This is a genomic window from Variovorax sp. dw_954, assembly GCF_018449755.1.
Classification (GTDB): domain Bacteria; phylum Pseudomonadota; class Gammaproteobacteria; order Burkholderiales; family Burkholderiaceae_C; genus Variovorax.
On record NZ_JAAVVD010000009.1, the window covers coordinates 57,672 to 114,274 of the forward strand.

Here is a 56,603-nt window from a genome sequence, read left to right on the forward strand (position 1 = left end):
TTCACCAACGACCTTGGCGGCAACGCCATGATGTACGTGAACCTGATCTGGATCTGGGGCCACCCCGAGGTCTACATCCTGGTCCTGCCGGTGTTCGGCGTGTTCTCCGAAGTCGTCTCGACCTTCTCGGGCAAGAAGCTGTTCGGCTATTCGTCGATGGTCTATGCCACGGTCGTGATCACGATCCTCTCGTACCTCGTGTGGCTGCACCACTTCTTCACGATGGGGTCGGGCGCCAGCGTGAATTCGTTCTTCGGCATCACGACCATGATCATCTCGATCCCGACCGGGGCGAAGATCTTCAACTGGCTTTTCACCATGTACCGCGGCCGCATCCGCTACGAGGTGCCGATGCTGTGGACCATCGGGTTCATGGTCACCTTCGTCATCGGCGGCATGACGGGTGTGCTGCTGGCGGTGCCGCCGGCCGACTTCGTGCTGCACAACAGCCTGTTCCTGATCGCGCACTTCCACAACGTGATCATCGGCGGCGTGCTGTTCGGCCTGATGGCGGGCATCACCTTCTGGTTCCCCAAGGCGTTCGGCTTCAAGCTCGATCCGTTCTGGGGCAAGTGCTCGTTCTGGTTCTGGCTGATCGGCTTCTACTTCGCGTTCATGCCGCTCTATGCGCTGGGCCTGATGGGCGTGACGCGGCGCCTGAGCCGCTTCGAAGACCCGTCGCTGCAGATCTGGTTCCAGGTCGCGGCCTTCGGCGCCTTCCTGATCGCCATCGGCATCGCCTGTTTCCTCATCCAGCTTGTCGTGAGTTTCATGCGTCGCGAACAGCTGCGCGACACGACGGGCGATCCGTGGAATGGCCGCACGCTCGAATGGTCGACATCGTCGCCGCCGCCTGCCTACAACTTCGCCTTCACGCCCGTGATCCACGACAACGACGCGTGGTATGACATGAAGCAGCGTGGCTATGTGCGGCCGTTGGAAGGATTCATCCCTATCCACATGCCGAAGAACACCGGCGCCGGGGTGATCCTGGCTGCGCTCAGCATCGTGTTCGGATTTGCAATGATCTGGCACATGTGGCTCATTGCAGGCGTCGCGTTCTTCGCGTTGTTCGTCACGGTGATCGTCCATACCTTCAACTACAAGCGCGACTACCACGTCGGCGTCGAAGAGGTCGTCCGGACCGAAGCCGCCCGCACCCGCATGCTCGCCAGCACTACCTGACATGACCGCATCTTCTTCAATCGCCAACGCGACGGCGTCCGGTGACGTGAGCTTCTACCTCAGGGAGGAGCACCACGTCGAGAACGGCACGATGCTGGGGTTCTGGATCTACCTGATGAGCGACTGTCTCATCTTCGCGGTCCTGTTCGCGACCTACGGCGTGCTCGGCCGCAGTTATGCCGCCGGCCCCACAGGCGCCGACTTGTTCGAGTTGCCGCTGGTGGCGCTCAATACCTCGATGCTGCTGTTCTCCTCGATCACCTATGGCTTCGCCATCCTCGAGATGCAGAAGAACAATGTGGCTTCGATGCAACGATGGTTGTTCGTCACCGGACTCTTCGGTGCGGCCTTCCTCGGCATCGAACTGTATGAGTTCGCCCACCTGATCCATGAAGGCGCCGGGCCGCATCGCAGCGCATTCCTGTCGTCCTTCTTCACGCTGGTGGGCACGCACGGGCTCCACGTGACCTGCGGGATCATCTGGCTGGTGACGCTGATGGTGCAGGTCGGAAAGCACGGCCTCATCGAAGCGAACAAGCGCCGCCTGTTGTGCCTGTCGATGTTCTGGCACTTTCTGGACGTGGTCTGGATCGGTGTCTTCACTTTTGTCTATCTGATGGGGTCGTTGCCATGAGCGGCGCGCCCAAGCAAGCTCGCACCGCAGTGCGCTGCACGGAGATTTCACGATGAGCGCCCACGATCACGCCCACGACGACCACGGACACGGCGGTGGTGCACCGCACAGCACGCTCAGCGGCTACCTCAAGGGCTTCTTCCTGTCGGTGATCCTGACCGCGATACCGTTCTGGCTCGTCATGGGCAAGGTATTCGACAAGCAGAGCACCACGATCCTCGTGATCCTGGCGTTCGGCATTGTGCAGATCTTCGTGCACATGATCTATTTCCTGCACATGAATACGAAGGTCGAAGGTGGCTGGTCGATGACCGCGCTGGCCTTCACGTTGATCCTCGTCGTCATCACGTTGACCGGTTCGATCTGGGTGATGTTCCACCTGAACCACAACATGATGCCGATGTCAGCGCATGAAATGAAGAACATGCCTTGAGGGGTGGAGCGCGGGCGGCTGCCGCCGCCGTTGCAGTTCTTCTTCTTGCAGGATTCATCGCGCTCGGGACTTGGCAGGTCGAGCGCAGGGCTTGGAAGCTCGATCTCATTGAACGGGTCGACCAGCGCGTGCATGCACCCGCAGTCGCTGCGCCGGGACCGGCGAGTTGGCCGGAGGTCAGCGCGGCGCGCGACGAATACCGGCACGTGCGTGTGACCGGTGTTTTTCTTCATGATCGCGAGGCATTGGTCCAGGCCGTGACCACGCTGGGAAGCGGCTTCTGGGTGCTGACGCCGCTGCGCCAGCCCGATGGCCGCGTGGTGTTTGTCAACCGCGGTTTCGTTCCTCCAGAAGCACGGCAGCGCGCGACACGAAATGGGTCGGAGCCCGCAGGCGAGACGACCGTCACCGGCTTGCTGCGGCTGACCGAGCCGAAGGGCGGGTTCCTGCGCAGCAATGACGCGGCGAGCGGTCGCTGGTACTCGCGCGACGTGCAAGCCATGGCCGCCGCCAGGGGGCTGGCCGAAGTCGCGCCGTATTTCATCGACGCGGATGCGACGCCTTCCACGGGGGAGCGCGAATGGCCCGCGGGCGGGCTTACCGTCGTCACCTTCCAGAACAACCACCTGGTCTACGCGCTGACCTGGTACACGCTGGCGCTGATGGTGGTCGCCGCCGCGTGGCGCTTCTTGCGACAGGGGCCCGAGGGCCGGGCCGACCCCGGCTCGCCATCCGTGGGGGATTGAGTCGAGATGGCACGACGCAAGCCGAAGCGGATGGTGGCAAAGCGGCGGCAAGATAGCGGGATGGGAACCCAGTCCATCACCATTGACGCCGCGGGCGTAGTCAACGTCACCGGCCACAAGAACATGCTGCAGCTGATCCAGCTTCGCTGGATCGCCGTGGTCGGGCAGTTCTTCACCATCGGGGTTGTTCACTTCGGCTTCGATATCCCGCTGCCCATCGAGACGATGCTGGGTGTGCTGGCCGCATTGGCGGTGTTCAACATCGCGAGCACGGTGCGTTGGCGCAGCCCGAAGGAGGTGACGAACCGGCGCCTTTTCGTCGCGTTGCTGGTCGACGTAGCCACGCTCACTGCGCAGCTGTACCTGAGTGGCGGCGCTTCCAACCCCTTCGTCTTCCTGTACCTGTTGCAGGTCAACCTGGGGGCGGTGCTGCTGAGTCCCCGCGCGACCTGGACATTGGTGGGGGTCACCATCGCCTGCTTTGGCGGGCTGGCCCTGTTCGGCAGGCCTCTGGCCCTGCCGCTCGACCAAGCCGGCGGACTTTCGAGCCCCTATGTCCAAGGCATGCTGATCTGCTTCGCCCTCGATGGCGCGTTGCTGGTGATCTTCATCACCCGCATCGGGGGCAATCTGCGCGAACGCGATGCGCGCCTGGCGAGTTTGCGACAACGCGCGGCCGAAGAGGAACATGTGGTGCGCATGGGCTTGCTGGCCTCCGGCGCGGCGCACGAACTCGGAACGCCCCTTGCCACGCTGGCCGTGATCCTGGGCGACTGGCGCCGCATGAGTCCGTTCTTGGCCGATCATGAGTTGCTCCAGGAACTCGCGGAGATGCAGGCCCAGGTGCAACGCTGCAAGACCATCGTGACCGGCATCCTGCTGTCCGCGGGTGAGGCGCGGGGCGAATCGTCGGTCAAGACAACGGTGTGCACCTTCCTCGACGAACTGATTGCGGAATGGCGCAACACACGTTCGGTGCAATGGTTCACCTACGACAATCGCTTCACCGATGATCTGCCGATGGTGTCGGACTCGACCGTGAAGCAGATGATCTGCAATGTGTTGGACAATGCGCTCGAGGCGTCGCCGCACTGGTGTTGTCTCGAAGCCACCCGCGCGCGGGGCGCGCTGGTCATCATGGTGACCGACACCGGCCCCGGATTCGCCCCGGAGATGCTGGCACAGTTTGGCAAGCCCTATCAATCCAGCAAAGGTCGGCCCGGCGGTGGCCTTGGCTTGTTTCTGTCGCTGAACGTGGCACGGACGCTCGGCGGCAGCGTCCACGCACACAATCGGGCGGTCGGCGGGGCGGTTGTCACGATCTCCTTGCCGCTCGCCGCCATTACGCTTGAGGAAGACAATTTCAATGAAGGCTGACGAACGCCTGTTGCTCATCGTGGAGGACGATGCGGCTTTCGCCCGGACGCTCGGCCGCTCGTTCGAGCGCCGCGGCTACCTGGTGGTCCTTGCATCCAGTCTCGAAGAGGTCGAGCTTCTGTTGCGGACCTGTTCGCCGGGCTTTGCGGTGGTCGACCTGAAGCTGAACGGCCAGGCCTCCGGGCTGGCCTGCGTGCAGGCGCTGCATGCGCGGGACCCGGACACGCTGATCGTGGTGCTGACCGGCTTCGCGAGCATCGCGACAGCGGTCGAGGCGATCAAGCTCGGCGCCTGCCACTACCTCGCCAAGCCGTCGAACACGGACGACATCGAGGCCGCGTTCGGTCGTTCCATGGGCGACGTGCAGGTGGCGCTGACCAATCGTTCGTCATCGATCAAGACGCTCGAATGGGAGCGGATTCACGAGACGCTGGCGGATACCGGCTTCAACATTTCGGAAACCGCGCGCCGGCTGGGCATGCACCGCAGGACCCTGGCGCGCAAGCTGGGCAAGCAGCAGGTCAAGTAGGGCGGGCAGGCCGATGGCCGCCCTGGCGCGGCCCGGCCCCGGGGGCTCAGAAATCATGGTCGCGCAGCTCGATGGGCTGGCCATGCGGGGTGCGGTCCGCGGCACGGTCCCAGGCGAGCCGATAGCGCTCCAGTTCTTCGGCCGAGCCGGCGCCCTTGCTTGCGACCAGCGACTCGAGCGCGGCGAGCCAATGGTGGTAGTAGGTGTCGCCGAGGTCGGCGTCGCCGGCCGCTTGCGCGGCGCTGATCTGCGCGGCGAGCGCCGCAGCCCATTCGGGCCAGGTGAACAGTTGCCGGGCATGCAGTGACACGGCCATGGCAAAGGCCTGGGCCTCCCAGGGTTCGCGGAACACCGGCCTGTCGTCCTGCCGGGGCATGCCGTCGAGAAGAGGGGGCTGGGCGTCAGTCATGAGGCCCCCACACGAGGCACTTGGGTGTTCTCCGGTTCCAGGTAGCTTTCCCAGGCGTCGACGGAAACGCGCAGGCCCGGCGCGGAATTCGCACCCCAGAGCGCATGCCCGTCGAACACGACCGTGTAGAGCCATTGCGGCTGCTCCCCCAGCCCCTGTGCGTTGGCGTCGGCAAAGACGTGGGCGCCGTGCAGGTGCTCGACGGTGCCGGTCTTGCCGCTGGCATAGGCGGGCAGCCGCGTGTGGTGGTCGACGTGCGCGGCTCGCGTGCGGACCCGGTCGCCGACCTTGAAGCGCGGCTGCGCATCGACCTGGCGCAAGGTGGGCGAGCCCCTGGCCAGCGCAGCGGCGACCTCCGATGCCTGGAGTACACGCCTTGTCGCACGCGGCGGATACAGCATGCGGCCAGCCTCGATTTCATCCGGCATCACCTGGAGGCGATCGGCCATCAGGCGCTCCAGCGCGGCCAGCCAGATCTCGTAGTAGGACATGCGGGCATAGGCAGGAAGGGTTTCGCGGACGCTTCGGCTCTGGTCGATGTTCCAGGAGCCAGTGCCGCCCATCGCCAGCGTCAGCGCGAGCACGCGCGGCTCCCAGGCGTGATGGAAGAGGGCGCCTTCGGGCTCGGGCACGACGCGGCCCGGCATGTCCCGGCCGCCGAGGTCCGCGTGGCTGGTGTAGGGCATCGTTGCCGTGGCGGTCATGGCCTGCTCCGACGCTCGGCCTCCGGGGTGCGCGCGAGTCCGGTGCCGATCATCGAATCACGCGTGACCAGTTCCGCAAGCCTTTCCTCGCTCCAGCCCTCGGTGCCGTCCGGGCGTCGCGGGATCACGAGGTAGCGCACCTCGGCGGTCGAATCCCAGACGCGGATTGCCGTCGTGTCAGGCAGGGAGACACCGAACTCGGCGAGCACCCCTCGCGGATCCTTCACGGCGCGGGAGCGGTAGGGCGCGCTCTTGTACCAGGTGGGTGGCAAGCCGAGCACCGGCCAAGGATAGCAACTGCAGAGCGTGCAGACCACCATGTTGTGCTGGTCGTCAGTATTCTCGACGGCGACCATGTGCTCGCCCTGGCGGCCGGCGAAACCGAGCGATGCAATGGCCGCGCTGGCATCGCGCCCCAGCCAGTCGCGGAATGCCGGATCGAGCCAGGCCCTTGCAACCACGCGCGCCCCGTTGCGGGGGCCGATCCTGGTCTGGTAGGTATCGATGAGGACGTCGAGGGCGGCGGGATCGATGTAGCCCTTTTGCGAGAGCACGCTTTGCAGTGCGCGGACGCGAAGGTCCATCGGGCCGAGCTCGCTGTGATCGCCGTCGTGATCGTGGTCGTGGTCGTGATGCGGGTCGTGGGCCATGCTCGCCTCCCTACATCGACGCTTCCAGCATCGCCCGATAGTCTTCCCGTGTTGCCAGCCGCGGATTGGTCTTGTGGCAGTGATCGGCCATGGCGCCGTCGATGATCTTGTCGAACAGGTCGCTCGTCACGCCGGCTTCCGCCAGGCCGGCAGGCAGGCCCAGGCGTGCGTTCATGTCGCGGATGGCGTCGCCGAGGTCGCCGGCCGAATCGAGGTGCATCGCCTGCGCCATGCGTTGCAGGCGCTGGTCCTTCTGCACTGACTCCGCGCCGGCGTTGAAATGGATCACCGCGGGCAGGAAGAGCGCGTTCAGCGTGCCGTGATGGAGCCGCGGGTCGACCCCGCCGAGGCTGTGGCTCAGGCTGTGCACGCAGCCCAGGCCCTTCTGGAACGCCATCGCGCCCTGCATCGAGGCGCTCATGAGGTTCAGGCGCGCCTCGCGGTCGCTGCCGTCCCGGGTGGCGCGTTCGATGTGGCCCCACGCGCGTTCCAGGCCGTCGAGCGCGATGCCGTCGGCCGGAGGATTGAAGGCGGCCGACATGAAGGTCTCCATGCAGTGCGCGATCGCGTCCATGCCGGTGGCGGCCGTCAGCCGCGGCGGCAGGCCGAGCGTCAGCTCCGGGTCGCAGATCGCCGCCTTGGGCATCAGGAACCAGCTGTGGAAGCCGAGCTTGCGGTGGTCGTCCACGATGATGATGGCGCCGCGCGCCACCTCGCTGCCGGTGCCGCTGGTGGTGGGCACGGCGATCAGCGGGGCCACGCGATCGGTGATCTTGGGCGAGCCGCCCTCGATGGTTGCGTAGGTGGTGAGCGGCCCTTCATGCGTGGCGAGGATGGCCACGCCCTTGGCGCAATCGATGGCCGAGCCGCCGCCGACGGCGATCAGGCCGTCGCAGCGATGGCTGCGATAGGCCTCCACGGCGGCGCGCACCGCGGCCTCGGTCGGATTGGAAGGCGTCTGGTCGAACACGGCCACCTCGAGATCGCCGAGCGCATCGAGCGCCTTCTGCAGGACGCCCGCGGCCCGCACCCCCGCGTCGGTGACGATCATCGGCCGGTCGATGCCGATGCGCGCGCATTCCGCCGACAGCAGCCGGATGGCGCCGAACTCGAACTGGACTTGGGTGAGGTATTGGATGAGGGCCATGAGGGGTGGTGGTCAGTGGCGCAACGGTAGGATGCGATCCGCCAATCTAACAAAGCGCATATCTCCTTGAACATGAAACATACCCTTGCCGCCGCCGTGGCTGTTGCATTGGGCACTGCCCTGGCTGCAGGCGCGCAGGCCGAGTGCATGAGCGATGCCGACGTGGCAGCAATGGCCGCCGCCATGGTGGCAAGGACCCCGGCCCCGAATCCGCCCCAGGACTTCAGCGAGGCCGACGCCAGTTGCACGCGCGCCAAGCTCAACAAGCTGCTGCTCGCCAGGTACGGCACGCCGATCGGCTACAAGGCCGGGCTGACCAATGCCAACATCCAGAAGCGCTTCGGCTATGACAAGCCGGTGTGGGGCGTGCTGTACCAGGGCATGGTGCTGGACAACGGCGCCACGGTGGACGCGGCCTTCGGCGCGCGCCCGCTCTACGAAGCCGACCTGCTGGTGCGCGTGAGAAGCGACGCCATCAACCGTGCGAAGACGCCGGCGGACGTGATGGCTGCCATCGACCAGATCGTGCCCTTCATCGAGCTCGCCGACCTCACCGTGCAGTCGACCACCGCCCTGAACGGTCCGGGCGTCACGGCCATCAACGCGGGGGCCCGGCTCGGCGTGAAGGGAATCGCCATCCTCGTGCCGCAAGCCGACTTCGCGCAGGCCTACCTGCTGGATTCCCTGCGCGACATGACGGTGCGCATCACCGATGGCGGCACCGGCGCGGAACTGGCGCGCGGCAAGGGCAGCGACATCCTGGGCCAGCCGCTCGAATCGGTGGTCTGGCTCGCCGATGCGCTGGCCAGGGAAGGCCTCGCGATGCGGCCCGGCGACCTGATCAGCCTGGGCTCCTTCTCGACCTTGCTGACGCCGAGGGCGGGGCAGTCGGTGCAGGTGAGCTACGACGGCTTGCCCGGCGCGCAGTCGGTGGCCGTCAACTTCCGATGACAGGGCGCAAGCCGCCGCTCACGCCGAAGATGGCCGGCGTGGTCGAGCGCATGGCGCGCGCCGGTCATCCACCGCTCAACGCCATGACGCCCGACGAGGCCAAGGCCGCCTATGAGAAGGGCGCCGGCATGCTGGAGGTGCCGAAGCCGCAGTTGATGCGCGTCGAGGACTTCACGATCCCCGCGCGCGACGGCTACCCGATGCCCGCGCGCCTCTATGCGCCCTCGCATGACGTGCTGCCGGTGCTCGTGTACTTCCATGGCGGCGGCTTCACGGTCGGCAACATCCGCACGCACGATTCGCTGTGCCGGGTGCTCAGCCGTGACAGCGGCTGCGCGGTGATCTCCATCGACTACCGTCTCGCGCCCGGGCACAAGTTCCCGACCGCATCGAACGATGCGTGGGACGCCGTGCAGCACATCGCAAAGGAGGGCGGGGCGCTCGGCATCGACGCCAGCCGGCTTGCGCTGGGCGGCGACAGCGCGGGCGGCACGCTCACCGCCGTGTGCGCGATCATGGCGCGCGACGCCGGCTTGCCCGTCGCGCTGCAACTGATGATCTACCCCGGCATGGCGGCGCACCAGGACACCGATTCGCACCGCGTCTTCGCCGACGGCCCCTTGCTCACCGAGGCCATGATCAGCTGGTTCTTCGCCGGCTATGTGCGCACGCCCGCGGATCGGGACGACTGGCGCTTCGCACCACTCCATGCCGACGATGTCGAGGGCGTGGCGTCGGCATGGATCGGCCTGGCCGAATGCGATCCGGTGGTCGACGAAGGCATTGCCTACGCCGACAAGCTGCGCGCCGCCGGCGTCGCGGTCGACCTGGAGATCTACCGCGGGGTGATCCACGAATTCATCAAGATGGGCCGCGCCATTCCGGAGGCGCTGGCCGCGCAGGCCGATGCGGCGCGGGCGTTGCGCGAGGCGCTGCATCCTTAGGGCATGCGCTTGAGCCAGCCCAGCCCCCTGGCATGCAGGCTCTGCACATAGAGCCGATCGCGCGTCTCGGTGACGGCGGTTGTCTCGGGGTAGGCGCCGGTCGCGTCCTGCAGGTCCGCCAGCACCTTGCCTTCTTCGCTGAACGCGAACACGTGGCCGTAGGGCTGGGGCACCGGCCACAGCGCGCGCGGCAGCCGCAACGTCACGCTGCGCAGGAACGGCATTCCTGCCATCTTGTCGACGGCCGGGTTGCGCGGCTTCACGAGGCCGGCCCAGACCTTTCCGTCGAGGCCGCGCATCAGGTTGTCGGGATAGCCGGGCAGGTTGTCGAACAGCACACTTGCCTGCGGATTCGTGCCGTTGCCCACGTCGAGGTCGCGCGCCTGCACGTCGATCTTCCAGATCCGGTACTTGCCGGTCTCGGCCACGAACAGGCTCTTCTCGTCCGCGCTCAGCGCCACGCCGTTCGCGAACGCGAGCCCCCGGGCCAGGATGCGCGTCGCTTTCGTGGCCGGGTCGTACACGAGCACACGTCCTGTTGCGGACTGCTCGATGATGTCGAGCACGCTGGCCTCGAACGTGCCGCCCCAGTCCGCCGGCGCAAAGCGCGCGGACGCATCGCTGAAGTACACCGTACCGTCGCGCGCCACCACCACGGCGTCTGCATAGCGGATCGGCTGGCCGCCGACCTTGTCGGCCAGCACCGTAACCTGCCTGCCCGGACTGATCGAGAGCAGACCCTTCACCGCATCGGCTGCGACCAGGTTGCCTGCGGCGTCGAAGTCGAAGCCGAGCACGCGGCCACCCGTGTTGACGAACACCTCCTGCGCGCGGCCGTCCGGGTTCATGCGCAGGATGTTGCCGCTGGCGACCGTGGTGTAGAGCTTGCCGTCGGGGCCGATGGCGATGTGCTCCGGGCCTTCTTCGCGGCCGAGGTCGATCATGTTGAGGCTGGCCAGCTTGTCGTTCACCGCGAATGCGCCGGCGTAGCCCGGCTCGGCCGGCGCGGACCACGCGACGGGCTGGACCGGAACGGGCCATAGCGCGAGATAGGCGACGGCGAGCAGCATGACCAGCCCGAAGGCGACGAACAGTTTCTTCAGCATGCGCGAGCGTCTCCAATGTTGTCTGTGGCACGCGATTGTCGCGACGAAAATCGGCCGCTTTCAGACAACGCAACGAACCCCGGAGACATCCCATGACCGCCCGCAGTGATTTCCGCTTCTTCCACCGCCTGCGCGTGCGCTGGGCCGAAGTCGATATGCAGAAGATCGTGTTCAACGCGCACTACCTGATGTACTTCGACACCGCCATCGCGGACTACTGGCGCGCGCTGTCGCTGCCTTATGAGGAATCGATGGTGGCGATGGGTGGCGACCTCTACGTGCGCAAGGCGACCATCGAATTCCACGCCTCGGCGCGCATCGAAGACATGCTCGACGTCGGGATGGGCTGCGCGCGCATCGGCAATTCGTCGATCGTGTTCGAGGGCGGGCTGTTTCGCGGGGACCAGCTCTTGGTGTCGAGCGAGCTGGTCTACGTCTTCGCCGATCCGGCCACCCAGACCTCGCGTCCCGTGCCTCCGGTACTCCGCGAACTTCTGCAAGGCTTCGAACGCGGCGAGCGCGTGTACGAACTCACTGCGGGCGCGTGGGCCGACATGGGCGAAGGCGCGGGCGCGTTGCGGCGCGAGGTGTTCATCGATGAACAGCGCGTGCCGGCCGAGATGGAATGGGACGAGCACGATGCCGTAGCGTTGCACGGCGTCGCGCGCAACCGCCTCGGCAAGGTGGTTGCAACCGGGCGGCTGCTGTCGGAAGCGCCCGGCATCGCGCGCATCGGCCGGATGGCGGTGCACCGGGGCCTGCGTGGCGGCGGCCATGGCGCGGCGGTGCTGCGGCTGCTGGAGGATGCGGCGAAGGCGCGGGGTGACAAGGAAGTCAGGCTTCATGCCCAGCGCAGTGCCGAGGCGTTCTACAAGCGTCTTGGCTATGCGCCCAGTGGCGAGCCTTTTGACGAGGCAGGTATTGCGCACATCGAAATGCGGCGCGTGCTCTGATAATTGCAATGATATAAACAATAGTGACAATTACCTCGAGCAGTTTGTCGCACCGTTGAATTAACCGTATGGCCAATCTGAAATTTCCGCATTGCGAGCGGATCAATCCTGCGGCGCAAAACCCACGGGGGTGCTCCAATACATTTATCGGCTGTCACACGAGGCGAAACAAGAAGAACTCGGGAGAGAGGTAGAAAAAGAAGCACTCTTCGAGGGTGCGCTGGGAGAGGACCTATCCCCGGAAGCGAAAGTTTCCGGGGATTTTTTTCGCCTGTACGTTCCGCGAAGTCGCAATTCGGCATCTCACGCAATGTGACGGGTTGGCGCGCCTCGACCATTTCCGACGAGCACCAAGGAAATTTCCCACCGCGTGTGCGACGCAACCTGCATACGGGAAAAACCCTGAAACGGTCTAATTGATACATCGCAAATGAATGTTGCCAGCCACCGAAGAGCCAGCAATTTTCTTTGAAATTGCAAAGCAATTTCGGTGAGCGCGCCAAGCAGTCGGGCCGGCCACACCGCAATTTTTTCCCCCGGCACTCTGAAAGAATCGCAATGAACAAGTCACACAAGAGCATCTGGAACGAATCCCTTGGCGCATGGGTCGCTGCCTCGGAACTGACCCATGCCCGTGGCAAGCGCAGCAAGTCAGGCGCCGTCGCGAGCAGCGTCGGTGGGGGCACCCGTCGGCTCATGATGTTGAGTGCTGCCGCGACGATGATGTTGATCGCATTTCCCAGCGAAGCGAGCGTCTGGACCCCGGATGCCGGCATGGCCTGCGCGCCGTCGGGCTCCGCGACAGGCGTGGGGCCTGACGGTGTCTACGCCTACGGCACCGCCACAGGCAACGGCACCGACGGCAATGGCTATTTTTCGTCAGTCCTCGGTTGCAGTGCCACTGGCAATAATTTGTTCGGTGTCACCGCACTCGGCGCATTTGCGAAGGCGACCGGCGACGGCGCAGTGGCGACTGGCTTGGGCTCGTCGGCCGGCCGATTTGCATCAGCCTACGGTCTGCAATCGCTGGCCAGCGGAAACTCCAGCACGGCTCTGGGCTACAACTCGACCGCTTCGGGCGCAGCGTCGACCGCCATCGGCGGATCGGGCAGTACTGCCGCCGGCATGGGCGTGCTGGCCTCAGGCGTCGGCTCGGTCGCCATTGGCGGCGACAACGCTCGCGGTGCGCAAGCCACCGGCATTCGCGCCGTGGCCATCGGCTCGCAGTCAACCGCAGCCGGCCAGAACTCGCTGGCCATGGGCAACCTGTCCAACGCCACCACGACCAACGGGACGGCCATCGGCACCAACTCCACTGCATCGAACAACAACGCGGCGGCGATCGGTGCTGCTTCCACTGCGAGCGGCTTGTCGAGTGCGGCCCTCGGCTACGCGAGCAACGCGTCGGGCGACATGAGCGTGGCATTGGGAAACACCGCCAAGGCCTTGTACGCAAGCAGCGTGGCGCTCGGCGCGGGCAGCCAGACCGGGGCTGCCGCTCCGACCGGCACGGGCTACATGACCGGCGCCGCCGCTCCGGCATCCGAAGTGTCGGTGGGTAACGCAAGCACCCAGCGCCGCATCACCAACGTCGCCGACGGCTCCGCCGCGCGAGACGCCGTCACGGTGTCGCAGTTGAGCACCAGCAATACCAGCCTCTCGACAAGCATCGGTTCGTTGTCGACCTCGACCTCCACGGGCCTCAGCACGACGATGACGAACGTCACTGCGCTGTGGACCAACGTGAACGCGTTGGGCGTCGAGACGGACAAGCTGGGCCAGACCACGGCATCGGCCCTCGGAGGCGGTGCCACGTACGACACGGTGACGGGCACTGTCTCTGCCCCGACATACACCATCCACAACGCCGACGGCTCGACCGGCACGGTCAGCGACGTGGGCTCGGCGCTCGCGAGCCAGTACAACAGCGGCCTCAAGTATTTCCACGCCAACAGCACGGGCGCTGACAGCAAGGCCACGGGCGCCAACAGCGTGGCGATCGGCCAAGCCGCAGTGGCCGCCGGCGCCAACGACGTCGTGATGGGCGTCAACGCGCGCACCGCCAACCCGTTCTCGGGCAACAACGGCATGGTCGCGGTGGGAGCCAACGCGTACGCCGAAGGAATGTCCACCGTCATCGGGGCCAACTCGCAGGCCTACAACCCCAATACGATCTACTGGGGCGGTGTCGCCATCGGCAATGGCGCGAGGGCAAATGGCACGACCACCGCCAACAGTTCGCCCGTGGCGATCGGCACAAACTCCAATGCCACCGGGGCGGGTTCGCAAGTCGCCCTTGGCGACAGGGCCATCTCAACCGGGCGCAACTCGGTGGCCATCGGCGGCGATGCGTCTGGAAGCGCCACGACCGCGACTGGCGACTATTCGATGGCGGCCGGCCCCAGCGCGAAGGCCTCCGGCCTCAACTCGATGGCGCTCGGCGGTTCGTCGGTGGGTGGCGCGGCGGCCAGCACCGCCAACAACGTGGGCGATGCCCTCGACAGCATCAACACCAACGGCACGAAGTACTTCCACGCCAACTCGACCGGCGCGGACAGCATCGCCAGCGGTGCCGACAGCGTGGCCATCGGCCCGAACGCGGTCGCCAGCTTCAACAACTCGGTCGCCATCGGCGCCGGTTCCAAATCGGCCGCCACCGTGGTCGTGAACAACGTGACCGTGGGCAACACCACGTACAACAACTTCGCCGGCAGCACGCCCGCAGGCAGCTTCAGCGTCGGCGACAAGGGTGCCGAGCGCCAGGTGCAGAACGTTGCAGCCGGCCAGATGTCGGCCACGAGCACCGATGCGGTCAACGGCAGCCAGCTCTACCAGGTGGCATCGAACCTCGACGCGACCGACACCAAGCTCGGCTCGCTGAGCACGGGCGTGGGCAGCCTGTCGGGTGACGTGGCTTCCCTGTCGACCTCCACGGCCAACGGCCTGTCCTCGCTGTCGACCTCGACCGCGAACGGCCTCGACAGCCTGTCGACCTCGACGGCAGCCGGTCTCGGCAGCCTGTCCATCGGCCTGAACAGCCTGTCGACCACGGTCGACGGCCTCGACAACCGCGTTGGCGGCCTGGAGAACGGCCTGGGTTCGCTGTCGACCAGCTTGGGCGACCTGGCATCGAACGCGAGCAAGTCGGCTGAGGGCGTGGGTTCGCTATCGACCGGCGTCGCGAACCTCACGACCAACATCAACTCGCTCTCGACCGGCCTGAGCACGACCAACACCAACGTCGCCACCGTCGGCAACGGTGCAGCTGCCGGCCTCGGTGGCGGCTCGAGCTACGACGCCGCGACTGGCACCTGGTCGGCCCCGTCGTACAGCGTGAGCAACGCGGACGGCACGGTCTCGAAGGTCAGCAACGTCGGCGATGCGCTCAACAGCATCAACAACAACGGCACCAAGTACTTCCACACGAACTCCACGCAAGCGGATTCGTCGGCAACTGGCGCCAACGCCATCGCGGTCGGCCCGCAGGCCGCCGCCAGCGGCGACAACGCGGTCGCCGTGGGCCAAAGCGCGCAAGCGACCGCCAGCAATGCCGTCGCCATCGGCAACGGTGCCGCGGCAACGGCTTCGCAAGGCACCGCAGTCGGCTTCGGCGCGCTGGTGCAGGTCAACGGCGGCGTGGCCTTGGGCGCAGGCTCGGTGGCAACGCGTGAAGCCGGCGTGGCTGGCTATGTGGGCAAGGGCGCGACGGACCAGCAGAAGGCGGCCGTCCAGGCCACGACGAGCACCCGCGCAGCGGTGTCCGTGGGCAGCAGCGGTGAAACGCGCCAGGTCACCAACGTTGCAGCCGGCTCGGAAGACAGCGATGCGGCCAACGTGGCGCAAGTGAAGGCAGTGGGCGGCGAAGTGAGCCAGGTCTCGAACCAGGTCAACGCGCTCTCCACGCAGATGAACCAGATCCAGAACCAGGTCGCGGACGTGCAGAAGGGCGCCTACTCGGGCGTGGCGATGGGCATGGCGATGTCGGGCACGTACATGCCGACCCTGAACGCCGGTGAAAAGGCGATTGGCGCCGGCATCGGCAGCTACAAGGGCTACTCCGCCGTGGCCGTCAGCTTCAAGGAGATGGCAAAGGACGGCAAGATGTCCTGGGGTGTGGGGGTGGCATCGACCGGCAAGGACATCGGCGTGAACGCCGGCGTGGGCTGGAAGTGGAACTGATCGCCTGAACCGACTTCGTCCACCTGAAAAGCGGCTCCTGCGTCTGTACGCAGGGGCCGCTTTTTCTTGCGCCTCAGATGTCCGCCAGCAGCGGGTAGGGCAGCGGGTCGACCGTCAGCGCCACACCCTGAGGTCCACCGGCGCGCAGGCCGCCGGCATCGAGCGCCGCGATCTGCACCGAGACGATGGCCGACCATTCGCCGTTGGCCGATGCTGCCTGAACAATGGTGCCGGTGGGTTGCTCCGCATCGTTGGCGGCGAATACTTCTTCGCCAGCCTTCAGCGGCGCACCGGCACGCACGACGTAGGCGCGGCGCTTGAGCGTGCCGCGGAACTGGCTGCGTGCCACGATTTCCTGGCCCGGGTAGCAGCCCTTCTTGAAGTTCACGCCGCCGATCGATTCGTAGTTCAGCATCTGCGGCACGAAGGCGTCGAGCACTGGCGTCGTCAGGGTGGCAACGCCGCTGCGCACTTCGCCCCATTGCCAGAGATCCGTTTCCAGCGCGTTGCCCGAGGGCGGGGGCGAATTCGCGGGCGCAATCCACAGGGCGCGCGGGATGCCGTCGGCGGGATACAGCGAGACGACGCTCGCTTCACCGATCGAAATTCGCTGGCCTGGCGGCGTCGAGGCGTCGAGGCCGTTAGCAGCCACCGCTGTTCCGGCGATGCCGTACAAGGCGAATTCGGCACTCGCATCGGTGAGCCTGGCCTTGGCGCGCAGCACGTACATCGACAGGCGCTTGAGCGTGGCGGCAAGGATGTCGCGGCTGCAGACCAGCAGGATCGTTTCAGGCTGCGGCCGGATGCCGATGAAGCTGGCGATCATCCGGCCCTTGGCGGTGCAGAGCGCCGCCAGCCGGGCCTGCGATCCGTCCAGCAACGAGAAATCCTGGGTGAGTTGGCCGTGCAGGAACGAAGCGGCATCGGTGCCTTCCGCGCGGATCACGCCGAGGTGGGGGAGGGCAGCGACGCCATTGAGGACAACAGGGTTCATCGCTGAATTATCATGGCCGGCCCGCATCCTTCCGGTTCGCAGGGCCAAGCGCTTTTCACCCTTCCAACCTGCTCCAAGTGCGCCGATTTTTCCTGAATGTCTTCCTGCTGGGTGCCTTGATCGCGGTGGCCATCGGCGCCTGGGGGCTGTGGTGGGTGCACCAGCCGCTGAAGCTTTCGGCGCCCTCCCTGGACCTGTCGATCGAGCCCGGCACCACGCCGCGCGGCATCGCGCAGGCGGTGGTCGATGCAGGTGTCGACGTGCAGCCGCGGCTCCTCTATTGGTGGTTTCGCATCTCCGGGCAGACCCGGCAGATGCGCGCCGGCAGCTATGAACTGGAGCCGGGCGTGACACCAAAGATCCTGCTGAACGTGCTGGTGCGCGGCGAAGAGGCCACGCGCAGCGTCGTGCTGGTCGAAGGCTGGAACATCCGCCAAGTGCGCGCCGCGCTGGCCAAGGCCGACCAGCTGAGACCCGACACCGCCGCCATGACGGACGAGGCCCTGATGGAAAAGCTCGGCCACGCTGGCCAGCACCCTGAAGGCCGCTTCTTCCCGGACACCTACACCTACTCCAAGAACTCGACCGACCTCGCCTTGTTGCAGCGGGCGATGCGGGCCATGGACCGCAAGCTCGCGGCAGCCTGGGCCGCGCGGGCATCCGACCTGCCGCTGAAGTCGCCCGATGAGGCGCTGATATTGGCCAGCATTGTCGAAAAGGAGACAGGCAAGGCCAACGAACGTGCGCAGATCGCGTCGGTGTTCGTCAACCGCCTGCGCGTGGGCATGCCGCTGCAGACCGATCCGACGGTGATCTACGGGCTGGGCACGCATTTCGACGGCAACCTTCGCAAGAAGGATTTGCAGACAGACACGCCCTGGAACACCTACACCCGCAACGGCCTGCCGCCGACGCCCATCTCGATGCCCGGAAAGGCCGCGCTGCTGGCGGCCGTGCAGCCGGCGCAAGGCAAGTCGCTGTACTTCGTCTCGCGTGGCGACGGCAGCAGCCAGTTCAGCAACTCGCTCGAAGAGCACAACAACGCGGTCAACCGCTATCAACGGAATCGACAATGAGCGGGTTTCAATGAGCACCGGGCTTTTTCTCTCGCTGGAAGGCATCGACGGCGCCGGCAAGTCGAGCCATATCGACGCGCTGGAAGCCCTGTTTCGCGCCCAGGGCCGCGCAGTGACCCGAACGCGGGAGCCGGGCGGCACGCCCCTTGGCGAAACGCTGCGCACGCTGGTGCTCAACGAGCCGATGGATACGCTTAGCGAGTCGCTGCTGGTGTTTGCGGCCCGGCGCGAGCACGTCTTGCAGGTCATCTTGCCGGCCTTGAAGCGCGGCGACGTGGTCCTTTGCGACCGCTTCACCGACGCCACCTTCGCCTACCAGGGCGCGGGCCGCGGCTTCGAACTGGGCGTGCTCGCCATGCTGGAACGCTGGGTCCAGGCCGATCCGGCGCATGCGGATGGGCTGCTGCAACCCGGACTCACGCTGTGGTTCGACCTGCCGCCCGAGATCGCGGCCGAGCGCTTGGCGGGCGCTCGGCTGCCGGACAAGTTCGAGGCCCAGCCGGTCGAATTCTTCCGACGCGTCGCCCAAGGCTACGCCGACAGGGCGGCGGGCGCGTCGCGTTTCGCGCGCATCGACGCCGACTGTTCGCGCGAACAGGTCTGGCAGCAGATCGAGTCGACATTGCAGGCGCGGGGACTGGCATGAGCACTTTGTTGCCCTGGCTGCACGCCCCGCTCGCCGAACTGCTGCGCCAGCGCGGCCACGCCTGGTTGCTGCAAGGCCCGTCCGGCCTCGGCCAATACGAACTCGGCCTGGCCCTTGCCAGCACTTGGCTGTGCGAAGAGCCTTCCGCGCAGGGCGCTTGCGGCCACTGCGGCAGTTGCCATGCCATCGAGGTCCGCACGCATGCGGACCTGTGCGTGCTCATGCCCGAGGTCGCGATGATGGAACTGGGCTGGCCGCTTGACGAGAAGTCGCAGGCCGACATCGACGACAAGAAGCGCAAGCCCAGCAAGGAGATCCGCGTCGAGGCCATGCGCGACGCAGTCGGCTTTGCGCAGCGCACGAGCGCGCGCGGGCGCGGGAAGGTGGTGCTGGTGTATCCGGCCGAGCGCATGAACGCGATCACGGCCAATGCGCTACTCAAGACCCTGGAAGAGCCGGTCGGCGATGTGCGTTTCGTGCTGGCCAGCGAAGCGGCCTGGCAATTGCTGCCAACCATCCGCAGCCGCTGCATCGGCTACACCTTGCCCTGGCCGGCATCCGGGCAGGCGCAAGACTGGCTGGTGGCGCAAGGCATTCCCGCAATCGATGCCGAGGCGTTGCTGCGCGCGGCCGGCGGCAGGCCCAGCGACGCGCTGCGCCAGGCGCGCAACGGTGGCTCGCCGAAAGCGTGGTCCCTGTTGCCCAAGGCCATGGCCAAGGGCGATGTCGCCGCCTTGTCCGGCCAAGCGCCGAGCCAGGCCATCGATGCTCTGCAGAAGCTCTGCCACGACTTGATGGCGGTGGGGCAGGGGGCCGCGCCACGCTTCTTCGACCCGGCGGACCTGCCGAAGCCGCCCTCCAGCCGCGCGCTGGCGCGCTGGTCGAAGTCGCTTGCGGCCGCGGCGCGCACCGCCGAGCATCCCTTCAATGCGGGACTCATGCTGGAGGCGCTTGTAAGCGAAGCCCGAAGCACCCTACACTCGGCCCTACCTCGCCCATGAACATCACCACCGCCCTCCCAGCCGCCAATACGCCCCGGCCCAGCGTGATCCAGTTGGCCATCAAGGAAAAGGGTGCGCTGTACGCGGCCTACATCCCGTTGTTCGCCGAAGGCGGCATCTTCATTCCCACCGCGCGCGAGTACCGGCTCGGCGACGATGTCTATGTGCTGCTGACGCTGCCCGAGGATCCGCAGCGCTACCCGGTCGCGGGCAAGGTAGCCTGGATCACCCCGGCGCGCGCCGCAGGCAATCGTGCACCTGGCGTTGGCATCCGCTTTCCCTCGGACGACAAGTCCCGTCAGCTCAAGGCCCGCATCGAGGAGGCGCTCGGCGGCACGATGGGCTCGGACCGGCCGACGCAGACTATCTGAGGCTCGCCCCCAAGTCGCCGCGCTGCGGCTCTCCTTCCCGACCGGGGGCAATACCAGCGGCCCGGCGAAGCCGGTTCCGCGGTATCTCACGAACTGACAGCCCGGCGCAAGGGAGGCGTCGGCGGGTTGGCGACAATAGGGGATGTTCACCGACTCCCATTGCCACCTCACCTTTCCCGAGTTGATCGACGACATGCCGCGGATTCGCGCGGCCATGCAGGCGGCGCAGGTCGACCGGGCGCTGTGCATCTGCACCCGCCTGGAGGAATTCGATGCTGTCCAGTCGCTGGCAGCGCGCTACGACAACTTCTGGGCCAGCGTCGGCGTGCACCCCGACGAAGAAGACATCCGGGAGCCCACCTTCGACGATCTCGTGCGGCTTGCCGCGCTGCCCAAGGTGGTGGCCATCGGCGAAACCGGCCTCGACTACTACCAGATGGAAGAGCGCAAGGGCGGCCGCAGCGTGGCCGACATGGAATGGCAGCGCGACCGTTTCCGGGTCCACATCCGCGCGGCGCAGCAAACCCGCAAGCCGCTGATCATCCACACCCGCGAAGCCTCGGCCGACACACTGGCCATCCTGCGGGAAGAGGGCGAGACCGGCACCGGCAACGCTGCTGGCGGCGTGTTCCACTGCTTCACCGAGACGGCCGAAGTGGCGCGCGCCGCGCTCGACCTGGGCTTCTACATCTCGTTCTCGGGCATCCTCACCTTCAAGAAAGCCCAGGACCTGCGCGACGTGGCGGCATTCGTGCCGATGGACCGCATGCTCATCGAGACCGACAGCCCCTACCTGGCGCCGGTTCCGTACCGCGGCAAGACCAACAATCCTTCCTACGTGCCATATGTGGCGCAGCAGATTGCCCAGGTGCGGCAGATGCCCGTCGAGGCGGTGGCAGAGGCCACGAGTCGCAATTTCGAAACCCTTTTCAGCGCGATCAAGACATGAAGTATTTTCTCAGGAAGTTCAGCTATCTATTTGTTTTTGCAATCATTTCCTGCGCAAGCAGTGCTGGTTCGTACGACGATTTCTTCCGCGCCGTGCGCAGTGACAACGCGAGTGGCGTGCGCAGCCTGATCGAGCGCGGCTTCGATCCCAACACGCGCGACGAGAAGAACCAGACCGGCCTGCTCATCGCCCTGCGCGAGCCTTCGCCCCGGGTCGTGCAGGTGTTCGTCGATTCGCCGAAGACCGACGTCGATGCGGTCAACGGGAGCGGCGAAAGCCCCTTGATGATGGCCTGCCTCAAGGGCCAGCAGGACATCGTGGCAAAGCTTCTCGCGCGCGACGCCGCGGTCAACAAGACGGGCTGGACGCCGCTGCACTATGCCGCCACCAGCGGGCAGATCTCGATCATGAAGCTGCTGCTCGACAAGTTCGCCTTCATCGACGCGCAATCGCCCAATGGCACCACGCCGCTGATGATGGCCGCGATGTACGGCTCCAGCGATGCCGTCAAGCTGCTGCTGGAAGAGGGCGCCGACACGGCGATGAAGAACGAGCAGGGCATGACCGCCGTCGATTTCGCCAAGCGCGCGCACCGGGAGAGCGACGCTGCGATGATCGCCGCGGCTGCGCAGAAGAAGCCTCAGGCGCTGCCCAAGGAAGGCAAGTGGTAGGACGAGCGCGTCGCTCGTCCACGCCTGCAAATCTCCCAGCTTGAGTGCAAGGCGCAGGGCACAGCCCTTGCGTGGCGCCGGCTCGCAACGGCCCGTGAACTGCGACCTTACTTGCGGCCCGGCGCGGTGCTTAGGCGGTCGTAGCCGCTCAATTCCATGAAGCCCTGGCCCTCGAAACTGCCGGTGACTTTCACCGGGCCTTCCCAGTAGATGTTCGCAGTCGTCTGGTGCGCGTCGAACTCGCTGTTCTCGACGAAAGGCTTGATGTCGTAGGTGCCGGAAGGCAGCTTGACCTTCCACTCCACGACATAGTTGATCTTCGTATCCGGGCTCGTCCATCTGCCGATGGGCGTCAGTTCGATCTCCCCGGCTTTGAGCGGAACGGCGCCCTTGGCGGCGGTCGAGACGGTGCCGGAGGTCAGCACCTTGTGGCCATCGGAATCGAAGAGGTCATAGAGCATCACGTCCGAGCCGTCGGCCAGGTGCAGGGCGAACCAGTTCCAGCCAAAGCTCAGGACATCGAAATCGCCCCACTGGTGGTCGAACCAGACGTCGCCGCTCACCGGGATCTGGCGTCCGGCAACCTGGATCTCGCCTTGCGCCGCCATCCGGGGCCTCGAGTAGTAGTAGCTGATGCCGCTCTTGCCAAAGTCGAGCAGTCCCGGCGTGGCCGAATCGGCTGCCTTGTGCGCGACCACCGGGCCCGCGTCGTTCAACTTGAGGGCCAGCGAGACGCCTTCGAACTCGGCCTGCACGACGTGCGCGCTGCCATCGGCCGCGACTTGCCATCCGTCCTGCCGAAAGTCGAATCCGCTGGCGGTGCTCTTGGAGGGCAGGCCGCCGGTGCGGCTTTGCCCGGAAAAGCGCCGGCCGGTCTGCAGGTCGGTCAGCGCCACGTGCATGACGGTGTGCTTGACCAGCCCATTGGCGACGAAGACGGCAACATGGAACGCGTAGCGATTGCCGGTCTTCGCATCGAGGATGCCGTTGTAGTACCACCATTCCATGCCGGACGCGTGCGGTGCGTCATCGGCGGGGAGGTTCAGCGGGGGCAGGGCGGCGGTGCGTTCGATCGGTTTGCCAGGCGCGTCGGCCGATGCGAGCGATGGCGCCCTAGCCGGCTCGCGGTCGGACATCTGGACGAAGTACAGGCCGACCGCCAGCACCACCACGACAGCGAGCAGCGGCGGCACATAGGCGCGCCATCCCTTGCGGCGAGAAGAACCGCGCCGGCGATAGCGCCCGTAGTAGCCCTTGCCCTTGTCGTCGGTCTTCATCAATGGCACCCGCGGGTGAAAAAAATCGAAGGCCCGAGCCTAGCAGGCCCGGAACGCCGAACACAGATGCCGCAGCCGGTCTACTTGATGCCGTAGCGCGGCGCCACCCGCAACGCCACAAGGCTGATCAGCACGCCCAGCAGCATGTAGAACGCGGGCGAGATCTTGCTGCCCGTGGCGGTGATGAGCCAGGCGCTGATGAACGGCGCAAAGCCGCCGAAAATGGCCACGCCCAGGCTGTAGCTCACCGAAAGGCCGGTGCCGCGCATTCCCGACGGGAACAATTCGGCCATCGTGGCGGCCATCGGGCCCCAGTAGGCCGTGGCCACCAGCCCGATCGCGGTCAGCGCGATCATCAACGTGGTGACCGAGGGATACGAGACCAGCATGTAGAACAGCGGAACGATCATCACCCCCATGATGAGCGCCGCGGTGCGCATGATCGCCAGGCGCCCGATGCGATCGGACAAGGCGCCGTAGAACGGCACCAGCGCCAGTTGCAGGATGCCCAGCCAGATCGTGCCCACGAAGGACATCGCGGGCGGCAGGCCCAGTTGCTTGACCGCGAAGGTCGGCATGAACAGGCCCGTGTACGAGATGATGGTTGCCAGGATGATCAACCCCATCGACGTGAGCGTGCGGCCGAGCTGGTCGAGCAGGGCGGTGCGCACCGGCGGAGCCTTGGCGGCGGCGTTCTTGTCGAACTCCTCGCCTTCCTCCAGGTGCCGGCGGATGTAGAGGCCGACCGGCCCGAGCAACAGGCCGAAGAAGAACGGGATTCTCCAGCCCCAGGCAAGCAGCTGCTCGGGGGTCAGCAGACTGTTGAGCGCCATGCCGAACGCGGCGCCGAGAAAGGTCGTGATGCCCTGACTCGCAAACTGCCAGCTGGCAAAGAAACCGCGTCGCTTGGGGTCCTGCTCAGCCAGCAGAGCCGTGGCGCTGCCGAACTCGCCGCCTGCCGCAAAGCCCTGCAGCAGCCGTGCGACGATGATGAGCACCGGCGCCCAGATGCCGATGCTGGAGAAAGTCGGCGCCACGGCGATCAGGAGCGTGCCGCCCAGCATGAGTGCCATCGACAACGTGAGCGCGGCCTTGCGGCCGGCAGAGTCGGCATAGGCGCCGAGGACGATCGAACCCACCGGGCGCATGAAGAAGGTGACGCCGAAAGTGCCGAGCGCGATCAAGAGCGACACGTTCTCGTTGTCCGCGGGGAAAAACAGCTTCGAGATGGTCACGGCCAGGAAGCCGTAGATCACGATCTCGAACCATTCCAGCGCATTGCCGATGGAAATGGCTGTGATGACCTTGACGGTGCTCGGTTTCGAGGCCGTGGATCTGGTGGATGTCTTGTGGTTGCCCACGGTCCGCGACGCGGCCGCGCTGTTAGGCGTGCTCATTGGATATGCCTCCCGTAAATTCTTGTGGTGTGAAATGGAAGTTTCGCACGGCGAGCGGGACGATCGAATACGGAAGTGCGTAGCCCGGTCAACGTGGCGACAGATGGCCCTGCGGCGTGTCGTGTGCGGGCCGTGGGCCCTTGCTGAGCGTTGGCGCATGGGACTGCCCGGCGCGGCGCCTTCCCCATGGCGACAAAATACAATGTATATTATGTTAAATAAAGGTTGCGTTGGTTGAGGCTGTGCTGTCCTTGCCGCCGTTGCTGCCCCAGCCCTGCGCGCTTTCTGCCTCGATCAGATCGGCCACAATTCCGGTTTCGCCTCCCGAACTCCCATGCAGCGCAATACTTCTTCCCTCCTTCCGATCGTCTTCGCGATTGCCACGACCGCGTTCGCTCCCAATTCAATCTCCTTCGCGGCCACGCACGCCACCAAGGCTGCAACGCCAAAGAAACCCGCTGCCGCCGCGCCCGCGCCTGCGCCAGTCGCTGGCCAGACTGCTGTCGACAGCGGGCCGCCGACGCTCCCCGCCAAGGCATGGCTCCTGATGGACTTCGACTCTGGCCAGGTGCTCGCCTCGGCCAATCCTGATGAACCGCTGCCGCCAGCGTCCCTGACCAAGATGATGACCAGCTTCCTGGTCGAACAGGCGCTTCGCTCGGGCAAGCTGAAGAAGGACGACCTGGTGTCGGTCAGCCAGAACGCCTGGTGCCGCGGCTCGAGCACCGAATCGTGCATGTACCTGCCGCTCAACAGCCAGGCCACGGTGATTGACATCCTGCGCGGCATCATCGTCCAGTCGGGCAATGACGCGTCCAAGGCGATCGCCGAGCACATGGCGGGCTCTGAGGAAGGCTTCGCCAAGCTCATGAACGCCGAAGCCCAGCGCCTCGGTATGACGCACACGCATTTCGTCAACGCGACCGGCCTGCCCGACCCGGACCACAAGTCGTCTGCGGGCGACCTCGCGATCCTGGCGCGCGCGATCATCCGCGACAGCTCCGACTACTACCCGATCTACGCGGAGCGCGAGTTCACATACAACAAGATCAAGCAGGGAAATCGCAATGCCCTGCTCTACACCGACCCCACGGTGGACGGCCTGAAGACCGGCCACACGCAGGAGGCGGGCTACTGCCTCGTCACCTCGTCCAAGCGCAACGGAATGCGCCTGATCACAGTGATCCTCAACACCGACAGCGCACAGGCGCGTGCCAACGAGACGCGCCAGTTGCTCGGGTGGGGCTTCGGCAACTTCGAGAAGGCCACGCCCATTCAACCCGACGCGGTCGTCACGACGGCCAAGGTCAGCTTCGGGAAGGCCGATACGGTTGCGGCGGGCGTGGGTTCGACTTGGGCTCTGACTGTGCCGCGGGGCCAGAAAGTGAGCACGTCGGTGCAGATCAAGCCAGACCTGGAGGCGCCGGTGGCCAAGGGCGCGGTGATCGGCAAGGTGGTCGCGGAGTCGAACGGCAAGCCGGTGGGTGAAGCGCCGCTCGTTGCGCAGGCCGATGTGGAGCGCTCCGGCTTCTTCCTGCGCATGTGGCAGCACATTCTCAAGTGGTTTGGCAAGTGAAGCAGGCATGACGGCTGGACGCAGGCCTGTCAGGCCGGAACTTGATCGTTGAGGCAACCGGAGCGCGGGACCAGACAAGATCGCGCGGGCAACCGCCCTGGCGACGCCACTCAATTGGGGCGCTTGTGAAAACGCGCCGGACGCTCTGAAGATCGGGTCGAGCAGGACGCCACCGGGTGACCTGCTCGACGGACAAGGTGTCCACCATACGCGCGGGTCACTATTGGACGATGGCGTCGTCATCGATGGCGGCTGGGCAGGCAATGTTGTGTGTCCCGATGGCCCTTGCACACACTGGCATACACAGTCCTCGTACACGCGGGCGGGTCCGACCTACAAACGGTTGCTCATCCACCACGACATCCAGGAACACAGCATATGAACACCCGCCATTCAGTCGCACTCGTCACTGGTGCCAACCGGGGGCTTGGCCTGGCTTTTGCCCATGAACTGCTGGCACGTGGCGCTACCAAGGTGTACGCCGGCGTACGCGACATCGGCAGCATCGATGCCAGCAACCCTGCGATCGTGCCAGTGCAACTCGACGTCACCAACGCGATGTCGGTCGCGGCTGCCGCGGCGCGCTGTGCCGACATCACGCTGCTCATCAACAACGCGGGCATTGCGCGGGTCTTGCCGAGCCTGCTCGACCCCGACTGGATCGGCAGTTCGCAAGAGATCATGGAGACCAACTTCTACGGGATCGTCAGAACCACGCAGGCCTTCGCGCCCGTGCTTTCAGCCAACGGCAACGGTGCGATCGTCAACGTGCTATCCGACACGACGTGGTTCGCACGCCCGATGCTGTCGGCGTATGCCGCCTCCAAATCGGCCGCCTGGAGCTTCACCAACGCCTCGCGCATCGAGCTGCGTGAGCACGGCATCCATGTGCTCGGCATGCATGTCGGCTTCCTGGACACCGACATGACCAAGGGCTACGAGCTGAAGAAGACAAACCCGCGCGAGGCTGCGTCGTACACGCTCGGCGAATTGGAACGCGGTGCGCATGAAGCCCTCGTCGACGAAAACACACGTCAAGTTCAGGGCAGCCTTTCATCGGGCAACGCCGCCTACTACCTCAATGTGCCGGCATTGGCATGAGCCTCCTTGCGGCAGGCACGCGGAATGAGAACGTCGCACCGGCCCCTTCGTTCTGCGTTGCCCACAGCCTCCCCTCGTGTCGCTCGATGATCGAACGACTCACTGACAAGCCAATGCCCATGCCCTTCGCCTTGGTGGTATAGAACGCCTCAAACAGCCGGTGCATGGACTGCGAGTCGAGTCCGGTGCCCACGTCACAGACATCGAGCCGCGCGGCATCGTCGCCCTCCCCGACGGTGCGGATCAGCAGATGCCGCGGCCGGTCGTCGAGTTCGCTCATGGCATCGGCGGCGTTCAGCAGCAGGTTCAGGATCACCTGCTGCAGTTGCACCCTGTCGCCGGAGACTTGCGCAAGGTCGGTGCCGAGTTCGGCGCGAACGATGACCCGCTGGCGCTGCATCTCGCTGCGTGAGAGCGCAAGCACTTCGCGTATCGCTTCGTTCAGGTCGACTGCTTCCGTCATCGCGGGCTGCCGTGCGAAGAGAGCTCGCAGCCGAGCGATCACGTCCGACGCGCGGTGTCCGTCGCGAATGGTGCGGCGCGCTGTTTCCTGCGCGCCGTCGATATTGGGCGGGTCGCATGCGAGCATGCGAAGACATGTGCCCGCGTTGGTGAGGATGCCGGACAGCGGCTGGTTGACTTCGTGAGCGATCGAAGCAGTCAGTGCGCCGAGGCTCGACACGCGCGCCACATGGGCCAGCTCCGACCGCACCTTGCCCAGCGCCTCCTCGGCCAGCCGCCGCGGTGTCACGTCCTGAATCGCCCCTATGTATTCGAGGCCACCCCGGTCGCGCGTACCGCGGGCGACGAGGTGCAGATGCTTCACGCTGCCGTCAGCCATGCGCAGACGGTATTCATAGTCAAGGTCGGTGCCGGGGCCGCGAGCCACGCCGATCATTTCCTCCAGGAGATGCAGATCATCGGGATCGATCCGCGTCGCGATCATTGCCAGCGTCACGGGCGCAGCCGGATCGAAGTCATAGGTGCGATAAGTCTGTTCCGAATACTCGACCATGTTGGTCGCTACCCGCCACGAGAAGCTTCCGGTCGAACTCAACCGCTGCGCCTCCGCCAACAGCGCTTCGCTGCGGCGTAGCGACGCCGCCTGGGCGTGGCCGCGCTGCGCGAGGTACACCGTCAATGCAAAGATTGGCGCCAGCAACACACCGCCGCCCAGGGCGACCGTGTTGAGCAACGCGAAAGGCGCATGACCGTCCAGCACGAGCGCGCGCCACATCCCTGCGGTAAGCATCGCCACAGCCAATCCAGCGCTGGCGGGCAGCCAGCGCGGAGAACCGGCCGGCCGGCCTTCGGTGCGCCATGCCAACGCAAGCATGCCGGTACCCAGCAAACAAAGGCCCAAGGCCGTGTGAAGCGCAGCAAGCGTGATGCCGCCGAGAAATCCCAGCGCCGCCACGATGCCGAGCGCCGCCACGACCGAGCCGGAGATACCCATGATCATGGCGAACCGGTGCGGCGCCTGCTTCATCGCAATGAGCATCGCGCCCGCGCTGATCGCGAAGCAGGTCACGGCAAGGGGCGACATGCCACCGCGCCGCACCAGTCCTACGTTGATGTACGAAGGCCCCAGCAGTTCATTGATGCCAGCGTCGACGCGCAGCACGATCTCGGCGATGCGGAGCATGCTCACGGTTGCCACCAGGCCCGCGCAGAGTCCGACAAGCCAGCGCGGTCCCCTGGATGCGAGCGCCAGCAAGCCGATGCCGATCAACATGAAGGAAGCTGCCACGTTGCGCGGCATCGGCGGCCACGAGGGCAGGAGCTGGATCAGCGACGCAGATCCCGACATCCAACCCGTCAGCACCACTGCCCCCAGCAGCACCACCGATGCCGATGCGACACGCGCCAGGCGCAGAGACCAGCAGGCGGCAGCGAAACGGGTTGTCACGACAGGGATCCTTTCAGGATTTCTTGCCCGCGGCGCCCAGCGCCGCCGAAGATTCATGGTTGCGTGTGGCCACGTGTCCCTGTGTGCGTGCCCGATTGGATGCCTTTGACTATCGAGCGTCAATTGCTGGACCGATGCGCGAACAGGGTCAGCCAGTGCGCAGTGCGGCGTGCAGCGCCTCGATCAGCGCGGTCTCGCTGAAAGGCTTGAACAGGCACTCCACCGCACCTTGGCCGAGTACGCGCGCTCGCATGGCACAGTCGCGCTCGGCGGTAATGAAGACGATCGGAATACGCGGCTCGTGGCTGTTCAAGATCTGCTGCAGCTCGAGGCCGGACATGCCGGGCATTGCGACGTCCAGCAGCACGCAGCGCGTGTACGGGATGCTGTCCGATGCCAGGAACGCCTCGGCCGAGGCGAAGGCTTCGGCTGTGAAGCCGAACTCCCTGAGCAGGTCCGGCAGCGATTCGCGGACGGACTCGTCGTCGTCCACGACCGATACCAGCGAACGTGGTGGCATCACGGTGATTCTCCCGGAGTTGCTCGAACGCGGTTCACGGCGACCTGTTGCGCGCCCCCGCGAGTTCACCGGCACAGGCTGGAATCGTGAATGAATAAGTAGCGCTCGGCGCCGCATTCTGCGACGCCCATGAACGGCCCTGTTGAGGCTACGCTCCTGCACGCCCCCGGTAAGGAATACCTTGGTATCGGTGCGGCCCGACTCACTCGACCACGGCGTTGGCGATACGGATCAACACGGCGGAGGCACCGAAGATGTCCGGCTCGGGAACACGCGGAACCACGCGCCGCAGTGTGGGTATCACGATGCCGTCGTAGTCGATGTGGTCGAAGCAGTAGTGCGATGCCACGCCGCCAGCGACGTCAGTCACGTAGTCAACCCGCTGGAGCAGGCCCTTGGCATTGAAGTAGAAGATCTGCTCGCGGCAATGAGTGTGGATCCCGGGCGGGTAACTCACCTTCAGGCGGCGCCACGTCTGACCGCTTTCCCGGTGCGGCGACAGCTCTTCGGTCTGGAAGCCCGGTTGGGCAAAGAGAAACGGTGTGCCGAGGTAGTTCCAGAACGCGTAGGCGGTGAAGTAGAGCCGCTGCAATTGCGTCCATGGCGTCATCAGCTTGTGTCCCTCGAAGCTCTCGCGCGGCGCCTTGAGTTCCTCGATGCACTTGCCGGCCCGGTCTTCGATCCATACGCGATCGGCCGCGAAACGGCCACGCAGGTCGGAGCGCGCGTAGGGTGCCATGACCACCGCCTGGTTTCTCGTATCGATCGACATGAGGATGTCCGTCATACCGTCCGGCAGGCCCTTGATGGCGAAGAGAAAGCCCGTGACGCTGAGCTGGAGGTGGATGCGCTCCACCATCTTCCAGCGAGTCATGCCGCCGTGGCCCTCGATCGCAAGTTCGAGCAGGTCGTTCATGATTCGTTTCCTTGGTTGAGTGCGGGACTTCACTGCATCAGAGCTCTGCACCGATAGCCATTGGACGATGGTGTCGGGCATACCTTGGTGCCGCCGACACCATCGTCCAATGGGCTCGCGACGAGGCCTCTGATTTGATTCGCTTGCGTCTGAATGGATGCGCAACTGCCGAATCACTCACTCCAGAAGGAAAGCCATCATGTCCCTCTCCCTTGCGGTGCCACCCACGCGGCGCACCTTCTTTGCGACAACAGCCGCAGCCGGTGCTGCCGGCTTCGGATTGCTGGGCAGTGGCGGCGTCCTGGCCAAGCCAGGCTCGGCGGCCGCCGAGTCATCTGCAGACGAGGCCTTCCCCGTGCAACGCACGCCCACGGGCGACAAATCGATCCGCCCCTTCCGCATCCAGGTGCCCGAGGCGGTGCTTGCCGACCTGCGTCGCCGCGTGCGCGCCACGCGCTGGCCTGACCGCGAGACCGTCACCGACCTGTCGCAGGGCGTGCCGCTGCAAAGGCTCCAGCCGCTCGTGCAGTACTGGGGCACCGGCTACGACTGGCGCAAGGCGGAGAAGAAGCTCAACGCCCTGCCGCAGTTCGTGACCGAGATCGACGGGCTCGACATCCAGTTCGTGCATGTGCGGTCTCGACATCCCAACGCGATGCCGCTCGTGATGACGCACGGCTGGCCCGGCTCGATCATGGAACTGCTGAAGGTCATCGGCCCGCTGACGGACCCCACGGCCCACGGCGGCCGTGCGGAAGACGCGTTCGACCTGGTGTTGCCGTCGATGCCGGGCTATGGCTTTTCCGGCAAGCCACGCGGCACCGGCTGGAACGCCGACCGCATCGCGACAGCGTGGGACGTCCTGATGAAGCGCCTGGGCTACAAGCGCTATGTGTCGCAGGGCGGCGACTGGGGCTCGGTCGTGGCCGACAAGATGGCGTTGCAGGCGCCGGAGGGTTTGCTGGGCATCCACGTCAACATGCCCGCGACCGTGCCACCCGACGTCGCAAAGGCCCTCAACAACGGCGAGCCCGCGCCGGCTGGGTTGTCTGCGAAGGAGAAGGCCGCGTTCGACGCGATGAACCATCTGTACCGGAAAGGCGGCGGCTATGCGGCCTTGATGGTGACCCGGCCGCAGACCCTGGGCTATGCCCTGGAAGATTCGCCAGCCGGCCTGGCCGCATTCTTCTACGACAAGTTCACGGAGTGGAGCTACAGCGGCGGCGACGCGGACAAGGCATTCAGCCGCGACGAGATGCTCGACGACATCACGCTCTACTGGGTGACGAAGACCGCCACATCGTCGGCGCAGCTCTACTGGGAGAACAACGCCAACAACTTCAATGCCGTCAGCATCTCGCTGCCGGCGGCGATCACCGTCTTCCCGGGCGAGATCTATCGGGCGCCACGCAGTTGGGCCGAGAAGAGCTATCACAACCTCGTCTACTTCAACGAAGTGGACAAGGGTGGCCACTTCGCCGCATGGGAGCAGCCGGAACTCTTCAGTGCGGAGGTTCGGGCCGCGTTCCGGCCGTTGCGCTGAGCCTGCTTGTCTCGCGCGCAGCGTGTCGCGACACCTACACCGTTCCCGGCCGGTGCTCATCCGAAGTTCCGGCTCCCCATCCTCTCCCACTCACTTCCATGGAGTTCGACATGAACAATATTGTCTGGGCATCCGCCCTCCTCGCAACCCAGCTCATCGCATCCACTGCGTACGCGCAGACGCAGCCCATCGACAAGGCGGCGGTCCGCGCTGAACGCAAGGCCGAGGGCGCCGAAGCTGCGCGCACCTTCGTGCCCGGTGAAGGCAATCCCAAACCGGAAGCTCACGCCAAGGTGTCGAAGGCAGACCGCGCCGCCGCCCGACAGGCGCGCAGGCCGGAAGGTGCCGAAGCCGCGCGCGAGTTCACGCCTGGCGAAGGTGATCCGAAGCCAGAGGCCAGGGTCAAGCTGTCGGGCGCCGAACGCTCGGCGGGCCGCAAGGCGAGCCGCGCCGAGGTCGCCAATCTGAACAAGGCGGGACAGCTGCCGTCGTTCGGGGACAACTACGGCGCCAAGTGACGGACTGAAGCCGTGGTCCACACGCTGCTGCGGACGTTGCTGTGCTGTGCGTCCGCCGTCGGACTCATGGCCTGCGGCGTGCTTCCCGCGGCGCGGGATCGCCCTGCGGGCGTGTCCGCCGCCGCCGATCCTTCCACCGCACTGGCTGCGGTCGTGGCGGCATCCACGCCCCCGGGCGAGCATTCGGGCTTTCGCCTGCTGCCGCTGGGGGTGTTTTCGCTCGATGCCCGGCTGCAGCTTGCCAGGCGGGCCGAGCGGTCCCTCGTCGTGCAGTACTACCAGCTGGAGAACGATGCCACCGGCAGGCTGCTGGTCGGCGCCCTCATGGAGGCTGCCGCGCGCGGCGTGAAAGTCCGGATCCTCGTCGACGACCTGTACACGGCGAAGAGCGAGCAACTGTTGCTCGCGGTCTCCAGGCTGCCCAACATCGAGGTGCGCCTCTTCAACCCGTTCTGCTGTGGCCGCAGCGGTTTCGTGTCGCGCTTCATCGCATCGCCCGCGGACATCGTGCGGCTCAACCGCCGCATGCACAACAAGCTGTTCATTGCAGATGGCGTGATGGCCGTGGTGGGCGGGCGCAACATCGCCGACGACTATTTCGCCCTCGGCGAAATGCAGAACTTCATCGACCTCGACAGCCTCGTGGTCGGCAAGGCGATCGCCCAGCTGGAGGCGATCTTCGACACCTACTGGAATGCCCGGCAGGTCTGGCCCATCAAGGACATCGTGCAGGGCGACGAGGCATCGATGCGCATGGCCATGGAGATGGCCGCCAAGGCCCCGAAGATCGAACTGCCTTCGGTCGATTTCCTGGGCTACGGCACCGTCGCGGAGGAACTGGACAGCGGACGCATGGGCCTGCTCTGGGGCGAAGCCCGGGTGGTTGCCGATCCACCCACCAAGCCCGCGGCCATGACGGAGGCCGAAGCCTATGAGGGCAGCGTCACCATGAAGGTCTGGTCGATGCTCATGCGCGCGGAGGTCGACGTGCAGATGACCTCGCCCTACCTGGTGCCCGGCGTGCGCGGCATGGCCGCCTTCGCCGACCTCGGCCGGCGCAAGGTGAAGCTGACGCTGCTGACCAACTCGCTCGCCGCCAACGACGAGCCGCTCGTGCACACCGGGTATGTGCGCTACCGCGTCATGCTGCTCGAAGGCGGGGCGGACCTGTACGAGGTCAGCCCTCGGCGGGCCACGTCCCACGAGCGCCTCGGCATGTTCGGCAAGTCGATCGGTCGCCTGCATGCCAAGACCGTCGTCGTCGACAGCCGTCATCTCTTCATCGGATCCATGAACCTCGATCCCCGCTCGGCCACGCAGAATACCGAGATGGGGATTGCGATCGACAGCCCCGAGCTTGCGCGCGAGCTGATGCGGATCATCCGCATCGGCAAGCTCCAGAGCGCGTACCGGCTGCGCCTCTCGAAGGACGACGGCACGCTGGAATGGTTGACGAACGACGGCGACAAGGAAGTCGTGCTCACGCATGAACCGGAGTCGACCTGGCTGCTGCGCTTCTACAACTCGCTGATCGCACCCATCGTTCCGGAAGCGCTGCTGTAGCCGGCGGACCACCAGGCCGCCGCCGCGGCCATCAATGCCGTGAGCGCAAAGAAGGTCGCGACGATGCCGAAGGCATGCATCGCACCGGTGGCACCGGCGCGCCCGGCGGCCTCCGCGCCGCTGAAGTACACCGTGCCGAAGAACGCGACGCCGACGACCCCGGCGATCTGCGCCGTCATGGAGATCAGCCCGCTCATGTCGGAGGCATGTCGTGGCGGCACCGCGGCCGTGACGGCGCGGATGATCGCGGTGAGCCCGACGCCCGTTCCGAACCCACCGAAGCCCAGTGTCACGAAGAGCAGTGCCGCGCTCGACTGCGCCGAGAACATGCTGACGCTGACGGCGCCGTAGGCCGCCGCCAGGATGACGAATCCGAAAGGTGCGGCCTGGGGCAGCATGCGCCGCGGCAGTCGTGACAGGGCCAGCCCTCCCACACCGAAGGCCAGCACCCAGGACACCAACGCGATGCCCGACATCAGCGCGCTCTCCCCCAGTCCCTCCTGAAGGTAGAGGGCCAGCGTGAACAGCAAGGCGAAGTACGTCGACAGCGCCGCGCCGTACGCAGCAAGTCCCCAGCCGATCGTGCGCTGCGCCAGCAGGCTCAGGTTGACCAAGGGGTGCCCGCCGCGGCGTTCGATGCGTCGCTCGACGATGATGAAGGCCACGAAAGGCGCGACGCTCGCGATGAGGCTGAGCCAGGTCCATGCCGGCCAGTGGCGCGTGTGCCCCAGCATCAACGGCAACACGGCCAGCAGCACGGCAAGCGAGAGCGTGCCCATGCCCAGGAGGTCGAGGCGTTGCGGCCGCACTTCGCGATGCACCGGCAGGATCCGCCAGGCCGCCACCATGACAACCGCGCCGATGGGCAGGTTGACCAGGAAGATCGGGCGCCACCCGGAACCGAACAGGTTCGCAGCCACCAGGGCGCCGCCCAGCACCTGCCCGAGCGCGGCGCTGATCGACAGGGCGAGCGCGTAGTAGCCGATCGCCCGCGTACGTGCGGCGCCGGTGAAGTTCAGTTGGATGCCGGTCAGCACCTGCGGCACCAGCAGGGCCGCGCCGATCCCCTGCACGACCCGGGTGCCGATCAGCACGTCCGCGCGCCAGGCCAGGCCACACGCGCCGGAGGCCAGGGTGAACAGGCCCAGGCCCACCATGAACAGGCGCCGGTAGCCGTGGGTCGCGCCGAGGCGCGCACCCGTGACCAGCAGCATGGCGTAGGACAGTGTGTAGGCAGAGATGACCAGCTGCAATTCACTGTCGGATGCGCCCAGTCCCTCGCGGATCGACGGCGTCGCGACATTGACGACCGCCACGTCGACGTTCGCGATGAAGACGCCCATCAGCAGCACGGTGAGCACCGATGCCGTGCCGCGCGCGTCGGCTTTTTCTTGAAAGTTCATACACTCACCTTGTTGGAAAATCCACCGAAGCACCTCGGGGACTCAGCGGGCCCGCTGGGGAAATTCCCGCAGGATCCCGGCCATGTGAAAGCGCACGCATCCGTTGCCCAGCATGGCAAGCAAGTGGAGAAGAATGCGTCCCGCAGGAAATCGGGCCAGTGTCATCGCCTTGTCCCAAAGATGCGATCACACCGCATGCATGCCCGTCGAGCCATTGGACGATGGTGTCGCCGACACGAAAGAACCATGAACACAGCGTCCGCCAGTGATGACGACACCGACCTGCCCCACTTCGCGATCGACGTGCCCGTCATCGCGGTGATCGACGATGACATCTCCGTGCGCGAATCGCTGGAACTGCTGATCCACAGTGCGGGCTGGGAAGCCCAGACCTTCGAGTCGGTCGAGCACTTCCGCACGCGACCTTCGGCGCTCGCACCCGGTTGCCTCGTGCTCGACGTGACGCTGGCCGGCATTGCCGGGCTGGATCTGCAGGCCGTGTTCGCGTGCGAACCGGCCCGCATGCCGGTTCTCTTCATCACCGGCTACGACGAGGTGCCGGCGAGCGTGAGGGCCATGAAGCCCGGGCCGATCGAGTGCTTGACGAAGCCCTTCAGCGGCGACGCACTGCTGCACGCCATCCAGCAGGCCATGAACACGGCCTGTTGAAGTTCCCCGGGCAATGCGCCGCTCAGGCGGCCGCCGGAACGCCCGGACGCAAGGTGAACTGGAAGACGGCCCCGCGTGGGGTGTTCGGGTCGACCCACAAGCGCCCGTGGTGCGCCTCCACGATCGAGCGGCAGATCGAAAGACCCATGCCCATGCCGTCCGGCTTGGTCGTGAACAGCGGGCTGAAGATGCGTTCGACATCCTGCGTGCCGACGCCCGCGCCCGTGTCCGCCACCGACACCTTGATGCCGTCGCCCTCGTAGGGCTCGGAGCTCACTTGCAGGACTCTCGGCTCGTCCCGCGCGCTCATCGAATCGACGGCGTTCATGATGAGGTTCAGCAGCACCTGCTGGAGCTGGATGCGGTCGCCATGCACCTCCGGGAGCGATTTGCCCGGCGCGCTGTGAACCAGTATCTGGTGGCGCTGCAAGTCGCCCACCACCAGCGCCAGGGACTTCCGGATCAGCGCTTCGACATCGAGCCTTGTCCTGTGCCGCACCTCGTTCCTGAAGATCGCGCGAATGCTCTGGAGCACCGCCGCGGCCCGGTGTCCGTCGGCGACGACCCGCCTGAAGGCATCGCCGGCCTTGCCGGCATCCGGTTGCGCCCGATCCAGGAAGCGCAAGCCCGCCTCGGCGCTCGTGATCATGCCGCTCAGGGGCTGCCGCACTTCATGCGCGATCGTTGCCGCGACGGCATCGCCGGTCATGCGCCGCGCCTCGCGCTCGCGGCGCTGGGCGAGCACCGCGGCGAGCAGCTTGGCATAGAGCGTGGTGATCTCGTAGAGCAGGACGATCAGCACCAGGATGCTGGAGAGGAAGCCGAACACGCGGCCCGCATACCAGCCGACGCCGTAGATGATCTGCGCCGGGAAATAGGTCAGCGGCACTTCGAACGCATGCGCGCAGAGCACGACCATCAGCCACAGGTCGAGCATCGAGCGGCGACGCGTCCACAACACCATGATGGCCACGACGCTCAGCAACGAGACGGGTACGCCCACATAAGGCCACTGCGGGCCCAAGCGAACCGAATCGAGCCGCATGCGGGGCAACCACGGTTCGCCGGCCATGCAGATGACGGCCAGGGCGACGACGACGGCCACCGTCAGCGCAACGCTCAGCAGGATTCCGCCGCGCACGGTGCCGCCCCAGAGGCGTTTGTTGCCGTCCGCATCCTTGGTCAGGGCGTAGCCGATGACGAACATCGGAAAGCCGGCATGCCAGGAGAAATAGAGCCACGAGGTGCTTTGCAGCCCGCCCAGCAGCGCGTCGGTGGCGATGGCTCCCGGGAAGGTCAGGAACACCGCGATCACGATCAGCGCCGTGAACAGGTAGCCGCTTGCGATGACGAGGATGGCGCGCGAGCGTACGATCGAGAACTGCGAGAACAGCAGGATCGACGTGATCAGGTCGTTCACGAACATCGCCATCACATAGGCAGGGACAAAGGCCGAGATGCGCCCCAACTGGATTCCGGAAAAGGGCCCCGCAATCACCAGCAGGAAGAACGACAGCAGGGCGAGCACGACCACGCCTGCCAATCGCTTCTGTGCCGGACTGGGCGGCAGGCCCGAGAAAATGAAATCTCCACCCTCGGGCGGGCTGGCGACTTGCTTTGGCATCGTGTCGACCTTCGCAGCAGCGGCTGCGCGCGCGACGATACTCCTTTAGCACTTCGGTGCGGCGCCGTGAGATGCCGACCAACACCAAAGTCTCATGGACGTATGCACCCCGCCAGCGCATCCTTGTGACACGGCGACCGTCACGAAAGGGCCGGAATGGAAAACGGGTACTCCCGCTTCGCAGATGCGCTCCCCGGCCTGGTATGGACTGCGCTTCCCGACGGGCATGTCGATTTCCTCAACCAACGCTGGCATGCGTACACCGGCCAGCGCCACGACGTCGCACTCGGCCACGATTGGACGGCGTCCGTCCACCCCGACGACCTCGCCGAATGGATGCAGCGATGGAGTGCCATGCTGGCGGGCAAGCCATGCGAAATGGACGTGCGCTTGCGCCGGCACGACGGCGTTTTCCGGTGGTTCCAGTTTCGCGCCGCCGCATGGCGCGACGCCGGCGGCGCCATCGTCAAATGGTGCGGCGTGCTCACCGACATCGACCATGCGAAGCGTGCCGAGGAAGCGTTGGGCAAGCTCCGGTCGGAACTGGCGCAGGTCGCCCGTGTCACGAGTCTCGGCGCCTTGACCGCATCGATCGCCCACGAAGTCAACCAGCCCCTGTCGGGCATCATCACCAATGCCAGCACCTGCCTTCGGATGCTCGGCACCGACCCGCCCAACATCGACGGCGCGCGCGAAACCGCACGGCGCACGATCCGCGACGGTCATCGCGCGTCCGACGTCATCACCCGCCTGCGCGCACTCTTCGGCCGGCACAGTCCGCCGGCCGAATGGGTCGACCTGAACGAGGCGACGCGCGAGGTGATGGCGTTGTCGTCAAGCGAACTGCATCGCGAACGCGTGATTCCGAGTTCCGAGCTGGCGGACGACTTGCCTAGCGTGTCGGGCGACCGCGCGCAGTTGCAGCAGGTGATCCTGTACCTGCTGCTGAACGCCCTGGAGGCGATGCGCACCGTGGTCGATCGACCACGGCAACTGATGGTCAAGACCAACCGGGACGAAGGAGATTGCGTGCGATTGACAGTGAAGGATGCGGGGATCGGTATCGATCCGCAGAACATGGAGCGTCTCTTCGACGCCTTCTACACGACCAAGAGCGGGGGCATGGGGATCGGGCTGTCGGTCAGCCGTTCCATCATCGAAAGCCATCACGGTCGGCTGTGGGCGGCGGCCAATGACGGCCCGGGGGTTTCGTTCGCGTTCTCCATCCCGACCCATCCCGAAAGCACCGCGCGCTTCCATGGTTCAGGCGCGATCCACACGGACATGGCGATGGAAGCGCCGCGCCGTCGCGCGGGAGCCTCGCGATGAAGGTCGTGCCCGCGCTCGTCTCCATCGTCGACGACGACGAATCCGTGCGCGAGTCGCTGCCGGATCTGCTCAAGGAGTTCGGCTATTCGGTCGAGGCTTTCGCATCGGCGGAAGCCTTCCTTGCGTCCGATTGCATCGACCGGACACAGTGCCTGATCCTCGACATCGCAATGCCCGGCATGTCGGGCCCGGAACTCCAGAGGGAACTGAAAGGCCGCGGCCGGACCGTGCCGATCGTCTTCATCACCGCGCACGCGGATGAGGCCATCCGCCCGCTGATGCTCGAGCAAGGCGCCGTGGAGTGCCTGTTCAAGCCCTTCAGCGAAAGTGCCCTGCTGGGCGCGCTCCACACCGCCCTGCGAACGCCCTGAAGCATTTTCCAGAAAGCGCATGATCCCGAATCGATGCGTCCATGCCATGACACACACCACGCCTCTTGTCTTCATCGTCGATGACGATGTCTCGGTCCGCGAATCGCTGGAATCCATGGTCGCCCACGCGGGCTGGCAGCCGGAGACCTTCGCGTCGGCGCAGGCGTTCCTGGCGCGCGACCGGTCCACATTGCCGTGCTGCCTGATCCTGGACGTCGGCCTGCCGGACCTGAACGGCCTCGATCTTCAGAAACTGATCGGCATCGACCGCACCGACATGCCGATCATCTTCATCACCGGCTACGGCAGCGTGCCCATGACGGTGCAGGCCATGAAGGCCGGCGCAGTGGAGTTCCTGACCAAGCCCTTCGATGACGACGTGCTGCTGGCCGCCATCGGCAACGCCATCGAGGGCAGCCGCGCGGCGCTGGCACAGACTGAAGGACTGCGATCGCTGCGGGCTGCCCATGCATCACTGAGCCGCCGCGAGCGGGAGGTGATGGAACTCGTGGTCTCCGGCCTCCTGAACAAGCAGGTGGGCGGTGAGCTGGGCATCAGCGAGATCACGGTGAAGGCGCACCGCGGTCGGGTCATGCAGAAGATGAACGCCGGCTCGCTGCCAGACCTCGTGAACATGGCCGCGCGGCTCGGCCTGCGCGCGCCGCAAAGCCACTGAGGCCACTGAGGCCACTGAGGCCGCGCAGGCCGCGGACACCGGCCTCGACGTTGCGTCAGTGCGCTGGCGGCCAGCTTCCCGCCGCCTCTGCCGAAGGCTGGCCGGAGGACAGGGCTGCCGTCACCGACCCCGCCAAGGGCGCGACCCCCGCCGGATCTTCCGAGTCGAGAAAGCTTCGCGCATGCGCGAGAAAGCGCTCCGGATACTGGTACTGCGAGCCGTGGCCGGCGTCGGGATAGATGATGAGTTGCGCGTTGGGGATCGCCTGCGCGAGGTGCCACGAGTTGATCGTCGGCACCATGATGTCGTTGCTGCCGTTGACCACCAGCGTGGGCTGGCCGATCTGCCGCAGGTCCGCGAACAAGGCGGGCCTGGCCTGCCCCCAATCCGCCAGCGCGTCGAGTTGCGCAAGCATGGCCGCTTGCGAGCTCGGTGGATCGACGTCCGCCGTGCGTTGCTGGCGGCGGTCATAGAAGGCACGTCCGGCCGCCTGGCTCTCTGCCGAGGGCGAGAAGAACAGCAGCAGGAAGTCGTCGATGGTCGGCACGTCGTGCGTGGCGGCCGGCCCGACGCGCGCGTCCGATCCGGGCACGCCGCCGCGCGGGCCTGTGCCCGCGAGGATCAGGCGGCGCACCAGCTTCGGATGGGCGAGCGTGAGCGCCTGCGCAACGAAGCCGCCGATGGAGAAGCCCAGCACGTCGACGGTCTGCAGGCCCATGGCTGCGACGAAGGCGGCGACATGCTCCGCCATGGCCTCGAAGGTCCGGGGCGTCTCGCCACCAGACGCGGCCACGCCCGCGTTGTGGAAGAGGATCACCGGCCTGTCGCGGCCCAGGCCATCCGTCAGCAGCGGATCCCAATGGTCCATGCCGCCCCGGAAGTGCTGGAGGAAGAGCAGCGGAACCCCCGTGGCGGCGCCAAACCGGCGGTAGGCAAAGCGGATGCCGCCGGCCTCGATGAACTGCGTGGGGACGTCGACGTGTGTGTGAATGGTCATGGGTTCTCCTGTGGAAATGAAAAGCAGATGGCTGCGCCGTGGCACCGGCTACCGCAGGTGCAGGCCGAAGAAGTCGGAGGTCCGGCGATTGGCCAGCGCGGTGGCGGCTGCGTCGCTCGCGCCAACGACGCGCGACGCCACAAGGCGAAGGCGATGGGTGAAAGCACGCACGAATCCGGTCCTCGCCGGCCGTGCCGCGCGCGCTGGGGCGACCGGCAGCGGCGAGGCAGCTACGGCCTCTATCCCGCCGTCTCGCGCCATCATCAACGCCCGCGCAGACCGGGCCAAGTCATCCAGCATGGCAGCGGCCGCCAGGTCCAGGTGCGGAAAGTCCTCGAAGGTCTTCCCCTGCTGCCAGATGCCAACAACTTCGCTCCGGCTGACATGGACCGCGCGGGTCACGGGTGCCATCTGCAGTGCGAGCGCCACGTTCCGCAACGGATCACTGTCGGTATCGCCCGCGTGCCTTCCGTAGCCGACGAACGCGATCGGCTTGTCTGCGAATGCGCCGAGTCGCGCTTCCGCGTCTGTCGGAGCACCCGGGCTGCGCTTCGGGTCTTCCTCGGACGCCACGACGATGAAGCCGTCGAGGCGGTCGAGCACGGCCATCCAGCGCTGGGCGACAGAGCCCTCGTCGTGGCGCGACGCAGGCAGCACAGGCGCCCCGAAGAAAGGCAGAGGATGGCGGCCGAGGTCGATGAGTTCGATCCTCATGTCAGACCGCTGCTCGGCCACGCGGTAGATCCAGTGCGCTGGCACCTCGCCAAAGCGTCCGCCCTGGCCAGAAGAGCCCACGATGACGCCGATCAGGGGATTGTTCATTCGGACCCTTCAGAAAAATGGGAGTTCGATCCGCGGGGCAAGGCCTCGGCGACGGGTCGAGCAGCTCGGCCGACATGGAACCGATCAAACCAGAGCCGTTGCGCCCGATCCATTGGACGTTGGTGTCGCCTACACCTTCGTATCACGCGCCCGGAACCGGCTCGGCATGAAACGTAGTGTGTGGACTTCGTCGTGCCGATACATGCGCGTACGAACAACGTGATGCGAGCCTGGCCCGCACATGAAGATGCGATCGTTCCCGAATCCGCCTCTATCCGACCAGGAGTTCACATGACATTTCGCGCCAGCGCCCTCTTCGTCGCCGTTGCTCTCGCAGCTTCGTTGGCTGCCCTCAGCCTGGCGGCCCTGCCGCGCGGCGGCGATACGCCAGTGGCCCACCAGCAGCAAGCCCCCGCCCTCCAGGGCATCGGCACCTGGCTCAATTCGCCACCACTGAAGCTCGATGAACTGCACGGCAAGGTCGTGCTCGTCGACTTCTGGACCTACACCTGTATCAACTGCCTGAACCACCTGCCCTCCATCAAGGATTGGCATGCGAAGTACAAGGACCAGGGCCTCGTCGTGATCGGTGTTCACACGCCCGAGTTCGCCTACGAAAAGTCGACGAAGAACGTGCAGGCCGCCATCGAGAAGCTCGGGATCCGGCACGCCGTGGCGCAAGACAACGACTACGCCACGTGGAAGGCCTTCGGCAATCAGTTCTGGCCCGCGGTCTACCTGATCGACAAGCAGGGGCGCATCGTCTACTCGCACTTCGGCGAGGGCAGCTACGAGACCACCGAGAAGAAGATCCAGGCGCTGCTGGCAGAACCCGCCGCGGCCGGGTCCTGAGCGACCATGAGAAGCCTCTGGTTCGCACTGCTGTTCCTGGCCGGCGGAATCTCGCACGAGTTGCGCAACCCCGTCCGTTGCCAGTGCATCGCATCGCGCCACGTCGCCGGTGGGAAACGACGCGACGCCCCTGTCGCGTGATGCTCAGTCGCGAGCCTCGACCGTCGAGGCGAAGACATAGCCTTCGCTGCGCACCGTCTTGATGTAGCGCGGCTCGCGTGCATCGTCGCGAAGGCGTTGCCGCAGGCGACTCACCAGCAGGTCGATGGACCGCTCGAAGAGTTCGGCCTCGCGGCCCTGCGTGAGGTTGAGCAGCTGGTCGCGGCTGAGCACCACCTGCGGATGGTCGAGGAAGGTGCGCAGCAACCTGTACTCCGCGCCGCTGAGCGCGACCATCGTGCCGGTGTCATCGAGCAGGTGGCGTGCAGAGGTATCGACGCGCCATGGCCCGAAGCCCAGCACCTGCGCCGACTCGGTCGAATGCATGTTCGGCGGCAGCATGCGCGTGCGGCGCATCACGGCCCGGATGCGTGCCAGCAGTTCGCGCGCCGAGAAGGGCTTGGCCAGGTAGTCGTCGGCGCCCATCTCCAGGCCCAGGATGCGGTCGGCCTCCTCGCTTCGCGCCGTCAGCATCAGGATGGGTGTGGTCTTGTACTTGCCGGTGCGCAGGTCGCGGCACAGCGTGAGCCCGTCTTCGCCAGGCAGCATGAGGTCCAGGATGATGAGGTCGAAAGGGCCCGACGACTCGAGCGCCGCACGCATGTGCCGGCCGGTGGGTACCGCGGCCACGCGCAAGCCGTTCTTGACCAGGTAGGTGGTGAGCAGTTCGCGGATCTCGCGATCGTCGTCGACGATGAGCACGTGATCGGCAGGACGTGTGTTCATGGCCCGCAATGTAGCCCTCCGGCGCGGAATCGTCCCGGGCTTTGTATGCCCAGGTATCCGGCGCCCTGCCCCGAGACACTCTGATGCGAACACCGGCTGCGGCGCGATCGCCGAATGACCGGCCGAATCGCCGGCCGAATGAAATTTACTGTCGGGAAAGCGCCCCCGGATACACAGGCATACGGTGAGCGGGCCGCAGGGTGTCCCGGCGGCCAAGAATCCGCGCGTCAGTTTCTTTCACTCCCCATTCAAGGATTCAACATGACGCAAGCAACCATGACGCAGGTCCAAAAGAAGGTTCTCTACACCGCCCACGAACACACCACCGGTGGACGCGACGGCGGCGCATCGCGCAGCTCCGACGGCCGTCTCGACATCAAGTTCTCGGTGCCGGGAACGCCCGGCACCGGCACCAACCCGGAGCAGCTTCTGGCAGCAGGCTGGTCGGCCTGCTTCATCGGTGCGATGGGGCTCGCGGCCCGCAAGATGAAGGTCGCGATGCCGGCCACGGCAGCCGTCGATGCCGAAGTCGACCTGGTCCTCACCGGCGATGCCTATTCGCTGCAAGCGCGCCTCAACGTGAGCCTGCCCGGCATCGAGCCGGGCATCGCCCGCGCCATTGCCGACGCCGCGCACCAGACCTGCCCCTACTCCAAGGCGACGCGCGGCAACATCGACGTGACGATCAACGTCGTCTGAGCCAGACCGCATCGCGGAAGCAAGCGGCCCGCCCGTGCGAACGGGCGGGCCGTTGTGCGTCGGCAGCCGGGCATCGGTAAAGTTCTATTTCACGCCGTCGCTCGAACACATTGGAATACACGCGGCGCCCATCGAATCGACGCAGAGGCCTATAAACGGGCCATGACCCGGTCGACCTCACGCGCTCCAGCCAGTGGCCCCGAGACCGGATTGACACCCGAGCGGAGGAGTCGCCTGCGCCGCCTCGTGCCACGCTCGCTGTTCGCGCGCGTGATGCTGATCATGGTCGTGGGATTGGCCATTGCACAGCTCCTGACCTTCGCCTCGATCCGCTATGAGCGCGGCAACGCGATGCGCGAACTGATGATGAGCGGCATCGAGCTGGATATCGCCAGTTCCATCGCCATCCTCGACCGGCTCCCGGCCGATGAGCGCCACGCCTGGCTGGGACGCTTGGAGCGCCGGAACTACAAGTTCATCCTGGGCGGTGACGACGTGTCTGGCCCGGCCCCATCAGAGCCTTCATCGCAGGAATTCGCGTCAGCCATCACCACCGCGCTGAAGCCCTTCACGGTCGTTCGAGTGGCGCAGACCGGCGATGGACAGGACAGCCTTCGCATGCAGGTCAAGCTGGGCGACGGCAGTTGGGTGACGGTCGCTGCGCGGCGCGTGCCGATGCCGGTGTCCGACTGGGTGATGTGGATGCTGTGGGTCCAGCTCGCCGTGCTCGCGGCCTGCGGCTGGCTCGCGGTGCGCCTCGTCACCCGGCCTCTCGCCCGGCTCGCCTCGGCGGCCGACGAACTGGGGCCGGACCTGAAGCCGAGGATGCTCGTCGAGGAAGGCCCGACCGAAGTGGCGCATGCGGCGCGCGCCTTCAACGCGATGCAGCGCCGGATCGCGGGCTACATGTCGGAGCGCGTCGAGATCCTGGCTGCGATCTCGCACGACTTGCAGACGCCGATCACGCGGATGCGCCTGCGCACCGACCTGATGGACAACGAGAAGGACCAGGTCAAGTTCAGGCAGGACCTCGACGCCATGAATGCGCTGGTGCGGGAAGGCATGACCTATGCGCGCACGCTGCATGGGACGAAGGAGCCGCCCTGCCGCATCGATGCCGATGCGCTGCTGGAGAGCATGGTGGCGGACTACGAGGATGCCGGCCAGCAGGTGCAGCTGGAAGGCCGGATCGGCGAGCCCGTCGTGACACGCCCCAACGCCCTGCGCAGGATCCTCGCCAACCTGATCGACAACGCGTTGAAGTTCGGCAGCGAGGTGCGCGTTCTCGTGCACTACGCCGGGGACCAGCTCACGGTGGCGGTGATCGACAACGGGCCCGGCATCCCGCCCGAGCACCTGGCGTCGGTGCTCAAGCCCTTCTACCGCGTCGAAGGCTCGCGCAACCGGAGCACCGGCGGCACGGGCCTGGGCCTCGCCATCGCGCACCAGCTTGCCAACGCCATGGGGGCCGAGCTGACGCTGAGCAATCGCGACGAAGGCGGCCTGAAGGCGCGGCTGAGCGTGAGCACCCGCGCCGACGCGCAAGGCTGAGGCTGCAATCCAGCCCGCAGGCGCCTGTCCCGCGGGTGCCTTTTTGTATGGCCACGTGTCTGGCCGCGATGCGCGTACACGGCGATGCAAGAACGCCTGTCCATGACACACGCGGGATACAGCGTCGGACTTCAATGGCCCTTCGACACACACCCATGCTTGCGAAGGACCCCATGACACATGACATCAACCAGCAGCGCCGCAGCTTCCTCGGTGCAGCCATGGCGACGGCCGCCGCGGTGAATCTCGGCGTCGCGGGCACCAGCCATGCCCAGCCTGTCGCGGGCCCGCTGAAGCGGCTGGAGCCGCTGCGGCATGTCGACGCGGGCGTGCTCGACATCGCGTACTACGAGGCCGGCCCCGCGGACGGACCGGTGGCGATGCTGATGCATGGCTATCCCTACGACATCCATTCCTACGTCGACGTGGCACCGGATCTCGCGGCGCGCGGCTGCAGGGTGATCGTGCCGTACCTGCGCGGCTACTCCCCGACGCGCTTTCTCGACGGCGCAACCCCACGATCGGGCGAACAGGCCGCATTGGGCGCGGACCTGATCGCGTTGATGGACGCATTGAAGATCCGCACCGCCGTCGTCGCCGGCTACGACTGGGGCGGGCGCGCCGCCTGCGTGGCAGCCGCGCTGTGGCCGGCGCGCGTGACGGGGCTGGTCTGCGTCAACAGCTACCTGATCCAGAACATCGCCCGGGCCATGGTGCCCACCTCGCCCGCGGGCGAGAAGGCGATCTGGTACCAGTACTACTTTCACAACGAGCGCGGCGTGGCAGGCCTTAGCGCCAACCGGCGCGAACTGACCCGGCTGCTGTGGAAGGACTGGTCGCCGAACTGGAACTTCGACGACGCCACCTTCGAGCGCGCCGCGGTCTCCTTCGACAACCCGGACTTCGTCCCGGTCGTCATCCACAACTACCGGCACCGATTCGGGTTGGTCGACGGCGACCCGGCCTATGCAGGCCTCCAGAAGCGCCTGGCCGCGCAACCGGTGATCAGCGTGCCCGCCATCACGCTGGATGGCGGTGGCGATGGCGTCATCGCCGCCACGGATGGCAAGGGCTCCGCGCACCTCTTCAGCGGGCCGCGCTCGCACCGCATCGTGCCCAAGGTCGGGCACAACCTGCCGCAGGAAGCCCCCAAGGCATTTGCAGACGCCGTCTGGGAGCTCGCGTCAGCGAAGCAACCCGCCTGATCCATCCACACCGGAGCAATTCCATGAACCCAACGAACAGACTCACCACCGAATCCGGCGCCCCCGTCGAGGACAACCAGCGCTCCCAGACCGCCGGCGCCAACGGCCCGGTGCTGATGCAGGACCACCACCTGATCGAGAAGCTCGCGCGCTTCGATCGCGAACGCATCCCCGAGCGCGTGGTGCATGCTCGGGGCTCGGGCGCCTTCGGCAGCTTCGAGGTGACGGCCGACGTGTCGAAATGGACCCGGGCGAAGTTCCTCGGCCAGGTCGGCAAGAAGACCGACGTGCTGATCCGCTTCTCGACCGTGGCATTGGAGCTCGGCTCGGCCGACACGGTGCGCGACCCGCGTGGCTTCGCGCTCAAGTTCTACACCCAGGAAGGCAACTACGACCTGGTCGGCAACAACACGCCGATCTTCTTCATCCGCGATGCCATCAAGTTCCCGGACTTCATCCACTCGCAGAAGCGCGATCCCTGGAGCCACGTGCAGGAGCCCGACAACGCCTGGGACTTCTTCTCGAACTCGCCCGAGGCGACGCACCAGTTCACCTGGCTGTTCGGCGACCGTGGGATTCCTCGAAGCTACCGCCACATGGACGGCTTCGGCTCGCACACCTTCCAGTGGGTCAACGCCGGGGGCGAGGCCTTCTGGATCAAGTACCACTTCAAGACCCGGCAAGGGATCGAATGCTTCACGGCGGAAGAGGCCCAGCGCGTGGGTGGCGAGAACCCGAATCACCATCATCTCGACCTGCTGCATTCGATCGAGCGCGGCGAGTTCCCGAAGTGGACGTTGCAGGTGCAGGTGATGCCGGTGGCCGAGGCGCAGCACTACCGCTTCAACCCCTTCGATGTGACCAAGGTGTGGTCGCACAAGGACTATCCAAAGATCGACGTCGGGGTGCTGACGCTCAACCGCAACCCCGGCAACTACTTTGCCGAGATCGAGCAGGCCGCGTTCAACCCGGCCAACTTCGTGCCCGGCATCGGACCGTCGCCGGACAAGATGCTGCAAGGTCGGCTGTTCAGCTACGGCGACACGCAGCGCTACCGGCTCGGCATCAACCACACCCAATTGCCGGTGAACTGCCCCCACGCGACCAAGGCGGCAAACTACGGCCGCGATGGCGCCATGCGCCACGACAACGGCGGACGCGGCCCGAACTACGAGCCGAACAGCTTCGGCGACGCACCGAAGCAGAGCAACCGGCCCCTGTATGCCCCGCTCGAAATCCACGGCTGGACCGGCAGCCATGCGTGGACGAAGCATCCCGACGACAACGACTTCGTGCAGGCCGGCGATCTCTACCGCCTGATGGACGAGCCGGCGAAGCGTCGCCTCGTCCACAGCATCGCCGGCGGGCTCGGCGCGGTGACGCGGCAGGAGATCATCGACCGGGCGACCGGCCACTTCCGCCAGGCAGACGCCGACTTCGGCGCGCGGGTCGAGACGGCCGTGAAGGCGGTCCAGGCCAGCCTGAAGGGCGAGGACGTCTCGGTGCAGGTCGGCGCGTCAACGCACGCCGATGCACTGGGCTGAGGCATCCCGGGGGCGTTTTGTATTCCCGTGTATCTGCGGTAGCCAAGGTACACGCCCATACCAAAACGCCCCTTCGCCGACACATGCCGAATACATGCGAAGCATCCAATGAGCCACATCGCTCGACACGCACCAAGGAACGCCATGTCCAACCAAGTCAATCGCCAGCGCCGCAACTTTCTGGGCAGCGCAGTCGCCGGGATCGCCACGGCAGAGCTGGGCTTCATCGGCTCGGCCCATGCCCAGACGCCATCTCCTGCAACGCCCGCCGCTGCACCCGCCGGCGCGCCGCAGAAGCTCGGGCCGATCAGGCAGATCAAGGCCGGTGAACTGGATGTCGGCTACTACGAAGCCGGCCCCGCGAACGGCATCCCGGTGCTGCTGATGCACGGATATCCCTACGACATCCACAGCTATGCAGACGTGGCCCCGCTGCTTGCCGCACGCGGTTGCCGCGTGATCGTGCCGCACCTGCGCGGCCACGGCACCACGCGCTTTCTCGACACCGCGAACCCGCGCTCCGCACAGCAATCCGCCGTGGCTCTGGATCAGATCGCATTGCTGGACGCCCTCAAGATCGACCGTGCCGTGATGGTGGGCTACGACTGGGGTGCTCGAACGGCCTGCATCATCGCGGCGCTGTGGCCCGAGCGCTGCCTGGGCCTGCTCTCGGTCGGCGGCTACATCATGACCAACCTGCCGGCCAACAGGATGCCGCTCCCGGCCAAGGCCGAGCACGAGTGGTGGTACCAGTTCTACTTCGCCACGGAGCGCGGCCGCGCCGGGCTCGAGGCCAACCGCAAGGACATCGCGCGCATTCTCTGGACGACGAATTCGCCGAAGTGGAACTTCGACGAGGCGACCTTCCAGCGCAGCGCGGCGTCCTTCGACAACCCTGACTACGTGGCGATCGTGATCCACAACTACCGCTGGCGCCTCGGCCTGGCGGACGGCTTCCCGAAGTACGCGGAATGGGAGAAGCAACTGGCCACGCTGCCCGTCATCTCCGTGCCCACCATCACCATGGACGGCGACTCCAACGGCATCGTGCCGCCTTCCGACGGCAAGGCACAGGCGGCGAAGTTCAGCGGTCCGCGCACGCACCAGGTCGTCCAGGCGGGCCACAACGTCCCGCAGGAAACGCCGCAAGTCTTTGCCGATGCGGTGTGGTCGCTGGCATCGGCGCGCCACTGAGCGGGCACGCCATGTTCATCCTGGTTGCTGCCTACCTGGGCGGGGTGCTCACCATCCTGAGCCCCTGCGTCCTGCCGGTGCTGCCTTTCGTGTTCGCGCGCGCCGACCGTCCCTTCCGGTCGCATGGCCTGCCCCTGCTGCTGGGCATGGCGGTGGCGTTCGCGGGCATCGCGACGCTGGCCGCCGTCGGCGGCGGATGGGTCGTGGAGCTGAACCAGTACGGGCGCTACGCCGCCATCGGCCTGCTGGCGGTGTTCGGTGTCACGCTGCTTTTTCCCTCGCTGGCGGACCGCTGGAGCCAGCCCTTGGTGGCCTTCGGCTACCGGCTTTCCGAGCCGCGCGCCGATGCGGCGTCGGCGCGCCCGTCCTTGCTGTCGCCGCTGCTGCTGGGCGTCGGCACCGGCATGCTGTGGGCGCCCTGCGCCGGTCCGATCCTCGGCTTGATCCTGACCAGCGCGGCGCTCAACGGCGCCAGCGTCGGTACCTCGTTGCTGCTGCTCGTCTACGCGGCAGGCGCCTGTACCTCGCTGGCGGCCGCGCTGCTGTTCGGCGGACGGCTGTTCTCGCTGATGAAGGGAACGCTGGCGACGGGCGCCATGGTCCGGCGTGGCGCCGGTGCCGCCGTCCTCGTCGGCGTGGGAGCCATCGCGCTCGGCTTCGACACCGACGTGCTGAGCCGCATCTCGTTCGGGTCCACGACGCGCTTCGAGAAATCACTGGTCGAAAGGATCGAAATGCGCCCGCCTTCAGCGCCCTCCCCTGGTTCTACCGTTGGCCCGGACAAGGCGCGGTTCGTCCTCACCGCGGCAACCACGGACCGCAAGCCCCAGCGCTCGCTGCCGCCGGAAGGCGCCTTTCCATCGCTCGCCGGAGCGACCGAATGGCTCAATTCGGCGCCTCTGACCGCCGAAGCGTTGCGCGGCAAGGTGGTGCTGGTCGACTTCTGGACCTACTCGTGCATCAACTGCCTGCGCACCGTGCCGTACCTTCGCGCATGGGCCGACAAGTACAAGGACGCGGGCCTCGTGATCGTCGGCGTTCACACGCCCGAGTTCGCCTTCGAGAAACGCCGGTCGAACGTGGTCAATGCCACGAAGGACCTGGGCATCGACTTTCCCGTGGCCATCGACAACGACTTCGCGGTGTGGCGCGCGTTCAGGAACCGGGCATGGCCTGCGTTCTACTTCATCGACGCCAAAGGGCAGATCCGCCATCACCAGTTCGGCGAGAACCAGTACGAGGAGGCGGAAGAAGTCATCCAGCAATTGCTGGCCGAGGCCGGCCAGGCGAGCGTGCCCTCGAAGCTGGTCGCGCCGCAGGGCGTTGGCACGCAGGCCGCGGCAGGTGCAGCGCCGCCGCTGTCGCAGGAGAGCTACCTCGGTCATGAGCGCGCGCACAACTTCGCCTCGCCGGGCGGGATCGTGCGGGACCGCGCCAACGCCTACCAGCTCGCCACGTCGCTGCGCACCGACCAGTGGTCGCTCGGCGGGGACTGGACGGTGGAAGGCGAGCGCGCAGTCGTCGGCAGCGCGAACGGCCGCATCGCCTATCGCTTTCAGGCACGCGACCTGCACCTGGTGCTGGGACCGTCGGCGGACGGCAAGCCTGTGCGCTTCAGGGTGCGCATCGACGGCAACGCGCCGCTTGCCGACCACGGCTACGACACCGACGCCGCGGGCAACGGCACGATCGACGCGCAGCGTCTCTACCAGCTGGTGCGCCAGGTGGCGAGCAGGAAGAGCAGGCTGTTCGAGATCGAGTTCCTGGACCCCGGCGCGCAGGCCTACGCTTTCACGTTCGGGTAATGGGCAGTTGAGGGAGCGCAGCGGCTCGATCGAGGCACTTCGCGTCTCAAGGGACGGACACGGGGATGACGTGCGAGATCGAGAACGAGAAGGTCGATCCTGGACCATCAGGATGATCATGTCGACCGCATCGGGAAGACTCGCCATCCTGGAGCTCGGCGCCGGCGGCTGACGGGCGACGTGGCAATGGGTCCATCGGATTGGACGCGTCCATCGAGCGATTCATCCACCCGGTTTGCTCCGGCGCCATGTACGCAAAGGTGCCGGCGATGACTTCGGGCGGCTCGGGCGCCTGCCGTGCGCGACGCAAGCGCGATGCGATAGCGAACCCCATCGGGCGTACATCGCCGGCAAGCACGTTGGCGGGTTTGACATCCTTGTGGACCAGCCCCGCCCGTGAGCCAGGCCGATCGATCTTGCCAGCCCGCAGGCAAGCTCCAGTTCGCGCTTCTGCCCGAGTGGTCGGTCTCTCGCCCGCTCAAGGATGACGTCCAGTGGCTCGCCGCCAAAGTCTTCAAGCCACAGCATATCAACACGGCGCAGACCGATGGCTGGGCGCCAATAGTGGGACCGGCCGCAGAGGACAGCGCAACGGCCAGCGCGTTCCAGCCGATGGCGGCGCCGAGTTGTTGCCGCGGAACGACGGAGCGCAACAGCGCAACGCCAAGCGCCATGACCGCAGCTGAAGGTCTGATCATGGTGTGCCGAAAGTCCAGACGCCGTCCTTCTCGACGTACCGTTTCACCCGGTGCTCGTCCTTGTCTTCCTTCTTGAGGTCGCGCGCGGTGAAGCGGAACAGAAGCGCCGGCCCCTTCATGCACCGCGTGTCATGAATATCTCCGGGCAGATAGACCTGGACCTGCCCGGGTCGCATCACGGTGGAGTCCTGCTTCACCAGTCCAACACTGCCGTCGGTGTTCTCGACCCGCGCATAGGTCCTCATCTCGATTTCGCCTTGCTGGATGGCGTAGATGACCCAGGCTCGGCCATGGTCATGAGGTGGCCTGTAGAGGCCGGCGTACTCCGAATGCGCCAGGAGTACGAACCCGTGTGCCGGATCGCGATAGAGCTCCTTGTTCGCCGGCGCTTCGCGGTGCAATGCAGCCAACCAATCTTCCGTCGCGGGTGCCCGGAGAAGGTCCGCGAGGTGGCGTTGGCAACCGGCGACCACCGTGTCGCCCAGCGGTCCCCAGACCGACCTGATTCCCTGCATCGATGCGTCGAGCGTATTGCTGGCCATGATTTCTTCCTTTGAGTTGCGCTTGGACGACCTCCGTTCAAGCAGTGCCCCAACGATAGGATTTCGCCCCGAATTGCGGAAGGCGCAGCAGTTGCAACATATTCGTGCGTCAAACGCCATGTCAGCCCGAACGTGCTAATTTCCGATTCCGACTTGATCGCCAGCGTTCCCTCTAGCGCCACACCAAAGGCTTGCGTGCCGGGCTGCACAGCTTCCAGTTGCCGATGCCGGCGCCGGAGATCACCGTCTCGTTGCTCTGGCATCCGAGGATGGATGGGGACCTTGCGCACCGCTGGCTGCGCCGTTGCGTTCGGGATGTCTGCTCGGACCGCCCTGCCTCCGCTGTGAGTTGAGGCAGCCGCGGTGTCATAGCGCACGGTGGCCGCCAGCGAAAGCGATCGGCGGATGCGCATCGCGCTTCTCACATGCACTTGACGCCGGTTTCCTGGCGCTCCGTCTCATGGCGGTGGCAGGGAGGATGTCGCGCCACGACGATGGCGATTCCGACAACCGCACCCCCGTGCAACTTCCTTCGAGGATCCCGCTCATGCGCATCAGACAACGTGCCTTGCTCCTGGCCCTGGGCCTGTTCCTATCGGTCAACGTCCTGGCAGGCCAGGCCGGGTTCCGGACCGTCAGCGTTCCCGGTCTGCCCGCGGACCCCGAACCTGTCCCTGTCGCCTTGTTCTACCCCACGCAGTCGCCCGAGCGAACCATCGCGATGGGGCCGTTCACGGTCCATGCCGCCATGGGCGGTGTGCCTGAAGCGCAAGTGAAGGGCTTGATCGTCCTGAGCCACGGGCACGGGGGGTCCGAGCTGGGACACGCCAGCCTGGCTGAAGCGCTGGCGCGCGACGGCTACCTGGTTGCCGCGCTGCGCCATCCCGGCGACAACTGGCAAGACCAATCGCTGCTCGCGAATGGCCCGGCTCGCTACTTCAGTGTGCGCCCGCAACAGGCTTCGCGTGTGATCGATGCGCTGCTGCAGGACCCAGCCTGGAAGGACCGCATCGCGCGCGACGCCAAGGGACCACGCGTCGGGGCGGTCGGGCATTCGGCGGGTGGCTACACGGTATTGGCGCTGGCCGGGGGCCGGCCCGAACTGCAACGGCTCGCCACGCATTGCTCGGACAACCGTGCTGCCGATCCGATCCTCTGCAGCGTAGCGCCCACGGGGGAGCCAGCAGTGACCCCGAGTGGGCAACTGGATCAAGCGGTCCCGGCGCTGGCGGACAGCCGCGTTCGCGCTGTCGTCGCACTGGCGCCGCTGGGCGCCGTCTTTTCGGCGCGATCGCTCGCCTCGATCCAGATTCCGACCTTGGTCTACGAAGCCGAACTGGACCGCTATCTCGTCCCACGCTTTCATGCGGAGTGGATCGCGCAGAACGTGTCCGGGGTCGAACTGCACCGCGTCTCCAATGCATGGCATTGGGCATTCATGGACATCCCCGCCATGCCCATCTCGACGCCCGATGGCGACATCGGCGCCGATCCACCGGGCTTTGATCGGCCAGCGTTCCTGAAACAGTTGGGCAAGGAGCTCCCGGCTTACTTCGACAAGATCTTTGAACTCAGCCCGGGATGACCGGAGCGCGCGCCTTGACGCCGAGGGGGCAAGCCATATGCGTGGCAAAGCACGAGCATCCCGCCCTCCGTATCCTGGCCGACGCGCCCGACGCGCCCGCCGCGCCGGCCCTCGCGAATACTCGCCAGACTCTTCAGCCCCAGACGCTCGCGGCTTGCACGTCCAGCGCCGCCAGGATTGCGCCGGTGTGCTCGCCCCGCTGCGGCAGCGGACGTGGCGTGACAGCCTCGCCATCGAAGCGTGGGGCCGGCCGCGTCTGCAGCAACCCGTCGCGCTCGAAGTAGATGTCGCGCGCGGCCATGTGCGGGTGCGCAGCGGCCTCGGGCGGGCTCAGGACCGGGCCGAAGCAGACGTCGGTTCCCTCCAGCAGCGCCGACCATTCGTCGCGCGTGCGGCTCGCAAAGAGCTCGGTGAAGTGCGCCTGCATCTCGCCCCATCGCGCGCGGTCCCATTGCTTGCCCGCGAAGCGCGGATCGTCCTGCAGGCCGAGCTTTTCCAGCAGCAACGCATAGAACTGCGGCTCGAGCGAACCCAGCGTGATGAAGTGGCCGTCGGCGCAGCGGTAGGTCGCGAAGAAGTGCGAGCGCTCGTGCATGTTCTCGCCGCGCGGGCCGGTCACCAGACCTTTCTGCCGCGACGCGAGGATGAGCTGCATCATGTGCGCCGAGCCGTCGACGATCGAGGCATCGACCACCGTCCCCTGCCCCGTCTCGCGTGCCTTCAGGATGCCGGCCAGCAGGCCGACCGCCAGGTACAACGCGCCGCCACCGATATCGCCGATCAGCGTGATGGCCGATTGCGGCGGCTCGGCCGGCGTGCCGTTGTAGTAGAGCGCGCCCGAGGTCGCGATGTAGTTGTTGTCATGCCCCGCGGCCTGTGCCAGCGGGCCGGTCTGGCCCCAGCCGGTCATGCGGCCATAGACCAGGCGCGGGTTGCGCGCCGCGCATTCCGCAGGCCCCAGGCCCAGGCGCTCCATCACGCCGGGGCGCATGCCTTCGATCAGTGCGTCGGCGTCCTCGATCAGCTTCAGCACCAGCTCGCGGCCTTCCGGCGTCTTGAGGTCCGCGACGATGGAACGCTTGCCGCGGTTGAGCAGGCTGGACGGCGCGCCGGCAGCGGCCTCGCGCTCGACCGCGATGACATCGGCACCCAGGTCCGCAAGGTGCATGGCGCAGAACGGCCCGGGGCCGATGCCGCAGATTTCGACGATCCTGATTCCTGAAAGCATGCGAGTTCCTGTTGTCAATTGGTTCGATTGAGCGCGTGCGGCCGAAGCGATCGCGTGTCGGGTCGGCAGGTGTAGAAAGCCTCGTCTCGCTGCGACGGCGTCCCCACGGGCTGGCTGGATACTCCAGCGCGTCGCGTCGACTGCGAGGCACGCGCCTCGGCGGCGGCACGCACTTCCATCAGGCATTGTCGAAGAAGAGCCATGTCGCGCCTCCTTTGTGTGTCAGAGCGTGGCGGCCAGGTCAGGCACCGCCGTGAACAGGTCGGCCACGAGGCCGTAGTCGGCCACCGAGAAGATCGGTGCCTCTTCATCCTTGTTGATCGCGACGATCACCTTGGAATCCTTCATGCCGGCCAGATGCTGGATCGCGCCCGAGATGCCGGCGGCGATGTAGAGCTGCGGCGCGACGATCTTGCCGGTCTGGCCCACTTGCCAGTCGTTCGGGGCGTAGCCCGCGTCGACGGCGGCGCGGCTGGCGCCCAGGCCGGCGTTGAGCTTGTCGGCCAGCGGCGCCATGACTTCCTGGAACTTCTCGGCGCTGCCCAGCGCACGGCCACCGGAGACGATGATCTTGGCGGCGGTCAGTTCGGGGCGTTCGCTCTTCGTGACCTCGCGGCCCACGAAGCTCGACTTGCCGCTGTCGGCCACGCCTTCGGCGTTCTCGACGCTGGCGCTGCCACCGGTGGCGGCCGCGGCATCAAAGCCCGTGGTGCGCACGGTGATGACCTTGGTCGCATCGCTGCTCTGCACGGTGGCAATCGCGTTACCAGCATAGATGGGGCGCTCGAAGGTGTCGGCGCTCACGACCTTGGTGATGTCGGAGATCTGGGCCACGTCGAGCTTGGCGGCCACGCGAGGTGCGACGTTCTTGCCGTTGGCGGTCGAGGGGAACAGGATGTGACTGTAGTTGCCGGCGATGGCCAGCACCTGGGCTGCAACGTTTTCAGCG

53 protein-coding genes and 1 pseudogene (2 of these 54 cut by a window edge) are annotated in these 56,603 nt (G+C 66.2%); 34 read left to right on the plus strand and 20 right to left on the minus strand.

Annotated features, from left to right (window positions below; genetic code table 11):
- The 6 genes in view from cyoB to HB681_RS15860 are tightly spaced (at most 60 nt apart) and all read left to right on the plus strand, a layout consistent with a single transcriptional unit that may run on beyond the window.
- Positions 1 to 1,185, plus strand: the 3' portion of a protein-coding gene (gene cyoB / locus HB681_RS15835; protein WP_213955809.1) for a cytochrome o ubiquinol oxidase subunit I. Its footprint begins 807 nt before the window's first position; only the last 1,185 of its 1,992 coding nucleotides appear in the window; its start codon lies beyond the left edge, outside the window; it ends in the stop codon at positions 1,183 to 1,185.
- A gap of 1 nt (position 1,186) precedes the next feature.
- A complete protein-coding gene (gene cyoC / locus HB681_RS15840) occupies positions 1,187 to 1,819 on the plus strand; it encodes a cytochrome o ubiquinol oxidase subunit III (RefSeq protein ID WP_213955810.1) in 633 nt (210 codons plus the stop codon).
- Positions 1,820 to 1,871: 52 nt separating this feature from the next.
- Entirely contained in the window at positions 1,872 to 2,252 is a 381-nt protein-coding gene (gene cyoD / locus HB681_RS15845; RefSeq protein WP_213955811.1) for a cytochrome o ubiquinol oxidase subunit IV, read from the plus strand.
- Positions 2,249 to 2,998, plus strand: coding sequence for an SURF1 family protein (locus HB681_RS15850; protein ID WP_213955812.1), 750 nt, complete (start codon positions 2,249 to 2,251; stop codon positions 2,996 to 2,998). The genes cyoD and HB681_RS15850 overlap by 4 nt, the downstream gene beginning before the upstream one ends.
- A gap of 60 nt (positions 2,999 to 3,058) precedes the next feature.
- Positions 3,059 to 4,375: an ATP-binding protein gene (locus HB681_RS15855; protein WP_256734969.1), complete on the plus strand. Its 1,317-nt coding sequence runs from the start codon at positions 3,059 to 3,061 to the stop codon at positions 4,373 to 4,375.
- Entirely contained in the window at positions 4,365 to 4,904 is a 540-nt protein-coding gene (locus tag HB681_RS15860) for a response regulator transcription factor (RefSeq protein ID WP_213955813.1), read from the plus strand. Before HB681_RS15855 ends, HB681_RS15860 begins: the two co-directional genes overlap by 11 nt.
- A 46-nt stretch (positions 4,905 to 4,950) precedes the next feature.
- On the opposite strand, the gene HB681_RS15865 is transcribed toward HB681_RS15860, so the two are convergent.
- Genes HB681_RS15865 through HB681_RS15880 form a run of 4 tightly spaced genes read right to left on the minus strand, consistent with a single transcriptional unit; the run spans position 4,951 to position 7,814 of the window.
- Positions 4,951 to 5,313 carry a nitrile hydratase accessory protein gene (locus HB681_RS15865; RefSeq protein WP_213955814.1) on the minus strand — a complete coding sequence of 121 codons (363 nt, stop codon included), beginning with the start codon at positions 5,311 to 5,313 and terminating at the stop codon, positions 4,951 to 4,953.
- Entirely contained in the window at positions 5,310 to 6,017 is a 708-nt protein-coding gene (gene nthB, locus HB681_RS15870) for a nitrile hydratase subunit beta (RefSeq protein WP_256734960.1), read from the minus strand. The genes HB681_RS15865 and nthB overlap by 4 nt, the downstream gene beginning before the upstream one ends.
- Complete coding sequence (gene nthA / locus HB681_RS15875; protein ID WP_213955815.1) at positions 6,014 to 6,667, minus strand: nitrile hydratase subunit alpha; 654 nt, start codon at positions 6,665 to 6,667, stop codon at positions 6,014 to 6,016. The genes nthB and nthA overlap by 4 nt, the downstream gene beginning before the upstream one ends.
- 10 nt (positions 6,668 to 6,677) lie before the next feature.
- A complete protein-coding gene (locus tag HB681_RS15880) occupies positions 6,678 to 7,814 on the minus strand; it encodes an iron-containing alcohol dehydrogenase (protein ID WP_213955816.1) in 1,137 nt (378 codons plus the stop codon).
- A 72-nt stretch (positions 7,815 to 7,886) separates the two neighbouring features.
- On the opposite strand from HB681_RS15880, the gene HB681_RS15885 reads away from it, so the two are divergent.
- Complete coding sequence (locus HB681_RS15885) at positions 7,887 to 8,765, plus strand: fumarylacetoacetate hydrolase (protein WP_213955817.1); 879 nt, start codon at positions 7,887 to 7,889, stop codon at positions 8,763 to 8,765.
- The gene (locus HB681_RS15890; protein ID WP_256734961.1) at positions 8,762 to 9,709 is read left to right on the plus strand and encodes an alpha/beta hydrolase; all 948 of its coding nucleotides are present in this window, start codon (positions 8,762 to 8,764) and stop codon (positions 9,707 to 9,709) included. Before HB681_RS15885 ends, HB681_RS15890 begins: the two co-directional genes overlap by 4 nt.
- On the opposite strand, the gene HB681_RS15895 is transcribed toward HB681_RS15890, so the two are convergent.
- On the minus strand, positions 9,706 to 10,815 hold the full coding sequence (locus HB681_RS15895) for an SMP-30/gluconolactonase/LRE family protein (RefSeq protein ID WP_213955818.1): 1,110 nt from the start codon (positions 10,813 to 10,815) through the stop codon (positions 9,706 to 9,708). The genes HB681_RS15890 and HB681_RS15895 overlap by 4 nt on opposite strands.
- A gap of 92 nt (positions 10,816 to 10,907) precedes the next feature.
- Between HB681_RS15895 and HB681_RS15900 the strand changes: the two genes are divergently transcribed.
- Positions 10,908 to 11,768, plus strand: coding sequence for a YbgC/FadM family acyl-CoA thioesterase (locus HB681_RS15900; RefSeq protein WP_213955819.1), 861 nt, complete (start codon positions 10,908 to 10,910; stop codon positions 11,766 to 11,768).
- A 558-nt stretch (positions 11,769 to 12,326) separates the two neighbouring features.
- The gene (locus HB681_RS15905) at positions 12,327 to 15,947 is read left to right on the plus strand and encodes an ESPR-type extended signal peptide-containing protein (protein ID WP_213955820.1); all 3,621 of its coding nucleotides are present in this window, start codon (positions 12,327 to 12,329) and stop codon (positions 15,945 to 15,947) included.
- Between the two features lie 73 nt (positions 15,948 to 16,020).
- On the opposite strand, the gene HB681_RS15910 is transcribed toward HB681_RS15905, so the two are convergent.
- On the minus strand, positions 16,021 to 16,941 hold the full coding sequence (locus HB681_RS15910; protein WP_213955821.1) for a folate-binding protein: 921 nt from the start codon (positions 16,939 to 16,941) through the stop codon (positions 16,021 to 16,023).
- Between the two features lie 77 nt (positions 16,942 to 17,018).
- On the opposite strand from HB681_RS15910, the gene mltG reads away from it, so the two are divergent.
- From mltG to HB681_RS15940, 6 genes are all read left to right on the plus strand, one after another.
- Complete coding sequence (gene mltG, locus HB681_RS15915) at positions 17,019 to 18,017, plus strand: endolytic transglycosylase MltG (RefSeq protein WP_213955822.1); 999 nt, start codon at positions 17,019 to 17,021, stop codon at positions 18,015 to 18,017.
- 10 nt (positions 18,018 to 18,027) lie between these two features.
- Entirely contained in the window at positions 18,028 to 18,663 is a 636-nt protein-coding gene (gene tmk / locus HB681_RS15920) for a dTMP kinase (protein WP_213955823.1), read from the plus strand.
- Complete coding sequence (locus HB681_RS15925) at positions 18,660 to 19,664, plus strand: DNA polymerase III subunit delta' (RefSeq protein WP_213955824.1); 1,005 nt, start codon at positions 18,660 to 18,662, stop codon at positions 19,662 to 19,664. The genes tmk and HB681_RS15925 overlap by 4 nt, the downstream gene beginning before the upstream one ends.
- On the plus strand, positions 19,661 to 20,035 hold the full coding sequence (locus HB681_RS15930) for a PilZ domain-containing protein (RefSeq protein ID WP_213955825.1): 375 nt from the start codon (positions 19,661 to 19,663) through the stop codon (positions 20,033 to 20,035). Before HB681_RS15925 ends, HB681_RS15930 begins: the two co-directional genes overlap by 4 nt.
- A 142-nt stretch (positions 20,036 to 20,177) precedes the next feature.
- On the plus strand, positions 20,178 to 20,984 hold the full coding sequence (locus HB681_RS15935; RefSeq protein WP_213955826.1) for a TatD family hydrolase: 807 nt from the start codon (positions 20,178 to 20,180) through the stop codon (positions 20,982 to 20,984).
- Positions 20,981 to 21,655 carry an ankyrin repeat domain-containing protein gene (locus tag HB681_RS15940; protein WP_213955827.1) on the plus strand — a complete coding sequence of 225 codons (675 nt, stop codon included), beginning with the start codon at positions 20,981 to 20,983 and terminating at the stop codon, positions 21,653 to 21,655. The genes HB681_RS15935 and HB681_RS15940 overlap by 4 nt, the downstream gene beginning before the upstream one ends.
- Positions 21,656 to 21,762: 107 nt before the next feature.
- Here HB681_RS15940 and HB681_RS15945 read toward each other — a convergent pair whose 3' ends face one another.
- The 3 genes from HB681_RS15945 to HB681_RS38650 form a co-directional block, all read right to left on the minus strand.
- Entirely contained in the window at positions 21,763 to 22,932 is a 1,170-nt protein-coding gene (locus HB681_RS15945; RefSeq protein ID WP_213955828.1) for a lipocalin family protein, read from the minus strand.
- Between the two features lie 80 nt (positions 22,933 to 23,012).
- Positions 23,013 to 24,329, minus strand: coding sequence for an MFS transporter (locus tag HB681_RS15950; protein ID WP_213955829.1), 1,317 nt, complete (start codon positions 24,327 to 24,329; stop codon positions 23,013 to 23,015).
- Positions 24,330 to 24,623: 294 nt separating this feature from the next.
- A complete protein-coding gene (locus tag HB681_RS38650; RefSeq protein WP_275946412.1) occupies positions 24,624 to 24,863 on the minus strand; it encodes a hypothetical protein in 240 nt (79 codons plus the stop codon).
- 13 nt (positions 24,864 to 24,876) lie between these two features.
- Here HB681_RS38650 and HB681_RS15955 point away from each other — a divergent pair, with 13 nt between their 5' ends.
- Both HB681_RS15955 and HB681_RS15960 read left to right on the plus strand, forming a co-directional pair.
- A complete protein-coding gene (locus HB681_RS15955) occupies positions 24,877 to 25,905 on the plus strand; it encodes a D-alanyl-D-alanine carboxypeptidase family protein (RefSeq protein ID WP_275946413.1) in 1,029 nt (342 codons plus the stop codon).
- A gap of 378 nt (positions 25,906 to 26,283) precedes the next feature.
- Entirely contained in the window at positions 26,284 to 27,006 is a 723-nt protein-coding gene (locus HB681_RS15960; protein ID WP_213955831.1) for an SDR family oxidoreductase, read from the plus strand.
- On the opposite strand, the gene HB681_RS38740 is transcribed toward HB681_RS15960, so the two are convergent.
- From HB681_RS38740 to HB681_RS15975, 3 genes are all read right to left on the minus strand, one after another.
- Positions 26,984 to 28,915, minus strand: coding sequence for an ATP-binding protein (locus tag HB681_RS38740; RefSeq protein WP_213955832.1), 1,932 nt, complete (start codon positions 28,913 to 28,915; stop codon positions 26,984 to 26,986). The genes HB681_RS15960 and HB681_RS38740 overlap by 23 nt on opposite strands.
- A gap of 148 nt (positions 28,916 to 29,063) precedes the next feature.
- A complete protein-coding gene (locus tag HB681_RS15970; protein ID WP_345944690.1) occupies positions 29,064 to 29,408 on the minus strand; it encodes a response regulator in 345 nt (114 codons plus the stop codon).
- A gap of 229 nt (positions 29,409 to 29,637) precedes the next feature.
- Positions 29,638 to 30,432: a hypothetical protein gene (locus HB681_RS15975; protein WP_213955833.1), complete on the minus strand. Its 795-nt coding sequence runs from the start codon at positions 30,430 to 30,432 to the stop codon at positions 29,638 to 29,640.
- Between the two features lie 118 nt (positions 30,433 to 30,550).
- On the opposite strand from HB681_RS15975, the gene HB681_RS15980 reads away from it, so the two are divergent.
- The 3 genes from HB681_RS15980 (at position 30,551) to HB681_RS15990 (ending at position 33,975) form a co-directional block, all read left to right on the plus strand.
- Positions 30,551 to 31,894: an epoxide hydrolase family protein gene (locus HB681_RS15980; protein WP_213955834.1), complete on the plus strand. Its 1,344-nt coding sequence runs from the start codon at positions 30,551 to 30,553 to the stop codon at positions 31,892 to 31,894.
- A 98-nt stretch (positions 31,895 to 31,992) separates the two neighbouring features.
- Positions 31,993 to 32,412, plus strand: a complete 420-nt coding sequence (locus HB681_RS15985) for a hypothetical protein (protein ID WP_213955835.1) — start codon at positions 31,993 to 31,995, stop codon at positions 32,410 to 32,412.
- A gap of 12 nt (positions 32,413 to 32,424) precedes the next feature.
- A complete protein-coding gene (locus tag HB681_RS15990) occupies positions 32,425 to 33,975 on the plus strand; it encodes a phospholipase D family protein (protein WP_345944691.1) in 1,551 nt (516 codons plus the stop codon).
- On the opposite strand, the gene HB681_RS15995 is transcribed toward HB681_RS15990, so the two are convergent.
- Positions 33,930 to 35,378: an MFS transporter gene (locus HB681_RS15995; RefSeq protein WP_213955836.1), complete on the minus strand. Its 1,449-nt coding sequence runs from the start codon at positions 35,376 to 35,378 to the stop codon at positions 33,930 to 33,932. The two genes, HB681_RS15990 and HB681_RS15995, sit on opposite strands and share 46 nt — an antisense overlap.
- A 246-nt stretch (positions 35,379 to 35,624) precedes the next feature.
- Here HB681_RS15995 and HB681_RS16000 point away from each other — a divergent pair, with 246 nt between their 5' ends.
- Complete coding sequence (locus HB681_RS16000) at positions 35,625 to 36,047, plus strand: response regulator (protein ID WP_213955837.1); 423 nt, start codon at positions 35,625 to 35,627, stop codon at positions 36,045 to 36,047.
- A gap of 22 nt (positions 36,048 to 36,069) precedes the next feature.
- Here the strand turns inward: HB681_RS16000 and HB681_RS16005 are convergent, their stop codons facing one another.
- Entirely contained in the window at positions 36,070 to 37,671 is a 1,602-nt protein-coding gene (locus HB681_RS16005; RefSeq protein WP_213955838.1) for an MASE4 domain-containing protein, read from the minus strand.
- A gap of 156 nt (positions 37,672 to 37,827) precedes the next feature.
- On the opposite strand from HB681_RS16005, the gene HB681_RS16010 reads away from it, so the two are divergent.
- The 3 genes from HB681_RS16010 to HB681_RS16020 are packed head-to-tail and all read left to right on the plus strand — an operon-like array spanning position 37,828 to position 40,047.
- Positions 37,828 to 39,000, plus strand: coding sequence for an ATP-binding protein (locus tag HB681_RS16010; RefSeq protein ID WP_213955839.1), 1,173 nt, complete (start codon positions 37,828 to 37,830; stop codon positions 38,998 to 39,000).
- Positions 38,997 to 39,371, plus strand: a complete 375-nt coding sequence (locus tag HB681_RS16015) for a response regulator (RefSeq protein WP_213955840.1) — start codon at positions 38,997 to 38,999, stop codon at positions 39,369 to 39,371. The genes HB681_RS16010 and HB681_RS16015 overlap by 4 nt, the downstream gene beginning before the upstream one ends.
- A gap of 46 nt (positions 39,372 to 39,417) precedes the next feature.
- A complete protein-coding gene (locus tag HB681_RS16020) occupies positions 39,418 to 40,047 on the plus strand; it encodes a response regulator (protein ID WP_256734962.1) in 630 nt (209 codons plus the stop codon).
- A 55-nt stretch (positions 40,048 to 40,102) separates the two neighbouring features.
- Here the strand turns inward: HB681_RS16020 and HB681_RS16025 are convergent, their stop codons facing one another.
- Both HB681_RS16025 and HB681_RS16030 read right to left on the minus strand, forming a co-directional pair.
- On the minus strand, positions 40,103 to 41,044 hold the full coding sequence (locus HB681_RS16025) for an alpha/beta hydrolase (protein WP_213955842.1): 942 nt from the start codon (positions 41,042 to 41,044) through the stop codon (positions 40,103 to 40,105).
- Between the two features lie 48 nt (positions 41,045 to 41,092).
- Positions 41,093 to 41,866, minus strand: a complete 774-nt coding sequence (locus tag HB681_RS16030) for an NAD(P)H-dependent oxidoreductase (RefSeq protein ID WP_213955843.1) — start codon at positions 41,864 to 41,866, stop codon at positions 41,093 to 41,095.
- Between the two features lie 291 nt (positions 41,867 to 42,157).
- Here HB681_RS16030 and HB681_RS16035 point away from each other — a divergent pair, with 291 nt between their 5' ends.
- Complete coding sequence (locus tag HB681_RS16035; RefSeq protein ID WP_213955844.1) at positions 42,158 to 42,718, plus strand: thioredoxin family protein; 561 nt, start codon at positions 42,158 to 42,160, stop codon at positions 42,716 to 42,718.
- Between the two features lie 144 nt (positions 42,719 to 42,862).
- Here the strand turns inward: HB681_RS16035 and HB681_RS16040 are convergent, their stop codons facing one another.
- The gene (locus tag HB681_RS16040) at positions 42,863 to 43,603 is read right to left on the minus strand and encodes a response regulator (RefSeq protein ID WP_213955845.1); all 741 of its coding nucleotides are present in this window, start codon (positions 43,601 to 43,603) and stop codon (positions 42,863 to 42,865) included.
- A gap of 276 nt (positions 43,604 to 43,879) precedes the next feature.
- On the opposite strand from HB681_RS16040, the gene HB681_RS16045 reads away from it, so the two are divergent.
- From HB681_RS16045 to HB681_RS16070, 6 genes are all read left to right on the plus strand, one after another.
- Positions 43,880 to 44,302 carry an organic hydroperoxide resistance protein gene (locus HB681_RS16045; protein ID WP_213955983.1) on the plus strand — a complete coding sequence of 141 codons (423 nt, stop codon included), beginning with the start codon at positions 43,880 to 43,882 and terminating at the stop codon, positions 44,300 to 44,302.
- Positions 44,303 to 44,575: 273 nt separating this feature from the next.
- Positions 44,576 to 45,853, plus strand: coding sequence for an ATP-binding protein (locus tag HB681_RS16050; protein ID WP_256734972.1), 1,278 nt, complete (start codon positions 44,576 to 44,578; stop codon positions 45,851 to 45,853).
- A gap of 290 nt (positions 45,854 to 46,143) precedes the next feature.
- The gene (locus tag HB681_RS16055; RefSeq protein WP_256734973.1) at positions 46,144 to 47,058 is read left to right on the plus strand and encodes an alpha/beta hydrolase; all 915 of its coding nucleotides are present in this window, start codon (positions 46,144 to 46,146) and stop codon (positions 47,056 to 47,058) included.
- A gap of 23 nt (positions 47,059 to 47,081) precedes the next feature.
- The gene (locus HB681_RS16060) at positions 47,082 to 48,602 is read left to right on the plus strand and encodes a catalase (protein WP_213955848.1); all 1,521 of its coding nucleotides are present in this window, start codon (positions 47,082 to 47,084) and stop codon (positions 48,600 to 48,602) included.
- Positions 48,603 to 48,746: 144 nt separating this feature from the next.
- The gene (locus HB681_RS16065; protein WP_213955849.1) at positions 48,747 to 49,796 is read left to right on the plus strand and encodes an alpha/beta hydrolase; all 1,050 of its coding nucleotides are present in this window, start codon (positions 48,747 to 48,749) and stop codon (positions 49,794 to 49,796) included.
- Positions 49,797 to 49,807: 11 nt separating this feature from the next.
- Complete coding sequence (locus HB681_RS16070; RefSeq protein ID WP_213955850.1) at positions 49,808 to 51,601, plus strand: cytochrome c biogenesis protein DipZ; 1,794 nt, start codon at positions 49,808 to 49,810, stop codon at positions 51,599 to 51,601.
- Positions 51,602 to 52,295: 694 nt separating this feature from the next.
- On the opposite strand, the gene HB681_RS16075 is transcribed toward HB681_RS16070, so the two are convergent.
- Positions 52,296 to 52,841 (minus strand): hypothetical protein, encoded by a 546-nt coding sequence (locus tag HB681_RS16075; protein WP_213955851.1) that lies wholly within the window; start codon positions 52,839 to 52,841, stop codon positions 52,296 to 52,298.
- 147 nt (positions 52,842 to 52,988) lie between these two features.
- On the opposite strand from HB681_RS16075, the pseudogene HB681_RS38100 reads away from it, so the two are divergent.
- Together HB681_RS38100 and HB681_RS16080 are read left to right on the plus strand one after the other, a co-directional pair.
- Positions 52,989 to 53,194 (plus strand): annotated as a pseudogene (locus HB681_RS38100) (LysR family transcriptional regulator); the annotation flags it as partial.
- A gap of 194 nt (positions 53,195 to 53,388) precedes the next feature.
- Positions 53,389 to 54,426, plus strand: coding sequence for a dienelactone hydrolase (locus HB681_RS16080; protein WP_213955852.1), 1,038 nt, complete (start codon positions 53,389 to 53,391; stop codon positions 54,424 to 54,426).
- 133 nt (positions 54,427 to 54,559) lie between these two features.
- Here HB681_RS16080 and HB681_RS16085 read toward each other — a convergent pair whose 3' ends face one another.
- Both HB681_RS16085 and HB681_RS16090 read right to left on the minus strand, forming a co-directional pair.
- The gene (locus tag HB681_RS16085; protein ID WP_213955853.1) at positions 54,560 to 55,654 is read right to left on the minus strand and encodes a CaiB/BaiF CoA-transferase family protein; all 1,095 of its coding nucleotides are present in this window, start codon (positions 55,652 to 55,654) and stop codon (positions 54,560 to 54,562) included.
- A 222-nt stretch (positions 55,655 to 55,876) separates the two neighbouring features.
- Positions 55,877 to 56,603 carry the 3' portion of an FAD-binding protein gene (locus HB681_RS16090; RefSeq protein ID WP_213955854.1) on the minus strand. It continues 206 nt past the right edge of the window, so 727 of the gene's 933 nt are visible here — the last part of the coding sequence; the start codon falls outside the window, past its right edge; the stop codon is at positions 55,877 to 55,879.

Coding starts and splice junctions, on each gene's coding strand:
- HB681_RS15985 (WP_213955835.1), top strand. CDS start 31,993: ATGGAGTTCGACATGAACAATATTGTCTGGGCATCCGCCCTCCTCGCA.
- HB681_RS15955 (WP_275946413.1), top strand. CDS start 24,877: ATGGACTTCGACTCTGGCCAGGTGCTCGCCTCGGCCAATCCTGATGAA.
- HB681_RS16050 (WP_256734972.1), top strand. CDS start 44,576: ATGCTGATCATGGTCGTGGGATTGGCCATTGCACAGCTCCTGACCTTC.
- HB681_RS15885 (WP_213955817.1), top strand. CDS start 7,887: ATGAAACATACCCTTGCCGCCGCCGTGGCTGTTGCATTGGGCACTGCC.
- HB681_RS15980 (WP_213955834.1), top strand. CDS start 30,551: ATGTCCCTCTCCCTTGCGGTGCCACCCACGCGGCGCACCTTCTTTGCG.
- HB681_RS16070 (WP_213955850.1), top strand. CDS start 49,808: ATGTTCATCCTGGTTGCTGCCTACCTGGGCGGGGTGCTCACCATCCTG.
- HB681_RS16065 (WP_213955849.1), top strand. CDS start 48,747: ATGTCCAACCAAGTCAATCGCCAGCGCCGCAACTTTCTGGGCAGCGCA.
- HB681_RS15995 (WP_213955836.1), bottom strand. CDS start 35,378: ATGAACTTTCAAGAAAAAGCCGACGCGCGCGGCACGGCATCGGTGCTC.
- HB681_RS16000 (WP_213955837.1), top strand. CDS start 35,625: ATGAACACAGCGTCCGCCAGTGATGACGACACCGACCTGCCCCACTTC.
- HB681_RS15960 (WP_213955831.1), top strand. CDS start 26,284: ATGAACACCCGCCATTCAGTCGCACTCGTCACTGGTGCCAACCGGGGG.
- HB681_RS16085 (WP_213955853.1), bottom strand. CDS start 55,654: ATGCTTTCAGGAATCAGGATCGTCGAAATCTGCGGCATCGGCCCCGGG.
- HB681_RS16080 (WP_213955852.1), top strand. CDS start 53,389: ATGCGCATCAGACAACGTGCCTTGCTCCTGGCCCTGGGCCTGTTCCTA.
- HB681_RS15935 (WP_213955826.1), top strand. CDS start 20,178: ATGTTCACCGACTCCCATTGCCACCTCACCTTTCCCGAGTTGATCGAC.
- HB681_RS16010 (WP_213955839.1), top strand. CDS start 37,828: ATGGAAAACGGGTACTCCCGCTTCGCAGATGCGCTCCCCGGCCTGGTA.
- HB681_RS15950 (WP_213955829.1), bottom strand. CDS start 24,329: ATGAGCACGCCTAACAGCGCGGCCGCGTCGCGGACCGTGGGCAACCAC.
- HB681_RS16075 (WP_213955851.1), bottom strand. CDS start 52,841: ATGGCCAGCAATACGCTCGACGCATCGATGCAGGGAATCAGGTCGGTC.
- HB681_RS15895 (WP_213955818.1), bottom strand. CDS start 10,815: ATGCTGAAGAAACTGTTCGTCGCCTTCGGGCTGGTCATGCTGCTCGCC.
- HB681_RS16005 (WP_213955838.1), bottom strand. CDS start 37,671: ATGCCAAAGCAAGTCGCCAGCCCGCCCGAGGGTGGAGATTTCATTTTC.
- nthB (WP_256734960.1), bottom strand. CDS start 6,017: ATGACCGCCACGGCAACGATGCCCTACACCAGCCACGCGGACCTCGGC.
- HB681_RS15890 (WP_256734961.1), top strand. CDS start 8,762: ATGACAGGGCGCAAGCCGCCGCTCACGCCGAAGATGGCCGGCGTGGTC.
- HB681_RS15940 (WP_213955827.1), top strand. CDS start 20,981: ATGAAGTATTTTCTCAGGAAGTTCAGCTATCTATTTGTTTTTGCAATC.
- HB681_RS15855 (WP_256734969.1), top strand. CDS start 3,059: ATGGGAACCCAGTCCATCACCATTGACGCCGCGGGCGTAGTCAACGTC.
- nthA (WP_213955815.1), bottom strand. CDS start 6,667: ATGGCCCACGACCCGCATCACGACCACGACCACGATCACGACGGCGAT.
- HB681_RS15930 (WP_213955825.1), top strand. CDS start 19,661: ATGAACATCACCACCGCCCTCCCAGCCGCCAATACGCCCCGGCCCAGC.
- HB681_RS16025 (WP_213955842.1), bottom strand. CDS start 41,044: ATGACCATTCACACACACGTCGACGTCCCCACGCAGTTCATCGAGGCC.
- HB681_RS15945 (WP_213955828.1), bottom strand. CDS start 22,932: ATGAAGACCGACGACAAGGGCAAGGGCTACTACGGGCGCTATCGCCGG.
- HB681_RS16060 (WP_213955848.1), top strand. CDS start 47,082: ATGAACCCAACGAACAGACTCACCACCGAATCCGGCGCCCCCGTCGAG.
- cyoD (WP_213955811.1), top strand. CDS start 1,872: ATGAGCGCCCACGATCACGCCCACGACGACCACGGACACGGCGGTGGT.
- HB681_RS15880 (WP_213955816.1), bottom strand. CDS start 7,814: ATGGCCCTCATCCAATACCTCACCCAAGTCCAGTTCGAGTTCGGCGCC.
- HB681_RS15905 (WP_213955820.1), top strand. CDS start 12,327: ATGAACAAGTCACACAAGAGCATCTGGAACGAATCCCTTGGCGCATGG.
- HB681_RS15975 (WP_213955833.1), bottom strand. CDS start 30,432: ATGCCCGACACCATCGTCCAATGGCTATCGGTGCAGAGCTCTGATGCA.
- HB681_RS15925 (WP_213955824.1), top strand. CDS start 18,660: ATGAGCACTTTGTTGCCCTGGCTGCACGCCCCGCTCGCCGAACTGCTG.
- HB681_RS15865 (WP_213955814.1), bottom strand. CDS start 5,313: ATGACTGACGCCCAGCCCCCTCTTCTCGACGGCATGCCCCGGCAGGAC.
- HB681_RS15900 (WP_213955819.1), top strand. CDS start 10,908: ATGACCGCCCGCAGTGATTTCCGCTTCTTCCACCGCCTGCGCGTGCGC.
- HB681_RS16045 (WP_213955983.1), top strand. CDS start 43,880: ATGACGCAGGTCCAAAAGAAGGTTCTCTACACCGCCCACGAACACACC.
- HB681_RS16020 (WP_256734962.1), top strand. CDS start 39,418: ATGACACACACCACGCCTCTTGTCTTCATCGTCGATGACGATGTCTCG.
- HB681_RS16015 (WP_213955840.1), top strand. CDS start 38,997: ATGAAGGTCGTGCCCGCGCTCGTCTCCATCGTCGACGACGACGAATCC.
- HB681_RS16030 (WP_213955843.1), bottom strand. CDS start 41,866: ATGAACAATCCCCTGATCGGCGTCATCGTGGGCTCTTCTGGCCAGGGC.
- cyoC (WP_213955810.1), top strand. CDS start 1,187: ATGACCGCATCTTCTTCAATCGCCAACGCGACGGCGTCCGGTGACGTG.
- HB681_RS15860 (WP_213955813.1), top strand. CDS start 4,365: ATGAAGGCTGACGAACGCCTGTTGCTCATCGTGGAGGACGATGCGGCT.
- HB681_RS16040 (WP_213955845.1), bottom strand. CDS start 43,603: ATGAACACACGTCCTGCCGATCACGTGCTCATCGTCGACGACGATCGC.
- HB681_RS15910 (WP_213955821.1), bottom strand. CDS start 16,941: ATGAACCCTGTTGTCCTCAATGGCGTCGCTGCCCTCCCCCACCTCGGC.
- HB681_RS16035 (WP_213955844.1), top strand. CDS start 42,158: ATGACATTTCGCGCCAGCGCCCTCTTCGTCGCCGTTGCTCTCGCAGCT.
- tmk (WP_213955823.1), top strand. CDS start 18,028: ATGAGCACCGGGCTTTTTCTCTCGCTGGAAGGCATCGACGGCGCCGGC.